We start from the raw sequence: 41,177 nt of genomic DNA on the forward strand, positions 1-41,177 counted from the left end.
ATAACCATTAGATATAAATAAATCTTTATATCCGTCATTATCAAAATCTGCAAAAAGAGGACACCATGACCAATCTGTTTCAGCAACATTGGCTAACCATGCAATTTCACTAAAAGTACCATTACCATTATTTAATTGTAAACTATTATGCATATCTTGATAATGATATCCTTCTTCGACGAAAGTCCAATACGATTTAACATCCATTGGTGCCATGCTTGCCTTTTTAGAAAAGTTGTCTTTTGCTAACATTTCTACATTAAAAATATCTTGAAAACCATCATTATTAATATCTGCAACATCAACTCCCATACTAAACTTTGATATGTGCTTAAATGCAGATAACATCTCGTTTTTAAAAGTTCCGTTTTTTTGGTTCATATATATATAATCTGGTTCTAGATAATCATTAGAAACATAAAAGTCTTGCCAACCATCGTTATTAAAATCTGATGTGATTACACCTAAACCATGTCCAGAATTTTCCAATCCATAAGATTTAGTTTTATCTATATATTTTCCGTTATTATTTATATAAAATATGTCGCTATAGTCATGCTCTGGTGAATTTATTTTTTTAATTTTTCCATCAGAATATTGATTAAAAGTTTTAAAAATTGTTGGATGATTTATTTGGTAAGCATCAAGGTCGCCATCGTTATCTGCATCGAAAAAAGTAATTTGTGTTGTTGGTGATAAATCTTCAAAACCATACTCTAAACCTCTCTCTGTAAAGGTTAAATCACCATTATTAACAAATAGCAAATTTCTAAGTAATTTTTTTTCTTCACCTTTAAACCAACCAGATCTAGAAACTAATATGTCTTGCCAGCCATCATTATTAATATCTACTATAGTTACTCCTGTACACCAATCGCGTTCTTTAGAATTTATGTTAGCTGTTTTAGTTATATCTTCAAATTGTAAGTTTCCTTTATTTAAATACAATTTGTTTAATCCCATGTTTGCAGTAAAATAAACATCTTGTAAGCCGTCATTATTAAAATCAGCTACTGCTACACCGCCTCCATTGTAGAAATATTCATACTTATAGAAATTATATCTGTCATTTTCTATGTTTTTATTAATAAAAGCGATACCTGTTTCTTCTGGACTTAACATCGTAAAAAGAGGCTTCTTCTCATCAGCTACCTTAACACGTATAGTTGAATTTTTATCTTTAGTCGATTTACTATTGTCACAACCAATTAATGATAAAAGCATCGCAATTAAAAAACACTTCTTTAAACCCATTATATGTGTATTACTATTGATTATCTACAAACGTATCCATCACAGCATCACTAACTCCCATATTACTAAAACCACCATCGTTATAAAGATTTTGGAGCGTAACACGTTTGGTTAAATCGCTAAATAAGGATACGGTGTAATTAGCACAGTCTAGTGCTGTTGCGTTACCAAGTGGTGACATTTTCTCTGCGTAAGCAATAAAACCATCAAAACCTTTTACTCCACTACCTGCTGTTGTTGGTGTTGGTGATTGCGAAATTGTATTTACTCTTACTTTTTTATCTCTGCCAAAGAAATACCCAAAACTACGTGCAATACTTTCTAGATAGGCCTTATTGTCTGCCATGTCATTATAATCTGGAAACACGCGTTGTGCAGCCATATATGTTAGCGCTACAATACTTCCCCATTCGTTCATAGCATCTGCTTTATATAGTGTTTGCATTGTTTTGTGAAAAGATAGTGCAGAAACGTCTGTTCCCTTTTGTGTCCAAGCATAATTTTGGTCTGTATAATGTTTTCCTTTTCTAACATTTATAGACATCCCTATAGAATGTAAAACAAAATCTAATTTACCTCCTAAGATTTCCATAGATTGCTCTACCAGGTTTTGTAAATCTTCTACTGAGGTTGCATCTGCAGGAATAATTTGAGAACCAGTCTTTTCTGCTAACTCATTTATTTGTCCCATTCTCATGGCAACAGGTGCATTTGTTAATACAAACGTACCACCTTCTTCGTGTACACGCATTGCAGTTTTCCATGCAATAGAGTTTTCGTCTAAAGCTCCGAATATGATTCCTTTTTTTCCTTTAAGTAAGTTGTACATAATATCTATAATTGTTTAGTCAGTTTGTAGTTGTAAATATACTATTAATTCAATAATTGCTTGGCGTGCGCCATTGCAGATTCTGTTATACTAAGTCCACCTAGCATTTGTGCAATTTCTACCACACGTTCATCGTTATCTAATTTTTTAAGATTGGTATGTGTAACCTCATCTACATCGGTCTTAAAAACTTTAAAATGAGAATCCCCTTTAGCGGCTATTTGTGGCAAATGCGTAATACTAAAGACTTGCATTTTAGAACTCATTTGCTTCATTATATCTCCCATTTTGTTTGAAATCTCACCAGAAACACCAGTGTCAATCTCATCGAACATTATAGAAGGTAGTTGAATGTATTCTGCTAGTATTGATTTTATAGCCAACATTATTCGAGATAACTCTCCACCTGAAGCTGCTTTTTTTAATTCGTTAAAACTAGTGCCTTTGTTTGCTGTAAATAAAAATTGCAAGGTGTCTTTTCCATTAAATACAAAATGATCTGTGCGCTCTAATTCTATCTTAAATTTAGCATTTGGCATTCCCAAATCACTTAACATAGCTTCTAATTTTGATATAAATTTTGGAATAACAGTCTTTCGTTTTTTATAAATTTTATTCGCTAAATCGTTTAGGACGTCTGTTTGTTTTAGTATTGCTTTCTCTTGTTTATCTATAGATACGTCTAAATTTTCTGTATTGTCAATTTTAGATTGCAAGCTTGTTTTAATTTCAATTAATTCATTAACATCTGCTACTGCGTGTTTTTGCAACAAACTATTCACTATTTGGAGTGTATTACTTATCTTCTCTAACTCTGCTGGTTCTGTTATTAAATTATCTTCGAGATTATCTAACTCAACTAAGATATCCTCTAATTCTATACTTACGCTCGTGATGCGTTCTCTTAAAGCTTCATAAGCTTTTCCAAAACCTGAAATTTTAGACAGTTCTTGTTTAATAGCATTTATTTGATCTGCGACACCTAAATTTTCAGAATTTAAAATAGCCTTTACACTTCCAAGCTTCTCACCTATAACTTCGACATTACTTAATTCTTCGTATTGCGTTTCTAAGTTTTCGATATTAATTTTATCAAAATTGATTTCAGATAATTCGTTTAATAAAAACAGGTTGTAGTCGTATTCCTTAACCATTTCGGCTTTAGAATTTTTCAATTCTTCAATAGATTTTTGAAGCGACTTGTAAATGATAAGCTGCTTAGTGAAGTTATTTAAATTCAATGTATTATCAGCCAAAGCGTCTATAACCTGAAACTGATAATTATCTTGTGTTAGTTGCAATGTTTGGTGCTGAGAATGAATATCTATTAAATGATTACTTAAACCCGAAAGATTCTCTAATGTTACAGGTGTATCGTTTATAAAAGCTCTAGACTTACCTGATGGAAGAATTTCTCTTCTAATTATGGTTTGCACATCGTAATCTAAATCTAACCGCTTAAATAAATCTTTTAAATTGTAGTTAGAAATATCAAAACCAGCCTCAATAATACATTTTTTGTCTGTATTTTTAACCTGACTTATGTCTGCACGTTTACCTAAAACTAAAGATAAACCACCGAGGAGTATAGATTTACCAGCACCTGTCTCTCCTGTAATTATAGTTAAGCCATTATTAAACTTTACGTTTAACTCGTCTATAAGCGCGTAATTATTTATGTATAATGTGGTGAGCAAAATTTAGTTAGTTTATACTACAAAATTAAACGATTATAGTTTTATATATGAAGTGTTACTGAAAAAATTAAAACTTAATATTTCTCCATTTTTGAGAATGCATCGGAGCAATTCTATTTAAGGCATCTACAGCCTCTGTTATATTAACGCTTGGACCACCAGAAAGAATATCCATGACTTCATTTGCTTTGGTATCAAAAAAGACACGCATTACAAAAGAATTAGGCCGTCTGCTATGTACTTTTTGAAGTGCTGTTATAGCTGATATTATTTGTGCTTTCCCTTTTTTAGGGTCTTCATTCATAATATCTAATCCATCTCTATGGTAATTGTACATTGTAGCTCTCACTTCTTTAAATGTAGGAGATAAAAGGTTATCAATAAATGCAAAGCGCGATTGTAAGCCGTCTTCTAATTTCCATCCTTGACCACTTAGTTGTTGTGAGTAATTAGAAATAGTTTGTGCTTGCTTAAAATAATCTAAACCACCATTTAAGGTAAAACTATCTGCATCCATACCCAATATCATATATACATGAAAACTTAAAACAGAAATAAGGTTAGACTCAAACTGAATTTCGTTGTATACTAAGTTTTGAAATTCTAAATATTTAAAGTTGAAATTTTTATCATTAAAAAAATACGTCGGTGAGCTATAGGTAGAATTAAAAACTGGCCTAGAAGATGCTACTTGTATGGTTGCTGAAAAATTATCATTATCGTAATTAGTTACGTTAATAACCATATTAGAAATGATGCGTTCTTGCTGACTAAAGGTTTTGTTAGTCCATTTTGTATTATTAATGAATTCCGTTAATTGCTTTTCTAAAGTTTTAAAGACAACATTATTGTCATTACCTGTTTGTTGCGCTACTACTGTAACTGTACAATTTAATTCTTGCGAAAAAGAAATTGATGTTATAAATAGGACAAGTAAAACTATGAGTTTACGCATGTAGTTGTTTAATTATTTGTTGCATTAAATCTTTTGCAACTTCTGCTTTAGATTTAAGCTTATGTTCTATAATAGCGTTAGAATGCGTTATAAATGTAACTTTATTTGTGGACCCACCAAAACCTGCACCTTTATCTTGCAAAGAATTTAGAACTATTAAGTCTAAATTTTTAGCCTTAAGTTTCCCTTTAGCGTGCTCTAACTCATTGTTAGTCTCTAATGCAAACCCGACTAAGAACTGAGTAGATTTAATTTCACCTAAAGATTTTAAAATATCTTTAGTTTTCTCTAACTCTAAACTAAACGTAGAATCTTTCTTTTTTATTTTCTGATTGGCAATATTTTTTGGTCTGTAATCTGCAACAGCTGCACATAAAATAGCAATATCAGTAGTTCCATAGTGCTTATGCACTTCATTATACATATCATCTGCACTTACAACAGGTTTAATAGCAACCATACTATGCCTTAATTTCTGATGCGTAGGCCCTGTTACTAAAATTACTTCAGCTCCTAGATTAGCAGCAGCATTTGCAATCTCAAAACCCATTTTTCCACTAGAATGATTCCCTATAAAACGTACTGGATCTAAAGCCTCGTAAGTTGGACCTGCTGTTATTAAAATACGTTTCCCATTTAGTGGTAATTGATTTAATATATCTTTCTCAATAAAATCTACAATGTCTTCGGGTTCTGCCATACGTCCTTCACCAACTAGACCACTTGCTAATTCACCCGTTCCTGCCGGAATTAGTTTATTACCAAATGCGTTGAGTTTTTCGAATGAAGCTTTAGTAGATTCATGCTTATACATATCCAAATCCATTGCTGGCGCAAAATACACATCGCATTTAGCAGAAAGATATGTCGCTAAAAGAATGTTGTCACAGACACCATTAGCCATCTTTGCCATTGTATTTGCAGTAGCCGGTGCTATAACAAACAGATTAGCCCATAGGCCTAATTCAACATGGTTGTTCCAAACTTGGTTATCATCTGCCTCATCTACAAAAGCAGAATATACAGGGTTTTTAGATAATGTAGAAAGTGTGAGTGGAGTTATGAATTCTTTAGAAGCAGGCGTCATAACGACTTTTACGTTAGCGCCTGCTTTTATGAATAATCGGACTAGACTGGCCGATTTATATGCGGCAATACCAGCAGTAATGCCTAATAAAATATTTTTGTCCTTTAGAATAGACATCTAAGGCTTATTTATTGTTGAGTGTCCTCAGTATTTCTATGGTAGATTTTATCATCCAACCATTCTTTAACTGCTAAAGCATGTGGCTTTGGCAACTTTTCGTAAAACTTAGAAACTTCAATTTGTTCTTTGTTTTCAAAAATCTCTTCTAAACTATCATTGTAAGTTGCAAACTCTTCAAGCTTGTCAATTAACTCACGTCTAATATCTGTATTAATTTGTTCAGCACGTTTTGCTATAACAGAAATAGCTTCATAGATATTATCTGTAGGAGCATCAATTTCGTTTCTATTGTAAGTAATAGAACTTACAGGAGCATCAGTCTTTTTTAAATCCATTTTTGTCATAATTAACTTTTAATATTAAAAGTGTTTTTTAATTCTTTTATTTCTTCAATTTTCCTAGTTGCTTCTTCCATATACTCGGAATCTGGAAAAGATTTCTTAAATGTATTGTAATAATTAATTGAAGTATTAATTCTTTCTTGTTGTAACTCAATAATACTTTTCATTGCAAGATTATATTCTGCATCTAATCTATAATACAAAGCGTCTTCTCTGAGCACTGTACCTGGAAAGTTAAACAAAAAGTTATTAAATGAATTTACAGAAGCTTTGTAATCTTTTATAATGTCGTATTGTTTAGCAATCTCAAAAGCCTTTTTTTCTAATTTATAATCTAATTCTTTAACCAAAGTATTAGCTTCTGATAAAAATTCAGAATTGGGATAGGCATTAACAAATAGTTGTAATTTTTCAATTGCTTCTATGGTTTCTTTTTGTTCTTTAGAATAAATAGGAGATAAAAAATAATACCCTTTAGCCTCTAAAAATGCAGCTTCTTGTAATTTTTCGCTGTTTTGGTAACTACCAACAAATCTATTAAAATGATAACTTGCAATGTAATAATCTTCCATTTTATAGGAACACATGGCATGCATAAATGTTAATTTTTCTGCTTGTGGCTTCCCTCTATAATTAGAAAGGATTTGAGTGAACAGGCGGTGTGCCTTATTCCATTTACCAGCTTCAAATAATTCTAAACCCAGTTTAAACTTCTCAGCAGTATCTTCAGCCTTTAACGTCTTTTGAAAATCGCTGCACGATATCATTATAATGCTTATTAATAGTATGTAAAGTCCTTTCTTCATAAATTTTAAACAGAATGCAAAAGTATGCATTATTAACGGATTTTAAAAACAAAAATTATATGCTAAAGTATGCCTAGTTTTTATTGCATTTAAAAATTTAAATTAAGTTTAACTTTTACCTAAGCTACTTAACGCTTCTTTTAAAGTTTTCTTGAGTTTATCTGTTGCTTCTACTAAAGGTAATCTTACGTGAGACTTAGATATATTCAATAAATCTAAAACAGCCTTTATACCTGCTGGATTATTTTCAGAGAATATCATACCTATAATCGGCATTAATTGAAACTGAATAGCATAAGCTTTATCCGCTTCTTTTGCTATACCTAATCTTATCATATCTGTAAAATCTTTTGTAAGCGCCTGCCCTATTACGGAGATAACACCAGAACCTCCAGCCAAAGCGACACTTAAGGCTAAATCATCATCACCAGAAATAATATGAAAATTTTTAGGTTTTGTTCTGAGTAACTCTAAATATTGACTCATTATACCAGCTGCTTCTTTAACTGCAATTATATTATCAAAATCTTTGGCTAATCTCACAATAGTTTCTGGAAGTATATTCGAACCCGTTCTTCCTGGGACATTATAAAGTATAATTGGCTTACTCGATACTTTTGAAACGGCTTTAAAATGCTGATAAACACCTTCTTGAGTGGGCTTGCTATAATATGGCGACACAGATAGTATAGCGTCTATTAATGATATATCCGACGTTGTTAACTCGTCTATAACAGCTTTTGTATTATTACCGCCAATACCAAGAACTAAAGGTAGTCTTCCCTTATTTACACGAGCTATAAATTTGACTAATTCCTTTTTCTCATCCATAGTAACTGTAACACTCTCACCTGTAGTGCCACTTATTACCAAATACTCCGTGCCATTTGTAATATTATGTTCAACTAATCTCTCTAATGCATCAAAATCAATGCTTAAATCAGCTTTAAAAGGTGTAATTAATGCCACACCTGTACCTATAAATTTGGCCATTATAATTTATTTAGGATGTTTAAATATTTTTTGAATTCTTTTTTAAATACTCCAATGTTACTTGGCTTTATATCAATTATTAAATCATATAAACGCTCGTCAACTCTAGATAAACCAACTTTTAAATTAGCTTTAGATGATGCTGTTATTAAATTTAAGTGTAATGATTCCTTTTTGTAATAGCTTATTAAAACATCATAATCTTCTTCTAAAAAAGCTTTTAGATCTACATTATTTATCTTGCCTTTCCAACCAAAATCTTTTGGACTTATATAAATTTCCCATTTACTATCAGCAAACTTATCATCAGTAGTAAAAGCAATGATTTTATGTTTAGGTGATGAGAGCTTTAAATCTTTAAAATAACTTCTAAACTCATCAAAATTATCAAATTCATCAACATTCAGTAAAACAGCTATGGTCTTAACCTTATCATTGCTAACTGCTGCTTTGCGTGCCGCCAACAATTTGTTTACATACTTTTGATTTGATTTTTCTTTGAATACTTTTAAAATCATTTACCTTTAGACTTTGTACAAATTTAACAAAAGCACTCCTAAATTATTAGTTAACAAAATATAAGTTATTCAATGACTATTAAACATATTTTTAAACTCTGTTTCATCCTTCTTATTGTGTCTTGTAATGAGAATTCTAATATTACAAAGATAGAAGGAAAAAGAATTGATATCGATGAGAGTCTTTTAGAAAATCAAGAAATTGAAGATTTTATTAAACCCTACCGAGAACAGGTTAATAAAAATCTAGACAGTATTATTTCTTTTGCACCAGAGACGTATTCTAAAAGTGATGGAGAATTAAACACTGCTATAGGTAATTTAATGGCTGATGCGGTTTACAGCGAAAGCAATACTGTTTTTAATAAACGAACTGGAGAAAATATTGATTTTGTCCTTCTTAATCATGGAGGCATTAGGTCTATAATATCTAAAGGGAATATCACTTCAAGAACTGCATACGAAGTTATGCCTTTTGATAATTCTGTAGTCGTAGTCGCATTAAAAGGCAAACAAGTACAAGAATTGACTCAATATTTAGCTGCTGCAAAACGCGCCCACCCAGTTTCTAAACAGTTTCAATTAACGCTCACTGATGACAATGCTGTTAAATCAGCAACAATAAGTGATAAAAAAATAGAAACAAACAAAACCTATTATGTAGCTACCAATGACTATCTATATAATGGAGGAGACAGAATGGACTTTTTTCACCCAAATGATAGTCTTTATGTGCTAGATTATAAAATAAGAAATGTCTTAATAGATTATTTTAAAAAGACAGATACTTTAAAACCTCAAATTGATAATCGTTTTATTAAACTTAATAACTAAGCCATGAAAAGAAGACAATTTATACAACAATCTACTGCAGCCACTGCATTAGTTGGTGTTAGCGGGTTAGGTTTGCAATCTTTTAATACATCTAAAACAAAAAAAATCACCATTTTACATACTAACGATGTTCATAGTCATATTGATCCGTTTGGACCAGAGGACGCTAGAAACGCCAATAAAGGTGGTGTCGCTAGACGTGCAACTTTAGTTGAATCTATTAGAAAAGAAAACCCGAATACGTTATTACTAGATGCTGGTGATATTTTTCAAGGAACACCTTATTTTAACTACTACGGAGGTGAACTAGAGTTTAAATTAATGAGCATGTTAAAATATGATTTAGCCACCATTGGTAATCATGATTTTGATAATGGCATAAATGGTCTTTATAAACAACTACCACATGCAAATTTTGACTTTGTTTCTGCTAATTACGATTTTTCTAATACAGTTATGGACACGCATGTAAAACCGTATAAAATCTTTGTAAAGAATGGGATTAAAATAGGCGTATTTGGCCTAGGTGTTCAACTGGACGGATTAGTTGACAAAAACATGTATAAAGAAACTGTTTATAATTATCCGATTGAAATTGCTCAAGACATGTCTAGAATCTTAAAAGAAGAGCAAAATTGTGATTTAGTAATTTGCTTATCCCATATTGGATATTACTATAAAAATAGTCCTGATCGTGTATGTGATTTAAGTCTAGCAAAAGCTACAAAAGATATAGATCTAATAATTGGCGGACATACCCATACGTTTTTACCAAAACCGACTATTGAAAAAAACAGTATAGGAAAAAATGTGCTTGTAAATCAAGTCGGTGCTTATGGCTTGTACTTAGGAAAAGTTGACTTTTATTTTGAATCTGATAAAGAAACCAAATCAGAAGGTGCTACAATAATTATTTAAGATATTATTTAAGTTAGTTTAGTATAGACGTCTTAATCCATAACTAAACAATCTTAATACTTATGAAATCGAATAAAATCATTTTAGTACTCAGAATAGCTGTAGCTGTTATATTAATTCAAACTTTACGATTTAAATTTACAGGTCACGAAGACAGTGTTTATATTTTTGAAACTATTGGCTTAGAGCCATTTGGCAGAATTGGTCTTGGCATCCTAGAACTTATGGCTGGTATACTTTTATTAATACCTAAAACAATTTGGATAGGAGCTGGTTTAGCCCTTGGTTTAATGAGTGGTGCTATAATGATGCATTTAACGCAATTAGGTATAGAAGTAAGAGGAGATGATGGTGTTTTGTTTTATACGGCTATTGCAACATTTATACTAAGTGCAATTATTATATACTCGCAAAGAAAACATATACCGCTTATGAATATAAAAGATTAGATTTCTTCTAATTGCTCATCAGTAAATGCTGGCTCAGGACCAGTGAAAGTCAATTGTGATTGCAAATAGAAAAGCACAAATGCCACTACTAAAAAGAATGAAAAAATAAATACTAAATTACTATCATCTAAAATATAATAATAAGCCAATTGAATGATTTCAGAAAACACAATACAGATAGACCCTAAAAGCATTAACATTGATTTGTTATCGTTTCTATACATGTAATTAATTAAGGCTACGGACAATAGAGCCATTATAACTGCATTATAGGTGAACTCTAAGGCATATTCATAAATTGAAAAGGCTTTTTCTACGGTATCAGTCACTAATATAACGCAAAACACGTCTAGTACAACCAGAACGATAATAGGTATAGCTAATTCAGAAAATATGTCTTTAAATTTTAATTCTGAGACCATCCTAGTTATAAGAAACAAATAAGATATTATAAATAATATATTTGCTACATAGTAGTAATAATCTATTTGGCCCTCTTGTATCTCTGGCAAAAACCAAGTTGAATAACTCAGTACATGACCCAAAGTAAAAGTTACTAAGAACCAAAAGAAATATTTGACTTTATTTTCCGTCCACTTACAATATACAATTGTAAGTAGCACAAGCATTAATGCACTCACAGCAGCTCCTTCAACTTCAAAATCAAAACCTCGAAGTGTAATGAAAATCCCACCCAAAAGCAATAATACTACTTTTAAGATTTTATTTAATAACATTGATTAATCCCTTTAGAAAAACAAATATAGCGAAAAATTACAATTAAACGATAAAAAATTACATTTTATCGGTAAAAATAGCTTTTTATTGTAAGAATTTATTTCAATTCGTTTAAAAACGCTTGTTCCGAAAGGATGGGAATATTTAAATTTTCTGCTTTTTTTAGTTTGCTCGGCCCCATTTTATCCCCAGCAACCAAAAAACTAGTCTTAGATGAGATTGAAGAAGACACTTTTCCCCCATTATCTTCTATGAGTTTTTTAAGTTCAACTCTAGATACACTTTCAAACACACCAGAAACTACAAAAATTTGCCCTTTTAGCTTTTCTGTTTGGTTCGCTAATTTATCTGCAGATACTTCTAATTGAACATTAAAAGATTTTAAACGCTCTATACTTTGTCTATTATCTTCGGACGAGAAAAACTCCACAACACTTTCAGCAATTCGCTCACCTATTTCATCTACAGTCACCAAATCTAAAATTGAAGCGAACATTAAAGCATCTATAGACTTGAAATGTTTAGCTAGCTTCTTAGCTACAGTTTCACCAACATAACGAATACCTAAACCAAATAAAACACGCTCAAAAGGAATTTGTTTTGATGCTTCTACTCCATTAATTAAATTCTCTGCACTCTTTTCTGCCATGCGTTCTAAAGGAATAACCTGCTCAGTAGTTAATTCATATAAATCTGAATAATTTGTTATCAAGCCTCCTTTTACTAAAAGTGCAACAGTCTCGCCACCTAAACCTTCTATATCCATCGCTTTTCTAGATATATAATGTTGAATTCTACCAATAACTTGAGGAGGACAACCTTTATAATTAGGACAATAATGTTTAGCCTCTCCTTCTATACGCTCTAACTGAGTGTCACATTCTGGACAGTTTGTAATATAATCCGTAGGCTTCGAATTTTCTAATCGTTTAGCAAAATCTACAGCTATAATCTTCGGAATAATCTCTCCACCCTTTTCAACAAAGACCTCATCACCTTCTCTAATATCTAATTTCTTAATCTGATCTGCATTATGTAAAGACGCACGTTTCACAGTAGTACCTGCCAATTGTACAGGTTCTAAATTGGCAACAGGTGTAATTGCTCCAGTACGACCAACTTGGTAGGTGATTTCATTCAGTCTCGTAGACACTTGCTCTGCTTTAAACTTATAGGCCATAGCCCAACGTGGTGCTTTTGCTGTAAACCCTAATTCATCTTGTTGGTAAAGGTTGTTAACTTTTACAACGACTCCATCGGTTTCATAAGGTAAGTTGTGCCTTTCTATATTCCAATGATTAATAAACTCGAGAACCTCATCTATTGAGTTTGCTAATTTTGCAGCACCAGGCACTTTAAACCCCATTTGACGTGCTTTTTTTAAACTTTCAAATTGTGTTGTAATACCAAGATTTGTTCCTGTAATATTATATAGCAAACATTCTAAAGGACGTTTCGCTACTTCCGAACTATCTTGTAGTTTTAAACTTCCTGACGCTGTATTTCTTGGGTTTCTATAAGCCTCCTCACCTGCTTCTAGCCGCTCTTCATTCATTTTAATGAAACCCTTAAAAGGCAAAACAATCTCTCCTCTTATATCAAATTTTTCTGGATAATCCCCTTGTAACTGTAAAGGAACAGTCTTAATGGTTTTTATATTTGCAGTAACATTATCGCCCTGCATACCGTCTCCTCGTGTGACTGCTTTTAAAAGTTGTCCGTTTTCGTAAGTGAGGCTAATCGACGCTCCATCGTATTTAAGCTCACAAGTATACTGAACATCTCCATCTACCATTTTTTTTATTCTGGTTTCCCAATCCATTAAGTCTTCTTTAGAGTACGAGTTATCTAAGGAATACATCCTATGGTCATGAACCACAGTTTGAAAATTTTTAGTAATGGCACCACCAACACGTAAAGTTGGAGAATTTGCATCAAAAAACTCAGGATGTGCTTCTTCTAGAGCTAGAAGTTCTTTTAGTTTTATATCGAAGTCGTAATCACTAATACTAGCATTGTCTAGAATATAGTAATTGTAGTTGTGTCGACGAAGTTCGTCCCTTAGGGCATCTATTTTTTGTTGTGTGTTCATTATTTATAGACCTTCTTTATTCAACCATTTTGGTGCTAGTAATGGTATATAATTATTCATTTTGTCTAGTAAGCCTTCAATAGTGTTATCTACAACAACAGCATCTAGATTTTCTTGTTTTAGAAAGCCGCGTTCTACCATCATTTTACATTGCGCAACTAAGGGGTCATAATAACCATTAGTATTTAAAACCCCTATGGGTTTAGTATGTAAACCTAGTTGTCCCCAAGTTGTGATTTCAAAAAACTCATCCATAGTACCAAAACCACCTGGTATAATTATAAAACCATCACTTTTATCGTACATAATCACTTTGCGATCGTGCATGTTTTCTGTTACAATAAGTTCAGTTAATTCTGTGTTTACAATTTCTTTAGTTTTTAAAAAGTTTGGAATTACTCCTATAGTTTCACCTTTTCCATCAATAACGGCTTGAGCAACTTTTCCCATAATACCTATTTTAGAACCACCATAGACTAGAGTAATGCTTCGCTCTACAAAAATCTGACCTAAACGATAAGATTCTTCTATTATAATTGGATCATTACCTTCACTACTGCCACAAAATACAGATATACTTTTCATACTATTTTTTAATTCCCTTTAACATTCTGTCATTACCGTTTAAATCCTTCAACAATTCTATGTCCATAAAATTAGCGTCTATTAAAACTTGTTTTGTTTCTTCACCAAGATACTGGTTAATTTCAAAATAAAGTTGACCATTTTGTTTCAAATTATTTTTAGCAAAACTAGTAATGGCTCTATAAAACAATAGCGGGTTTTCATCTTTTACAAACAAAGCTAAATGCGGTTCGTTGTTTAAAACATTTGGATTTATTTCTTCTTTTTCTAAATCTCTTACATAAGGTGGATTTGACACTATAATGTCAAATTCTAAATCTTTAAATTCCAAATCCCAAGTTGTTTCGCTTAATATGTCTGCCTCAATAAAAGTAATTTCAACGTTATTGAGTTTAGCGTTTTGTTTGGCGATTTCTATGGCCTCTTTACTAACATCTAAGGCAAATACTGAAGTATTTGGTGATTTTTTTGCAAGAGAGATAGCTATACAACCAGAACCTGTACCAATGTCAAGAACCTTAATCGCTTTAGAGTTTTTTTGTTTATTAATATTTTGAAGAATGAGTGTTACGAGTTCTTCAGTTTCTGGCCTTGGTACAAGAACATGTTTATTCACTTTAAACGGTAATCCGAAAAATTCTGTTTCACCTAATATATATTGTATTGGTTTTTGCTGCTTTAAATCCTCTAGCACTTTAAAAAACATATCAGTCTCAGATTTAACAATAGTAAATTGTGGCTGTAATGCCAGTTGAAAACGAGGCAAATTGAGATAATGTTCAATGCAGAGAAAAAAGAAACTACCGACTTCTTCTTTTCCGTAAATAACATCTAATTGTTTATGATATATTTCTTTTAAGTCTTTTAATAACACCTTATAAATCTTTAAGCATCCAAACAGTACACGAATAATGACCTGTATTTCCCATAGGCTTATCAATAGATTTAAATCCTACTTTTCTATATAACTTCCTGGCGTCATCCATATAAGGCATCGTTTCTAAATAACAGTGATCGAAACCAGACTGCTTCGCAAAATCGATACATCTAGCCATCATTTTACTTCCTATACCTCTACCTCTTGCTTCAGACATAAAATACATTTTCTGTAATTCGCACACATTACCTTCGTAATTATCTAAAGGTGAAATTCCTGCGCCTCCTATAATTTCACCTCCATCTTCAACAACAAAATAGGCCTTAAGATGTGAGTCGTAAGTTTCTGTCATACAATCTAAAGCTTCATCCTCATAAGCGGTACCAACCTTAGGCACTCCCATTTCTATTAAAACAGAACGAATGGCTTTTGCTATTTTAGGATTATCTTCGCGTTCAATTTCTCGAATAACAATAGTATCTTTACGCACTTAATTTATAATTTTAATACTGAATTATTTTCGGTTTGAAGATACATATAAAAACACTTTTATGTTTAAAAGACTCTTAATGTTTTTGCTGACTTTTACACTAGTTTTCAACTGTTCTATAACCGAGCAACCAGAGTTTGTTAGACTTGATAATATCAAAGTTATCGACTCTAACTCTAAAAATATAACCCTGAGTGCAGATGCCTTATTTCTGAATAAAAATGATGTTGGTGGCACTTTAAAAACAGACGACATTAAAGTTTACATCAACGACACAGAAGTCGCTACTATTGTTTCCGATGAATTCGATGTGCCTAGAAAAAAGAATTTTACTATTCCACTAACCGTAGCTGTAGCAACTGAGAGTCTTATCGACAAGAAAAGTCTCGGTGGTTTGTTAAGTGGTTTAATTTCTCAGAGATTAAAAGTGCAATACAAAGGTGATATTAAATATAAAGTTTTAGGCTACTCTTCAACATATACTGTAGATGAAACTCAAGAAGTAAAAATTAAATTTTAGATTGCAAAAACACGAGATCTATATAAAACGCTGTTTGCAAATTGCCAAAAACGGATTAGGTACAACACGACCAAACCCTATGGTAGGAGCGGTTGTAGTTTTTGATGATAAAATTATTAGTGAGGGGTTTACTAGTCCTTATGGAGGTAATCACGCAGAGGTTAATGCTATTAACTCAGTTACAAATAAAGCAGTATTAGCAAAATGCACGTTATACGTTACACTAGAACCCTGTAGTCATTTTGGTAAAACTCCACCATGCAGCGATCTTATTGTTAAACATAAAATTCCTAAAGTAGTCATCGGTTGTGTTGACGACAATCCTGAAATTGCTGGCAAAGGGATTGCAAAGCTCAAAGCTTCAGGCTGCAAAGTTACTGTTGGTGTTTTAGAGAATGAATGCAAAACACATCATAAACGTTTTTTTACGTTTCATAATAAAAAGCGTCCTTATGTCATATTGAAATGGGCTGAAACTAGCGATGGTTTTATTGCTCCGAAATCTAAAAACAAACAAGAACCTGTTTGGATTACAAATACCTATTCTAGACAACTAGTACATAAATGGCGCACAGAAGAACAAGCCATTTTAGTAGGAACTAATACAGCTATAGAAGACAACCCAAGTTTAACCGTTAGAGATTGGACAGGATCGAATCCTATAAGAATTGTTTTAGACAGAACATCAAAGCTAACTACAGAACTTAATGCCTTTAATAATAAAGCTGAAACGATTAGGATTACAAACACTAATATTGACTATGAACAACCGATAGCATTACAAATTTGTGATTTGTTATACAATAGAAACATAAATTCTATAATTATAGAAGGAGGAGCACAAACACTTCAAACTTTTATAAGTGAAGGGCTTTGGAATGAAGCTAGAGTTTTTATTGGAAATAGTGAATTTAACGACGGAATAAAAGCACCAGAATTAAAAGGAATGCTCATATCTGAATCTAAACTTCAAAATGATTTATTAAAGATTTATGCAAAAGATTAAAACACTCATTTTCGATTTTGGAGATGTCTTCATCAATTTAGACAAACAAGGTGCTATGAAAAATGCCTTAGACCTTTTTGATTTAGAGACGTTTGATGATGCTATGATTGCTACTAATATTAAATATGAAATTGGTGAAATTTCAACTTCCGAATTTATTCAATTTTATAAATCTAAGTTTCCACATTTAAATAAAACTACTATTATTAATGCTTGGAACTTCATTATTAGAGACTTTCCTAAATACCGATTAGACTTCATTAAAGACCTTGCTAAAAAAAAAGAATTCAAACTAATTCTGCTAAGCAACACTAATGATATGCATATTGATTTTATAAAAGAGAATGTTTCATTTTACAACGAATTTAAAAACTGTTTTGATGTCTTTTACTTATCTCAAAAAACGCACTTAAGAAAACCTAATGCAACTATTTTTGAGTTTATCCTAAACGAAAATGATATAGACCCTAAGGAATGTTTGTTTATAGATGACACTAAGGAGAATACAGAAACCGCAGGACAATTAGGCTTCAACGTTTGGAATATAGACGAAACTAAAGAAGATGTTATTAATCTATTTAAAATTAAAAAAGAACTCTTTTGATTTACTTACTGCTCAGTATAGCATCTTCTACTTTAATCTTTGTACTATTTAAACTCTTTGATAGATACAATATAAACACACTACAAGCTATTGTTGTCAACTATGTTACAGCATGTACCTGTGGAGTAATTTTATATGATAAAGATATTAATATTTCTGAAGTTTTTGGAGCTAAATGGTTCCCTGCAGCTATTGGATTAGGTTTTTTGTTTATTGCCATATTTAATGTTATGGCACTAACAGCGCAAAAAAATGGTCTTTCAGTGGCTTCTGTAGCTAGTAAAATGAGTGTTATTATTCCTGTTATATTTGGTATTTATATCTACAACGAAAGTATCGGTTTTCAAAAAATCATTGGCATACTTCTAGCGCTTATCGCTGTGTATTTAACTTCAATAAAGCCAAAAGAGGATACTGTTTTAACTAAATCAATTTACCTTCCTATTATATTGTTTTTTGGATCTGGTATTATAGACACATCCATAAACCATTTTGCACCAGATGACGACATTCCACTATTTTCTGCAACGATCTTTGCCATAGCAGGGATTATTGGCTTTAGCATCATAGGCTTTAAATCAATTAAACAAAAAAGTCGTTTTAAAGTTAAAAGTATTCCTTTAGGTTTTACTCTAGGTATTGTTAATTATTGCTCTATCTATTTTCTTTTGAAAGCACTTAGGGTTGATGGGATTGAAAGTTCTTCATTATTTACGATCAATAATGTGGCAATTGTAGCTATATCTACATTAATAGGTTTACTATTCTTTAAAGAACAGATTTCGAGAAACAACTGGATTGGTATTCTTATAGCTATTATTTCAATTATCCTAGTGACACTTACGTAATGGAAATAACGGATACATATAAAACAATTTCTAAACCTGCTATTGGCGAACTTTTCAAAGACAAGAATAGTAAATTCTATGGGTACACATTCCCAGTAACCAACGAAGAACAGGTTAAAGAAAACATAGCCGCTTTAAAAAAAGAGCATTATTCTGCGCGACATTGTTGCTACGCATACCAAATAGGCATTAATAAGACTAAATATAGAGCTAATGACGATGGCGAACCCAACAATTCTGCTGGAATGCCAATCTATGGTCAAATTCAATCTTTTAAAGTCACCAATATATTAATAGTTGTTATTCGCTACTATGGAGGTGTGAAATTAGGAGTTGGTGGACTTATAAATGCTTATAGAACTGGTGCGCAATTAGCATTAGAAGCTTCTCTTATCATAGAAAAAACAATTAACACATCTTTTTTACTGAAATTTGAATATAAAAACATGAGTAAAGTAATGCGATTACTCAAAGAAAATCAGGTAGAAATAACAAATCAAACCTTAGAACTTAATTGTTTGTTAGAAATATCTGTCAGAAAAAGCAACAGTTCTAAAATATTAAAACTTTTTAATGATTTCTTTGGTGTAGAAATAAATGAATTATAACGAATAATCTTGCAGTTTATCTAAAAGATATTTAGGACATCGTGTAGGCCTATTTCTTTCGGTGTCTATAAATGCGAGAATTGTATTACCTGTTGCGAGTAAGACATCAGATTCTGTAAATAGTTCATATTCGAACTCTATAGATGCTGTTGGCATTTTTTTGAGTATTGTTTTTACTTTAAGCACATCATCATAACGTGCTGAACTTTTGTAATTTATAGCTAATGAAATCACCGGCAACATAATACCATCTGCTTCCATACCACTGTAACTTAGACCGTACTCTCTTAGCCATTCTGTCCTACCTACTTCAAAATAAATTGCATAATTAGCATGGTAGACAACACCCATTTGATCGGTCTCTCCATATCGTACCCTTATTTTAGTTTCGTTAAATTTCATATATTTAAAGTTAGTTTAATAAAAATGCGTAATTTTAAAGTGGGATTAAACATGAGAAAAAAATTCTATAAATTCTACATTAATAGATTTTTTTATTAAGAATTTTGTTCACATATTTGCCATGTTGAAAAACGAATAGGAAAATCCTTTCTTATTTTTATTTAGCTATCTAACTAACCAATTAAAATTAACTTAAAGTATGGAGGTAACAGCGCAATCTGTTTGGGTTAATTGTCTTGCATTTATAAAAGACAATATACAACCACAAGCTTACAAAACTTGGTTTGAACCAATAGTAGCTGTTAAACTTTCTTCTAATGCTTTGAGCATACAAGTGCCTAGTAAATTTTTCTATGAATGGTTAGAAGAGCACTATGTTAAAATCCTTAAGGTTTCACTTACTAAAGAATTAGGCGAAGACGCTAAGTTAGTCTATGTTATTAGAATGGAAAACACTTATGGTAATAAACAACCATTTACAGAGAAAATTCCAAGTGCAAATAGATCAGCATTAAAATCTCAAGACGTCGACGTTCCTTTTAATAATAAAAGTCCTGAATTAAGGAATCCTTTCATAATTCCTGGTATTAGAAATGTAAAGATTGAGTCTCAGCTTAACCCAAGTTATAGTTTTGAGAACTTCTTAGAAGGAGATTCAAACAGATTAGCAAGAAATGCAGGTATTGCAGTAGCTAACAAGCCTGGAGGCACCTCATTTAATCCACTTTTAATTTTTGGTGGTGTTGGCTTAGGAAAAACACATTTAGCACATGCCATTGGTGTTGACATAAAAGACAAATATCCGGAAAAAACCGTTTTATATATTTCGGCTGAAAAATTCACACAACAATATATAGATTCAGTTAAAAAAAATAATAGAAATGATTTTATACATTTCTATCAAATTATAGATGTTCTAATTATAGACGATGTTCAATTTTTATCTGGCAAATCAGGAACACAAGATGTATTCTTCCATATTTTTAATCATTTACATCAAAATGGAAAACAAGTTATATTAACGAGTGATAAAGCACCAGTTGATATGCAAGATATTGAGCAACGCTTATTATCGCGTTTTAAATGGGGATTATCTGCAGAATTACAAACACCAGATTTTGAAACTAGGGTTTCTATACTTAAGAATAAACTTTACAGAGATGGTGTTGAGATGCCAGAAGACATTATAGAATATGTTGCAAAGCATATTAAGTCTAATGTTAGAGAGCTAGAAGGTGCCATTATATCTTTAATAGCACAATCCTCTTTTAATAAAAAAGAAATAACTTTAGGCTTAGCTAAAGATATTGTAGATAAGTTTGTTAAGAATACAAAACGTGAGGTTTCTATAGATTACATTCAAAAAGTAGTTTCAGACTATTTTCAGATGGATGTAGGCACGCTTCAATCTAAGACAAGAAAAAGGCATATTGTACAAGCAAGGCAACTAGCTATGTTCTTTGCTAAGAAATATACTAAAGCGTCTCTTGCAAGTATTGGTTCTCAAATAGGTCAACGTGACCATGCTACGGTATTACACGCATGTAAAACGGTAAACAACCTATCTTCTACTGACAAGCAGTTTAGAAAATATGTTGAAGATCTTTCTAAAAAATTAGCGCTTTAATTACAACTAATTATGACTAGTATTTTAATGGTGTGTCTCGGTAATATCTGCCGTTCACCTCTAGCTCATGGTATATTAGAGTCAAAACTCAATACAGAACACTTTTATATAGATTCTGCTGGCACTGCAGCTTATCATATTGGTAATAAACCAGACTCCCGCTCTATATCAGTTGCTAAATCTAACGGCATAGATATAAGTATGCAAAGAGCGAAACAATTTAAAATTTCTGATTTTGATACGTTTGACATTATATATGCTATGGATCAATCTAATTACACCAATATTATAGCTCTAGCAAGATCTAAAGACGATATCAAAAAAGTGAAATTATTCCTTGAAGAAAACCAAAAGGTATCTAATAAAAATGTTTTAGATCCTTACTATGGAGATGTAGACGATTTTGTAAACGTCTTTAATACAATAAACGATACCTGCAATACGATTGCTAAAGCTTTATAAGATTTACTATTATATAGTAAATCTTATAATTATTATCATTTTTTGTAACTTAGCCATAAATAAATGCTCGGATTATGAAATCTATCACACTACCTATTTGCCTATTGTTTATGTCTTTATTTTATGCTCAAGACTTAGAATTAGAATTATTTGCCAACAACTTAGATAGACCCGTTAATATTAAACATGCTGGCGACGATAGACTTTTTGTTGCTGAACAAGACGGGCTCATTAAAATAATAAATGCAAACGGTACAATAGAAAGTCCACCTTTTTTAGATATAGATAGTCGCGTTAGAAGCACAGGCAACGAACAAGGCTTATTAGGCTTAGCCTTTCACCCAGACTACGCTACTAATGGTCACTTTTTTGTTAATTATATTAATAATTCAGGAAATACCGTTATTTCAAGATTTTCTAGAAATGGAACAAACCCCTCCTTAGCTGATGCAAATTCAGAACTCATCATTTTAGATTATAGCCAACCATTTTCAAACCACAATGGTGGCGAATTAGCTTTTGGATCGGATGGCTATCTATACATTTCGTCAGGTGATGGTGGTTCTGGTAACGATCCACAGAACAGATCTCAGAATCTTACTAGCATGTTAGGCAAATTATTAAGGATTGATGTCAACAATTCAACATCTGCGGCTCCTTATGCAATTCCTGCTGACAATCCGTTTATAGGTAACGCAAGTGCAAATGACGAAATATGGGCTTATGGTCTACGAAATGCATGGAAATTTTCTTTTGATCGTTCTACTAATGATTTATGGATTGCAGACGTTGGCCAGAGCGCAAGAGAAGAAATTAATCTTACATTATCAACAGAAGATCCTGGAGGTTTAAATTATGGTTGGAGATGTTATGAAGGTAATATTGAAGGAGCGCAATTTAGCACTGCTGAATGTCCGGCTCAAAATACGCTAGTTTTTCCTGTTTTTGAATACAACCATTCAGGAGGAGGATGCTCTATAACTGGTGGCTATAGATATAGAGGGACAGCATATCCCAATCTAGAAGGTGCCTATTTGTATGCAGACCTTTGTACACAAAACATTAGCTATTTAAAATTTGAAAATGGCAGTTGGAATGAAACATCTGAAAACTTTTCAGGATCTTGGGTAGCATTTGGTGAAGATATTAATGGCGAATTATACGTCTCTAGTCTTTCAGGGAATATTTTCAAAATAAATGACAGCACTTTAAGTATAACTGAAAATGAACTTAATGTCGTATCTATTTTTCCTAACCCAGCAAACGATGAGTTACATCTTGATTTTTCTAAGTCAAATACTTCAATTGAAACTATTATTATATATAATCTTCAAGGAAAAGCTGTAAAAACGATTTCTAGAAATGGCCAAACCGTTCAGAATGTAAAAGTTTCAGACTTATCAAAAGGTGTTTACATGTTAAAAATGAAACGTATAGACGGAGAAAGTAGTACTCAGAAACTTATTATAAATTAATGAATTCCAAAGGGAAACTCTATTTAATACCTACACGATTAGGGGATAATCCACCACTCGAGGTTTTACCAATTTCTATTAAAAAGATAATTGAAAATATAGACGATTATATTGTTGAGAACGAAAAAACAGCACGACGATTTATTAAACGTGTATCACCTAATAAGTCTCAGCCATCATTAAATCTTCAAGTTTTAAATAAATACACCTCCGAAGCAGAAAAAAACACATTTCTTAACGCTTGCCAAGAGGGCACTTCTATTGGTTTGTTGTCAGAAGCAGGTTGTCCTGCCATTGCAGATCCTGGATCTGATATTGTAAGTCTGGCTCATCAAATGGATATTAGAGTGATTCCTCTTGTTGGACCTTCTTCAATTTTACTAGCATTAATGGCATCTGGCATGAATGGTCAAGGTTTCACATTTAATGGGTATTTACCAATAGATAAAAGTGAGCGAAAATCTAAACTTAAAGCTTTAGAGCGTTTGTCGTTTGAAAACCATCAAGCGCAAATTTTTATAGAGACACCTTACAGAAATATGAAGATGCTTGAAGATTTGGCAAGTACTCTTCAACCTAATACGCGTCTATGTGTAGCTTGCGACCTAACTTTGCCTACAGAGTTTATAAAAACGAAGCCAGCTCAAGATTGGCTTAAAAACAAAGAAGACCTTCATAAAAGGCCTTCTATTTTTATAATTCAGAAAGATTAAATCTTTATAATGTAACTCTTGCTTTCTTATCTGGTGTAATAAATGATGTATCATAACCAGAAAACTTTTTCATATAATACTTAACAGAAGATCCATAAGCGTCTGAGAAATTTTGACCTCCATAACTACGTAAAAACTTCTTAACACTACCTGGTCCTGCTAAGTGTGCTGCAGCTAGTATACCAGATTCGGATACTTTAACACCACCTATTAATTTGCCTTCAAATCGTTTTATATCTTTTCTTAAAACCCATTTATTACGTTCTGCGTTAGCAACAAATGCTTTTTCTTGCAATTCTGGATTATATAAAAATTTATTTGGATGATATATACCGATAAGTTTTAGAGTTTCAGTACCAAATTGATACTTCCCTAAATAACCCAATGTGTTCACTGTAAAATAATCACCTCTAGACTCTTTAAAAGCCAAAGCTTCTTTAAAGCCTTCGAAAGACTTACCTAAGTGAGGTGTAAACATATTGTACTGAATAACCTCCTCTTGAGAAGTCATTGCTATATCTCCTGACGTATGATAATTTAATTCTAATCCCTCTGTAGAATACTGATCGGGATTTAACTGAGAATCTGGATACAAAGCCAAAGCCACTAGTACACAAATTGTAAAGGGTATTAAGAAATTTTTAAAACTATGCTTATTCATATTAGCTAATTTTTAGCGTAAAATACTTTCCCCAAAGTACCTTACTAAATTCGCGTGCAAATATAAGCCTTTTTCACAACTATTGAAAACCAATCGATTAAGTGTTAAAAAATTAACTTAAAAGTAGATATAATGCATCTTTACCCGACCATTGCTATTTAGCTCTAGCGTAGGAAAAGGTATCTTAATAACGTTTAAAACGTCAAAAATGGTTTTAAGAATGTGAGAGTTTGTCTTAATTTGGCTTAAATCAATATCCAAACTGAGGTAATATTGGCGTGTTCTATTCTGATTTAAAAATAATAGATCATTAGGGTCACCTGTTAGCATACCATCTGCTCCATAACCAAATGCAAGATTTAACCAATTTGGAATACCATCTGTTTTTAAGAATGAATTAATATTAGCACTCAACCAATAAGTTTGTCCATTATAGTCTTTTAGAAACTCTTCAAATATTCCGCTTCCTAATATATCTGGACGTTGCTCTGCAAAACGAGTTCTATGAAATGAATACTTTAACAGAACCCTCTGTTCTTTCCATAATAATTCTTGCCCAACATACAATCCTGTACCAGCAATATTTGCAGCCATATCTGACCATGAAAATCCCCATTCTTCAGAAAAACCATCCATCACCTCTATGGCAGTTAAAAAGCCCAACCCTAATGTAGAACCGTATAATAGTTGGTTTTTTTTACTAACTCCTGCCCAGTTTAAGGTATTTGCTCCAACCCTGCCTAATTGGTATGAGGAAAACACATGCCCTAACTTATCCATTTGCAACCATTCATTACTATCATTTATAGTTTTAAATGAAGATCTCGGATAATCTGTATACCATAATTGGTTTAAACCAACTAACGTTAGTGTTGCCAATGAAGCTTCAGATATTACAACTGTGTTTCTTCTTTGTTTATTTAAAGAATCACTTGGTTTTAAAAACTGACTTAAATGAGATTGAGAAAAGAGCGCACTACTTAGTAAAAGAAGAAAAATAATACTATTGTAATGTAAAAGCTTCACGTCTTATTTATTAATGCCTTGAGACGATAAATAGCGTTGGTACTCGCGTGCATTATTATTATGTTGTGCTAAACTTTTAGCAAACTTATGATAACCTATGCGCTTAGAATCTGCTGCAAAATAAAGGTAACTGTGCTTTTCTGGACTCAAAACAGCTTTAATAGCAGAGATATCTGGCATAGCAATAAGACCAGGTGGTAAACCTGCATTTTTATATGTATTGTACGGCGACTTTATGTCTTTATGAATATTTAATACACGTCTAATAACTGTATTTTTATATTGTGGCAATTGGTACGCTGCAAATTTTAAAGTCGGATCTGCTTGTAACGGCATGCCAATTCGCAACCTATTTAAATAAACACCTGCAACTCTTGGTTGCTCATCGGCTTGCTTAGATTCCTCATAGACAATTGATGCTAATGTCATTATGTCATTCTGTGACAAATTAAGTTTTTTTGCTTGTTCTTTCCTCGCTTCTGTCCAAAAACGATTGTATTCTTTAAGCATCTTACCTCTAAAATCTTTAGCTGAAGTGTTCCAGAAAAACTCATAACTATTTGGCAAATACATACCAAGTGAAGTTGCTTTTGAGAATCCGTTTTCATTCAAAAAGTCATCATCAGTCATTGCTTTATATAACTCTAAACTATCGACTTCAATCTGCTTGCTTATTCTACCTGCTAAATCTTGTAAACTATTTTGGTTATTAAAAGCTATTTTAAATGGTAGATTTTTACTTCTTATAGAATTAATAATCTCATTATTATTCATTCCTTCAGAGATTGCAAAACGCCCAGCTTTTATGTATGAAGTATATTTTTTTTGCCTCGCTAAAGCATCAAAAGTATTTATATCGTCTAATAAAGGTAGTAACTGATTTCTAACTTGAGAATATGTAGCATCAGTTGGTACATAAATATATTCGGCTTCTGTGCTAAATTTTGTGTTAGGCTGAAACATTGCACTATATATGTAGTATGCAACTAGTCCAAATATAATGAGACCTATTATTGCTATTGCCCAAAGAATCTTTTTTATGTACATAAATTAATTATTAATACGTTGTAATATAAATTCATTTTGAAATTGACTCCCATCAAAAACCCAATTCTTCTTTAATCCTATTTTAACGAATCCATTACCCTCAAATAGTTTTAAACTCGCTAAGTTAGTTTCTGAAATATTAGCGTAAACTTGATGTAAGTGCAACGTTGTAAAACAATAGGTAACTAAAAGTGATAGTGCTTCTTTACCATAACCTTTATATCTATCTGATTGGTCTTTAATTAAAATACCTATACCTGCGCGTTTGTTTTTAATATTAAAATCGAAAACATCTATCAAACCAATTGTATTGTCTTTAGTATCACAAATAGCAAGTCTAAGTTGTTTGGCTTCAAATATATCTTGCTGAGCATTATCAAGATATTGTTTTATTAAAAATCTCGAATACGGCGTTTGTGTGTCACTCAATTCCCATAACGACGTGTCGTTTTCGATATCATAAATAAAATCTAAGTCTTCAGGCTCTAAAGCTCTTAAATAAATATGTTTACCCTGTAAAGTTACCATTCTATTTTTCCTTTAAAAACCTGTTCCGCTGGTCCGATAAGCCAAATATTGGTGTAACCCTTTTCAATTTTATTAAACGTAATTTTCAAGCTTCCACCAAGAGTTTCTAATGTTACTTCTTCATTTTTAGTTATACCACTGTTGTGCATTGCTAAAGCAACCGCAGTAACACCTGTGCCACAAGACAAAGTCTCGTCCTCTACTCCACGCTCATAAGTTCTTACAGCAAACCTATCTTCTAAAATTTGTTCGACGAAATTTACGTTTGTACCAGCCTTATTATAAGGTTGGCCATATCTAATTTGTGCGCCTTCAGATTTTACTTCAAAATTTTCTAAGTCAGAAGCCATTTCTACATGGTGCGGTGAACCTGTATCTAAAAACTGATGATTTTCAAAAGTCTGAATTTCAGAAACATCTTGCATTTGAAGATGAATGATACCCCCTTTAGTTTTCGCTTTATGCAGACCATCTGTTGCTAAAAACTCAGCCTCATCAACTACAATACCTAGAAATTTAGCAAAAGCTGTAATACAACGTCCACCATTACCGCACATACTACTTTCCTTACCATCTGCATTGTAATAGACCATTTTAAAATCTGAAGTATCATCATTTTCTAATAGAATAAATCCGTCAGCTCCAATACCAAAACGTCTATCACAAAGCTCTGCGATACGTTTGGTATCGTTTTTGTTTATTAATTGCAAACGATTATCTGCAATAATAAAATCATTGCCTGTACCTTGATATTTATAAAATGTCATTATCATAATTACTCGCAAATATAAGAATAATAGCGTGTATGTTGTGTTGTTAAAACACAGTTAAAGTTGACGTTAAATAGTCGTTAAAATGACAATTACGATTCAATAAATATCTAAATTTAATCGTTATTATAATTAAACTTAAAACTGAAAAAAATTATGAAGAAGATTATAACATTAGTATTCGTTTCGGTGTTGGGTGGTTTATTAACCTTAGGTGGTTATAAACTTTTTATTGAAACTGACATCCAAAATAAAGCAACAGTTGTACAAGTTTCTGACTTACCAATTTATGTGCCTACAAATAATAAGGTTCTAAATAATACGTCTATAATAGCTCCGAACTTTGTTGAAGCAGCTGAAAAATCGTTAGACGCTGTAGTACATGTAAAAAACACATCTATAGTTAATGTACCGATGTCTTTTCAAGACTTATTTTATGGCCGAAATTCTCAGCGTGCCCAAGTTGGTACAGGTAGTGGAGTTATTATTTCACCAACTGGTTTTATTGTTACCAATAACCATGTTATAAAAAATGCTGATGATATTAGTATAACATTAAACGACAATAAATCTTACACAGCTGAACTTATTGGTACAGATGAATCTACTGATATTGCTTTATTGAAAATTGAAACTGATGAAGATTTACCATTTATGGCTTTTGGAGATTCGGATATTGCTAAAATAGGAGAATGGGTCCTCGCAGTTGGTAATCCTTTTAATTTAAACTCTACAGTTACTGCAGGAATTATTAGTGCTAAATCTAGAGATTTGAGCGGGAGAAATACGCAATCATTTATACAGACTGATGCTGCAGTAAACCCAGGAAATTCAGGTGGTGCACTTGTAAATACTAATGGTGATTTAATTGGTATTAATACCGCTATATCGTCTCAAACTGGCTCTTATATAGGCTATTCATTTGCAGTACCAAGTAATATTGCCAGAAAAATAGTTAACGATATTATGGAATATGGCAATGTGCAAAACGGCATCCTTGGAGTCGTTGGTGGCGCATTAGATAGTGAAGCTGCAGAAAAACTTGGAACTGACGTTACAGAAGGGTTTTATGTAAGTGAAGTAACGGAAGGTACAGGTGCAGAAAGGGCAGGGATTAAATCTGGTGATATTATTAAAAAAATAGATAACGTTGCGATTAATAAATTTTCTGACTTAACAGGCTATTTAAAAACAAAGAGTCCAGATGACACTGTTAATATAACGATATTAAGAGGTGATGATGAAGAAATTTTACCAGTAACATTATTAAAACCAAGTATTATAAAATTACCAACAATTGGTTTTGTTAAAAATGCCTCTAAAAAAGAACTAAAAAAACACAATACTGGTTATGGTGTGAAAATTTCAAATTTAAGCGAAGTTGATTATCAAGACTACTGGTTGAGTAGTGGTGTTGAAGAAGGAAATATTATTACCAGTATAAATGGTAAGAAATTATATTCTATAGACGATGTGCAAAATGCCATGAAAACAAGAAAATTTAATGAACCACTTCAAATTGAAATTATAAATAAAAATCTCGAAAAAGCGGTTTATAATTTTAGATAAAACACATAATAAACAAACAAAAACACCCCTTGAAAGCAATATTCTTTGAAGGGTTTTTATTTTCGTTAAAATGCGCTACGAAAACGTTTGAAATATGTTATTTTTGGGCAAAATTTTAAACAATTAAACCAAAAAAAATGGGTTTTAACGACACTTACGAAAAAGAGTTAGCGTTTCAAGCAGACCGTCGCAGAGCAACGGTTGAATTTATTAAAATCATTAGCGATTTATGGTACGACAAGTCTATTGAGCTTGTCATATTTAGAAATCAATTAATGGATAGAAACGTCAGTGAAATTTTAAACTTGCACGAATATGCAGGTGAATTTGTTCAGAAACCAATTTCTATTTTTGACTCTGTTGAAATTGCTCAAGCTATTAGCGCTTTAGATCTTCCGCCTGCAAAATTAGATATTGGTAAATTAACTTATGAGTATCACTTAGAAGATGAAAAGTATAATAATGCTACTGCATTTGTTTCTGATAAATTAGGAAGTGCAAAAAACAACAAAGGTATAAAACCAAAAGATGTTGTTTTATATGGTTTTGGTAGGATTGGTAGATTAGTTGCTCGTGAGTTAATGACACGAACTGGTAAAGGTAATCAGCTACGATTGAGAGCTATTGTAACACGAGGTGAAATAAATGCAACTGTACTAGAAAAACGTGCTTCATTATTAAGAAATGATTCTGTACACGGAGATTTTTCTGGGATGGTAAGTATAGATGCAGAAAACAGTGCTTTAATTATTAACGGTACAACTGTAAAAATAATTTCTGCTAATGCACCAGAAGATATTGATTATACAAGTTACGGAATAAACAAAGCTTTAGTTATTGATAATACTGGAGCCTTCAGAGACAAAGAAGCCTTAAGTAGACACTTAAAAGCTAAAGGAGTTCATAAAGTTTTATTAACTGCTCCAGGAAAAGGAATTCCTAATATTGTACATGGTGTTAATCATTTAGAACATAACCCAGATAAAGTAAATATTTTTTCTGCTGCTTCTTGTACTACGAATGCAATTACTCCTATTTTAAAGGCTGTTGAAGATTCTTTTGGAGTAAAGACAGGTCACTTAGAGACCATACATGCTTATACTAACGATCAAAATTTAGTTGATAATTTTCACTCTAAATATAGGAGAGGACGTGCAGCAGCTTTAAATATGGTCATTACAGAAACTGGTGCTGGGAAAGCCGTGAGCAAAGCATTACCATCTTTAGAAGGTAAGTTAACATCTAATGCTATTAGAGTTCCTGTACCTAACGGATCGCTAGCTATATTAAGCTTAGAGCTAGAGAATGAAACTTCTGTAGAAAGCATGAATACAATCATGAAAAAATATGCTCTAGAAGGTGATTTAGTTGAACAAATTAAATACGAAATGAGTGATGAGCTTGTGTCTAGTGATATAGTTGGTAGTTCAGCACCATCGATCTACGATAGTAAAGCTACAATTGTAAGAGCTGATGGTAAAAATGCTATACTATATATATGGTATGATAATGAATATGGTTATAGTCACCAAGTGATTCGACTTGCAAAGCATATTGCTAAGGTGAGACGTTTCTCTTATTATTAATAAATATAACATCTAAAATAAAGTTTAAAACGTATATACAATAGCCTCACAATAAGTGAGGCTATTTGTTTATTAATTATATGATGTAATACTCATAAAATTAGTATCTTGACAATCGATAAACCAAACCAAAATTATATTACACATGAAATTCTTAATCAAAATTTCTCTTATACTACTTATTTCATTTAGTTTTCAAACTATAACAGCACAAAGTCAGGCACAAGAAGACGAAGAGGACAAATTTTCTTTAAAAAGCGGTACAATAGATAGTCAATTTGAATATGTGTTTAGAAAATCTGGTAATTTTAAAGGAACTAACGGACAAAAGTACGAAGCTGTTAAATTCGCTTCGCTTTTAACCTTGAAGGCAAACGTTTTAGACTCACTAAAAACAACGTATTTTAAATTAAAGAGTTCTGAAAACGTAGTTGATAAGCAGACTATAGAAATAGAAAGTTTAAAAACACAATTGGGTAACACAAAAAGTGACTTAAGTCTGACAAATTCCGAAAAAAACAATATGGCTCTACTAGGCATGCAAATGAGTAAAGTAAACTATAATGTTTTAATGTGGAGTGTTATTTCTGCATTATTAGCGTTCCTTTTACTCTTTATCTATAAGTTTAAAGGCAGTAACTTTTTAACTAAAGAAGCAAAGCGAAAATTAGATGAACTTGAAACTGAATTTGAAGAACACAGACGTGGTGCTTTAGAAAGAGAGCAAAAAGTACGTCGTCAGTTACAAGACGAATTAAACAAGAATAAAACCTAAAGCTTTTTAGATATAAATTTAAATCCGTAATTTTCATTACGGATTTTTTTATGACCATAGTTAAAGCAAATATTGACCACCTAGAACATATTGTCCCCCTTTTTAATGCCTACAGAAGTTTTTATAGACAGAAAACTGATAAAGAAGGTGCTGAAAAATTCTTAATAGAACGGTTTCAAAAAAAGGATGCTATTCTTTTCATTGCCTATATAGAAAATGATGCTGTTGGCTTTATACAACTTTACCCACTACTCTCTTCTGTTTCGATGAAATCCATGTATTTATTGAATGCTTTATAGTTAACTATTATAAATGCTTTTATTAATATGAATACGATTAAAACGATACTTTTAAAACTTCCAGAATACTTACTTATAGTATCTGTACTATTTTATTGGATATCTGCTAGTGTTATTTTTAACCCAATAGCTATAATTCTATCCGCTATATTGGTAATTCAACTTGTTATAAAGAATAGAACACTTGGTATACTAATACCTATCGTATTAATACTAGTGTGTTGTTTTATGTTATTAGCGCTGTTTTCAGAATTTAATGAATTTCCGACCTTTAATAATGATGCAAAAGAATTGTTATTTGTCGGTTTGTCCTTTTTTATAGGCACTATTCTAATATCTGGTTTAATGCTTTATAAATATTCAAATTTCAAGTTATCTAATTAGCTGTATTGAAAATCTCGTTTTCACCTTTTTAATTACATTTTATGAGAAAAATAATTTAAAAACTTTCAATTTTAATGTCACTTTTGTCTTTATTAAGTTGCGAAAATGGTGATAACAATTCAGATATGCTTAATACAAATAACCTTTAAGACCTATCATCCACTCAACGGAAATGCTATGGATTTAATAAACGCTAACAACGGCATTATAAATGGTGCTATACCAACTCTAGATAGTAAAGCTTATATTTTTGATGGTTTAGACGATACCATTAATATTCAATATGCTGAAAATTTAAACTTTCAAAATTATTTCACCATTTCTGCGTTAATAAAAACGGACGAAATTAAAACACAACCGATTATAAGAAAAGGCACTCAAGTAAATGGTGAAAATGCTAGTCCATATTATTTAGGGTTATCATAAACTAATGACATTGTATTTGGCATATATACTAACACTTGTGATATGCTATATAAAGCCAGAAAAAAGGGCTACAAAAGAGATACTTGGTACTTAATCACAGGTGTTTTTAAAGACAACATAATATCTCTTTATGTCGATGGTATACTTGAAGCATCCGAGGAAATCAATGGAAACTTAAATTACATTGATACCTATTAATTGGAACCAGATTAAACTTAACTAGCAGTACTTTTAACGGCTTTATTGATGGTGTGAGGCTTTTGTGACTCGAGGCTCTCGGAAACAGAGATAAATCAATTACCAAACAATTAATCTCTTACTCCTGACTTCGAGCAACGGATCTCCATTAACTTCTAAAAATACACCTACAAAAACTTCGTAATTAACCATATCTTTACGACCTATTTAGATAAACAATGCGCATAGATATTCTGACTGTATTACCCGAACTTATTAAAAGCCCTTTTGAGGCTTCTATTTTAAAACGTGCTATAGAAGCAGGTTTGGTAGAAGTTCATTTTCATAATCTTAGAGATTACGCAACAGGTGGCTATAAAGCTATTGATGATACGCAGTTTGGTGGTGGTGCTGGAATGGTAATGATGATTGAGCCTATAGATAAATGTATTACAAAACTAAAATCTGAGCGTAACTACGATGAGATTATCTATATGACACCGGATGGTGAACGTTTAAACCAAGGCATTGCAAATACAATCTCTTTGAAAGAAAATATAATGATTCTTTGCGGTCATTATAAAGGTGTAGACGAACGTGTACGAGATATGTTTATCACCAAGGAAATTTCTATTGGCGACTATGTCTTATCTGGTGGAGAATTAGGAGCAGCTGTTTTATGTGATGCTATTATAAGATTAGTACCTGGTGTTTTAGGAAATGAGACTTCTGCATTAACAGATTCTTTTCAAGACAATCTATTAGCTCCACCAATTTACACAAAGCCTAGAGAATACAAAGGTCATAAAGTGCCTCCCGTTTTGTTTAGCGGTAATTTCCCGGAAATTGAAAAGTGGCGCGAAGAGCAAGCTTATATACGGACGGAAGAAAGACGACCAGATTTATTAGAAGATTAAAATCTTTTAATTTTTAGCTTTTTACTTTTAACTTTTTAATTATATTTGCATCCGATTTTAGATTAACCTCTGGCGAGAATCGCGAATGTTGATTTAGAATAACCATTATAAATAAAATAAAATGAATTCTTTAGTAAAATTTGTACAAGACGAATTTGTAAGCCGTAAAGACTTTCCGAAATTTGGTGCTGGTGATACAATCACAGTATATTATGAGATTAGAGAAGGTGAAAAGGTTCGTACACAGTTCTTTAGAGGTGTTGTATTACAACGCAAAGGAACAGGAAGTTCTGAAACATTTACAATCCGTAAAATGTCTGGAATTGTTGGTGTAGAACGTATCTTCCCTGTTAATCTGCCTGCTTTACAGAAAGTAGAAGTTAACAAAAAAGGTAAAGTGCGTAGAGCTAGAATATTCTACTTTAGAGGTCTTACTGGTAAAAAAGCAAGAATTAAAGAAGTTAGAAGATAATTCTAATTACATAATATTAAAAAGAGCCTTCAAATATGAAGGCTCTTTTTAGTTTATTAACTTTTGTTAATAACTGTCGTTCATAAGTTGTTGATATATAATTAGTTAAAATATTTGTTTATATGAAATAGTTATATAAATTAGTTGAACAATTAACAACAAACCTAGTTTGATTTTAAAAGTAATTTTAGATTTATGTTAAATTGCAATAGAGTAACGTTCTTTATTTAATGAGATTGTTTTTTGAGGTTAACGAACTCCTTGTGTAGGCAAGTGTTGCTTAGTTAATCATGAAATTTAAATATCATAGCATACATAATAGGTTATAATATTTAAATGGAAAGCTTGGAAAAAGTAATGGAAACGAAAGTAGACATGAAAAGGAAAAGCAATGTTTTAGGTCGTATCAGACACGTAAGTGAATTATAAAAAAAGAAACATCAAGAAAAACAAATCTTATGAAACTTAGTAATATCAGGTCTATACATTTAGAAAGATATGAAACGTTTCACCGAAGCAGAAACACTCGAACTGAAAAAGGTGTTGGTGTAAGCCATAAACCTGAGTTAGTGAAAACTAAATAAGTCGTGTTAGTACTGTTTCTAGAGAAGCCATGTCAGCACAGTTTAACTGTAGTGATATGGCTTTTTGTTTTAGCTGTAGTTAATCTGTATTCTTTTACTACGAATCTCTCACTAATAGATAACCAAAATTTCGAAAACCAAAACAACACTAAAAATCACTTAACTATAAGGAGAATATAGTGACTGTACATTAACAACATGTGATTTTGAAAATTCTGATATCTCAAATATTACATTTCTAGAATGTAGATTTATTAATTGCAATCTTAGTAATAATAATGTAATGCGTTCAACGTTAAACGATGTAAGCTTTGAATAATTTAAGTTAGTTGGTGTATTCTTTCAAAATTGTAATGACTTTTTATTAGTATTCAGCTTTACGGATTGTATATTAAATCTAAGTTCATTTAATAACATAAAAATTAGCAAGAAGAAATTTACAAATTGTAAAATGCAAAATATAGACTTCACAGATGTTGAAATTAAAGGAGCATCTTTTTCAAACTATGATTTAACAGATTCATTATTCGATAACACTAATTTAGAGAAAACAGATTTTTATACTGCCTATAATTTCAGTATTAATCCTTCTCAAAACCAGATAAAAGGCACTGTTTTTTCTAAAGAAAACTGCTAAGGGCTTTTAAATAGTTTTAATATTAGACTTAAATAAGGCCTAAAAAAGAATTCCGACTTCAGATTACACAAATCATTCTAAATTTTAGCAGTTTACTAACACTATCGCGCTTACAAAACTGTATCAATTTTGTATATTCGCAAGACTCAAAATTAAGTTATTACGCAATCAAAAATATTATAAAAACACATGACAAAGACAGCGAAGATTGTTTATACAAAAACTGATGAAGCACCAGCTTTAGCGACCCGTTCATTTTTACCTATAGTAAAAGCATTTACAAAATCATCTGGAATTTCAATTGAAACAAAAGACATATCATTAGCAGCAAGACTATTAGCTGTATTTCCTGATTATTTAACAGAAGATCAGAGGGTAAGTGATGCTTTAACTGAACTAGGTGAACTTGCTAAATCACCAGAAGCAAATATCATAAAACTACCTAATATTAGTGCTTCTATGCCTCAATTAACTGATGCTATTGAAGAATTACAAGCTAAAGGTTACAAAATTCCTGACTACCCAAGTAATCCATCGAACGCTACTGAAAAAGAAATAAAAATACGTTATGATAAAATTAAAGGTAGCGCAGTTAATCCAGTATTAAGAGAAGGGAATTCTGATAGGCGTGCTCCTAAAGCTGTTAAAAATTATGCGAAAAAGAACCCTCATAGCATGGGAGCTTGGTCAGCAGATTCTAAGACACATGTATCTACAATGTCTAAAGGTGATTTTGCTCATAATGAGAAATCAGTGACGCTCCAAGAAGCAACTACAATAAAGATTATACACACCGATGCTAGCGGCAATAAAACGGCTTTAAAAGAAGGTTTAGACTTATTACAAGGTGAAATTATCGATGCAACAGTAATGAATAAAAAAGCATTAATCGCGTTTTTAGAAGAGCAAGTAGAAGATGCTATGGATAAAAGTGTGCTGTTTTCTTTACACATGAAGGCAACAATGATGAAAGTTTCTGATCCAATAATTTTTGGCCATGCGGTTCGTGTGTTTTTCAGTGATTTATTTAAAAAACACAGCAAAACATTCGATAAAATCGGTGTAAATGTTAATAACGGTTTCGGAAATCTTCTTGAAAAACTAGGAGAGTTAACAGAAGATAAACGTGACGAAATAAGAGACGATATTAGATTTGCTTTAGATCATGGAGCAGATTTAGCTATGGTAAATTCAGATAGAGGTATTACAAATCTTCATGTACCAAGTGATGTTATTATTGATGCATCTATGCCAGCGATGATTAGAACATCTGGTCAAATGTGGAATGCTGAAGGACAGCTACAAGACACAAAAGCAGTCATACCAGATAGCAGTTATGCTGGTGTTTATATCGCAACAATAGACTTCTGTAAAAAACATGGAGCATTTGATCCTACAACAATGGGCACAGTACCTAACGTAGGTTTAATGGCTCAGAAAGCAGAAGAATATGGATCTCACGACAAAACTTTCGAAATTTCTTCGAAAGGAAAAGTTGAAGTTATAGACGCTAATGGTAACTCATTAACATCTCACAAAGTTGAAGCTGGTGATATTTGGAGACTATGCCAAGTTAAAGATGCACCAATACAAGACTGGGTAAAACTGGCTGTTAAAAGAGCAAGAGCATCAAAAACACCTGCAGTTTTTTGGTTAGACAGCAAAAGAGCTCATGATGCTGAGCTAATTAAAAAAGTGAATAAATATCTACTAAACCATGATACTTCTGGATTAGATATAAGAATATTATCACCGATTACAGCTACAGAATTTACACTTAAGCGTGTTAAAGATGGTGAAGATACAATCTCAGTTACAGGAAATGTTTTAAGAGATTACTTAACTGATTTGTTCCCCATTCTAGAATTAGGAACAAGCGCTAAGATGCTTTCAATTGTACCATTAATGAATGGTGGTGGATTATTTGAAACAGGAGCAGGTGGATCTGCTCCTAAACATGTTCAGCAATTTCTTAATGAAAACCACTTACGTTGGGATTCTCTAGGTGAATTTTTAGCACTTGCGGTTTCTTTAGATCATTTTGCAGAAGTTAATGATAATAAAAGAGCAAGCATCTTAGGAGAAGCATTAGACAATGCAACAGAAAAATTATTAGAAAATAAAGAAGGCCCCTCTAGAAAAGTTAATGAGTTGGACAATAGAGGTAGCCATTTCTACATTGCAATGTATTGGGCTGAAGCTTTAGCGAATCAAAATGAAAACGAAGAATTAAAATCTGAATTTACAGAAATTTATAAAACACTATCTTCTAATAAAGAAGCTATAATTAAAGAACTTATAGATTGTCAAGGTGAACCTGTTAATATTGAAGGTTACTATTTACCTAGTGAAACTTTAGTAAGCAATGCCATGCGCCCGAGTAGTTTACTAAATAAAATTTTAAACTAATAAACAATAGAAATAAAGTTTATGTTAAAAGCTTCTGTAAGGAAGCTTTTTTTTATTCTTTTTAATTTAATTTTGAATAAAAAAAGATTTCATATAAATCTTTATTGAAAATCAACAATCAAAAAATCATTCATAAATATGATTAAACATATTAAAAGAATTTTATTCTTTTTTTTACTATGTCCTTTATTTCTTTTAGCTCAAGAAAAATTCACGCTCAGTGGAAGTATCTCAGATAGTGAAAGTAATGAGACACTTATAGGTGTTAATATTTTAATACCTCAAATACAGTCAGGTACAATTACAAATGAATATGGTTTCTACTCTATTACTTTACCAGAAGGAACTTATGAGGTTACCATCAGCTATCTAGGTTTTAAAACAATCACAGAAACTATTGTATTAACAAGTGATCTTTCCAAAAATTATAAACTTTTAGAATCTGCTGAAAGTTTAGGTGAAGTGGTTATTACAGATGATGTAGAACGATTAAATATCAAAAAGCCTCAAATGAGCGTTAATTCGCTTTCCATAAAAACTATTAAAAATATGCCTGTGGTTTTGGGTGAAGTAGATGTTATAAAATCTATAACACTGCTACCAGGTGTTACTAATGCTGGTGAAGGTTCTTCTGGTTTTAATGTAAGAGGAGGTGGTGCCGATCAAAATCTTATTCTTTTAGATGAAGCAACCATCTTTAATTCATCGCATCTTTTTGGTTTCTTTTCAGTTTTTAATCCAGATGCTATAAAGGATATTAAACTATATAAAGGAGGTATTCCTGCTAAATATGGTGGACGTGTTTCTTCAGTGTTAGATATTTATCAAAAAGAAGGAAATAGCAATAAGTTTCAAATGAATGGAGGTATTGGCTTAATCTCTAGTCGCTTACTTGTCGAAGGCCCTTTGAAAAAAGGAAAAGGATCGTTTTTACTAGCTGGTCGTAGTAGTTATGCACACTTATTTTTACCACTATTCGATTTAGACAATGTCGCCTATTTCTATGACCTCAATACAAAGTTGAGCTATAACATAAATGACAATAATAGTATTTTTCTTTCAGGATATTTTGGTCGTGATGTGTTTGAAATATCAGATAGTTTTGAAAACACCTATGGGAATTCAGTCGTTAATTTTAGATGGAATCATTTGTTTTCGGATAAACTATTTTCAAATTTATCCTTAATATATTCCGACTATTTTTATGGTTTGACATTAAATTTTGTTGGATTTGATTGGGAATCTGGTATTCGGAATTTTAATATTAAATATGATTTCAAACATTATATAAGTAACAATTTTAAACTAGAATACGGTCTAAATAGTATATACTATAAATTTAATCCTGGTGAAATTAATCCAATATCAGAGGACTCGGGTATCAACTCTTTTAAACTAATTGATAAATATGCTTTCGAAAATGCTATCTATGTTGATGCAGAGCATAAAATTAGTGATAAACTGTCTGTAAGTTATGGGGCAAGACTAAGTACGTTCCATCGCCTTGGCCAAGACGAACTAAATGTCTATGCAGATGATAATCCTGTAGTTTTTAACGAAGCTATTGGTATTTATGAGAAAGCTGCACCAATAGGTACCGAGACTTTCGACAGAAGTGACGTTATAGAATCTTTTGCTAATCTAGAACCACGTTTGTCGGTTGCTTACCAACTTAATGATAATTCGTCTGTAAAAGCGAGTTATAATCGTATGAGCCAATATTTACATCTATTATCTAATACCAATTCGCCAACCCCTTTAGATGTCTGGTCGCCAAGTGGTAAATTTATAGAGCCACAACTACTAGATCAAGTTGCTATAGGCTATTTTAAAACCTTTAAAAACAACGAATACTCACTAGAAGTGGAAAGCTTTTATAAGACCATTCAAAATCTTATAGATTTTACTGATGGCGCTAATTTAATTGCGAATAATGCCATCGAACAAGTTGTTTTAAATGGTGAAGGCCGTGCTTATGGCTTAGAAGTACTTTTTAGAAAAAATGAAGGACGCTTTACAGGATGGTTGGCTTATACACTTTCGAAATCCGAACAAAGAACACCAGGCAGAACCGCTCAAGAAACAGGTATTAATAATGGAGAATGGTACAATACACCCTTCGATAGAACACATGATATTTCATTAACAGGAAATTACGAATTAAACAAAAAATGGTCGATTAGTTCTAATTTTTTATTTCAAACGGGTCGAGCTGTAACGTTTCCGAACGGTCAGTACCAATATAATGGTTTGGTAATCCCTAGCTATGAGGCTAGAAACTCCAGCAGACTGCCGTCTTATAATCGTTTAGATGTTGCTTTTAATTACAACCCAACCCAAGATAGTACTAAAAATTTTAAAGGAGAATGGGTATTTGGTATTTACAATATTTATAATCGCAGAAATGCAGCAAATATTAATTTTACAGAAAATAGAACGACGGGCGGGAACGAAGCTGTAAGGCTCGCTATTTTTGGTATAGTACCGTCAGTATCTTATAATTTTAAATTTTAAAGAATGAAAAAACTAACTTATATATTCGTCATCTTTTCAATTCTCTTCTCTTGTGAGGACGTTATAGATATCGAGCTTAATGAAGCAGATCCGAGATTAGTTATTGAAGCGTCTATAGATTGGTTTAAAAATACGACAGGAAACGAACAATCTATAAAATTATCTTTATCAGCTCCATTTTTTGACGAATCTACGCCACCCGGAAATGATGCAGTTATTGAGATTACCGATACAAATAATAACACTTTTAATTTTATAGAAGATGGCAATACTGGCATTTATCGAAATACAAATTTTATTCCTGTGATAGATCAAGACTACACACTAACTATAAATTATAATGGTGACACATATTCTGCCACGGAAAACTTAAAATCGGTAGTTCCAATTGACTTTATTGAGCAAAATAATGAAGGTGGGTTTAGTGGCGAAGATATAGAGTTAAAAGCTTTTTATACAGATCCTGCCAATATAGACAATTATTATTTCTTTGAATTTATAACTGAAATTTCTGTAGTTCCAGACTTGGATGTATTTGACGATACCTT

45 protein-coding genes are annotated in these 41,177 nt (G+C 31.9%); 25 read left to right on the forward strand and 20 right to left on the reverse strand.

Annotation, left to right across the window (positions count from 1 at the left end):
- The 9 genes from B2U95_RS06240 to B2U95_RS06280 form a co-directional block, all read right to left on the reverse strand.
- A partial coding sequence (locus B2U95_RS06240; RefSeq protein ID WP_296313875.1) for an FG-GAP repeat domain-containing protein occupies positions 1-1,254 on the reverse strand: 1,254 nt, incomplete at its 3' end.
- Positions 1,255-1,267: 13 nt separating this feature from the next.
- On the reverse strand, positions 1,268-2,086 hold the full coding sequence (locus tag B2U95_RS06245; protein ID WP_296313964.1) for an enoyl-ACP reductase FabI: 819 nt from the start codon (positions 2,084-2,086) through the stop codon (positions 1,268-1,270).
- A gap of 41 nt (positions 2,087-2,127) precedes the next feature.
- Positions 2,128-3,780, reverse strand: a complete 1,653-nt coding sequence (gene recN, locus B2U95_RS06250; RefSeq protein WP_296313877.1) for a DNA repair protein RecN — start codon at positions 3,778-3,780, stop codon at positions 2,128-2,130.
- Between the two features lie 67 nt (positions 3,781-3,847).
- Positions 3,848-4,735 carry a DUF4835 family protein gene (locus tag B2U95_RS06255; RefSeq protein ID WP_296313879.1) on the reverse strand — a complete coding sequence of 296 codons (888 nt, stop codon included), beginning with the start codon at positions 4,733-4,735 and terminating at the stop codon, positions 3,848-3,850.
- Entirely contained in the window at positions 4,728-5,939 is a 1,212-nt protein-coding gene (gene coaBC / locus B2U95_RS06260) for a bifunctional phosphopantothenoylcysteine decarboxylase/phosphopantothenate--cysteine ligase CoaBC (protein ID WP_296313881.1), read from the reverse strand. Before coaBC ends, B2U95_RS06255 begins: the two co-directional genes overlap by 8 nt.
- Positions 5,940-5,950: 11 nt before the next feature.
- The gene (locus B2U95_RS06265) at positions 5,951-6,277 is read right to left on the reverse strand and encodes a DNA-directed RNA polymerase subunit omega (RefSeq protein ID WP_296313882.1); all 327 of its coding nucleotides are present in this window, start codon (positions 6,275-6,277) and stop codon (positions 5,951-5,953) included.
- A gap of 11 nt (positions 6,278-6,288) precedes the next feature.
- Positions 6,289-7,089: an outer membrane protein assembly factor BamD gene (locus B2U95_RS06270; protein ID WP_296313885.1), complete on the reverse strand. Its 801-nt coding sequence runs from the start codon at positions 7,087-7,089 to the stop codon at positions 6,289-6,291.
- Between the two features lie 108 nt (positions 7,090-7,197).
- Entirely contained in the window at positions 7,198-8,082 is an 885-nt protein-coding gene (dapA, locus tag B2U95_RS06275) for a 4-hydroxy-tetrahydrodipicolinate synthase (RefSeq protein ID WP_296313887.1), read from the reverse strand.
- Positions 8,082-8,600, reverse strand: a complete 519-nt coding sequence (locus tag B2U95_RS06280) for a DUF6913 domain-containing protein (protein ID WP_296313888.1) — start codon at positions 8,598-8,600, stop codon at positions 8,082-8,084. The genes dapA and B2U95_RS06280 overlap by 1 nt, the downstream gene beginning before the upstream one ends.
- A gap of 72 nt (positions 8,601-8,672) precedes the next feature.
- Between B2U95_RS06280 and B2U95_RS06285 the strand changes: the two genes are divergently transcribed.
- From B2U95_RS06285 to B2U95_RS06295, 3 genes are all read left to right on the forward strand, one after another.
- Complete coding sequence (locus tag B2U95_RS06285; RefSeq protein ID WP_296313889.1) at positions 8,673-9,434, forward strand: 5'-nucleotidase C-terminal domain-containing protein; 762 nt, start codon at positions 8,673-8,675, stop codon at positions 9,432-9,434.
- A gap of 3 nt (positions 9,435-9,437) precedes the next feature.
- Positions 9,438-10,352 carry a bifunctional metallophosphatase/5'-nucleotidase gene (locus tag B2U95_RS06290; RefSeq protein ID WP_296313890.1) on the forward strand — a complete coding sequence of 305 codons (915 nt, stop codon included), beginning with the start codon at positions 9,438-9,440 and terminating at the stop codon, positions 10,350-10,352.
- A gap of 62 nt (positions 10,353-10,414) precedes the next feature.
- Positions 10,415-10,801 carry a DoxX family membrane protein gene (locus B2U95_RS06295; protein WP_296313891.1) on the forward strand — a complete coding sequence of 129 codons (387 nt, stop codon included), beginning with the start codon at positions 10,415-10,417 and terminating at the stop codon, positions 10,799-10,801.
- Here the strand turns inward: B2U95_RS06295 and B2U95_RS06300 are convergent.
- The 5 genes from B2U95_RS06300 to B2U95_RS06320 all read right to left on the reverse strand — a co-directional run bounded on the left by B2U95_RS06300 (position 10,798) and on the right by B2U95_RS06320 (position 15,583).
- On the reverse strand, positions 10,798-11,538 hold the full coding sequence (locus tag B2U95_RS06300; protein WP_296313893.1) for a hypothetical protein: 741 nt from the start codon (positions 11,536-11,538) through the stop codon (positions 10,798-10,800). The two genes, B2U95_RS06295 and B2U95_RS06300, sit on opposite strands and share 4 nt — an antisense overlap.
- A gap of 98 nt (positions 11,539-11,636) precedes the next feature.
- Positions 11,637-13,631, reverse strand: coding sequence for an NAD-dependent DNA ligase LigA (gene ligA, locus B2U95_RS06305; RefSeq protein WP_296313895.1), 1,995 nt, complete (start codon positions 13,629-13,631; stop codon positions 11,637-11,639).
- Positions 13,632-13,634: 3 nt separating this feature from the next.
- Positions 13,635-14,216: a TIGR00730 family Rossman fold protein gene (locus B2U95_RS06310; protein WP_296313897.1), complete on the reverse strand. Its 582-nt coding sequence runs from the start codon at positions 14,214-14,216 to the stop codon at positions 13,635-13,637.
- Between the two features lies 1 nt (position 14,217).
- Positions 14,218-15,090, reverse strand: a complete 873-nt coding sequence (gene prmC / locus B2U95_RS06315; protein ID WP_296313899.1) for a peptide chain release factor N(5)-glutamine methyltransferase — start codon at positions 15,088-15,090, stop codon at positions 14,218-14,220.
- Between the two features lies 1 nt (position 15,091).
- Positions 15,092-15,583, reverse strand: a complete 492-nt coding sequence (locus B2U95_RS06320; RefSeq protein ID WP_296313901.1) for a GNAT family N-acetyltransferase — start codon at positions 15,581-15,583, stop codon at positions 15,092-15,094.
- Between the two features lie 61 nt (positions 15,584-15,644).
- Between B2U95_RS06320 and B2U95_RS06325 the strand changes: the two genes are divergently transcribed.
- From B2U95_RS06325 to B2U95_RS06345, 5 genes are read left to right on the forward strand one after another with little or no spacing between them, the layout of a single operon-like run.
- Positions 15,645-16,103 carry an LEA type 2 family protein gene (locus tag B2U95_RS06325; protein WP_296313902.1) on the forward strand — a complete coding sequence of 153 codons (459 nt, stop codon included), beginning with the start codon at positions 15,645-15,647 and terminating at the stop codon, positions 16,101-16,103.
- Position 16,104: 1 nt separating this feature from the next.
- A complete protein-coding gene (gene ribD, locus B2U95_RS06330) occupies positions 16,105-17,109 on the forward strand; it encodes a bifunctional diaminohydroxyphosphoribosylaminopyrimidine deaminase/5-amino-6-(5-phosphoribosylamino)uracil reductase RibD (protein ID WP_296313903.1) in 1,005 nt (334 codons plus the stop codon).
- Positions 17,096-17,713, forward strand: coding sequence for an HAD-IA family hydrolase (locus B2U95_RS06335; protein ID WP_296313904.1), 618 nt, complete (start codon positions 17,096-17,098; stop codon positions 17,711-17,713). The genes ribD and B2U95_RS06335 overlap by 14 nt, the downstream gene beginning before the upstream one ends.
- Complete coding sequence (locus tag B2U95_RS06340) at positions 17,710-18,561, forward strand: EamA family transporter (RefSeq protein ID WP_296313906.1); 852 nt, start codon at positions 17,710-17,712, stop codon at positions 18,559-18,561. Before B2U95_RS06335 ends, B2U95_RS06340 begins: the two co-directional genes overlap by 4 nt.
- Positions 18,561-19,169, forward strand: a complete 609-nt coding sequence (locus B2U95_RS06345) for an IMPACT family protein (protein WP_296313909.1) — start codon at positions 18,561-18,563, stop codon at positions 19,167-19,169. Before B2U95_RS06340 ends, B2U95_RS06345 begins: the two co-directional genes overlap by 1 nt.
- Here the strand turns inward: B2U95_RS06345 and B2U95_RS06350 are convergent.
- The gene (locus B2U95_RS06350; RefSeq protein ID WP_296313911.1) at positions 19,164-19,571 is read right to left on the reverse strand and encodes an acyl-CoA thioesterase; all 408 of its coding nucleotides are present in this window, start codon (positions 19,569-19,571) and stop codon (positions 19,164-19,166) included. The two genes, B2U95_RS06345 and B2U95_RS06350, sit on opposite strands and share 6 nt — an antisense overlap.
- Before the next feature lie 199 nt (positions 19,572-19,770).
- Between B2U95_RS06350 and dnaA the strand changes: the two genes are divergently transcribed.
- The 4 genes from dnaA to B2U95_RS06370 all read left to right on the forward strand — a co-directional run bounded on the left by dnaA (position 19,771) and on the right by B2U95_RS06370 (position 23,848).
- Positions 19,771-21,198 carry a chromosomal replication initiator protein DnaA gene (gene dnaA / locus B2U95_RS06355; RefSeq protein ID WP_296313913.1) on the forward strand — a complete coding sequence of 476 codons (1,428 nt, stop codon included), beginning with the start codon at positions 19,771-19,773 and terminating at the stop codon, positions 21,196-21,198.
- A gap of 12 nt (positions 21,199-21,210) precedes the next feature.
- Positions 21,211-21,660 carry a low molecular weight protein-tyrosine-phosphatase gene (locus B2U95_RS06360; protein WP_296313916.1) on the forward strand — a complete coding sequence of 150 codons (450 nt, stop codon included), beginning with the start codon at positions 21,211-21,213 and terminating at the stop codon, positions 21,658-21,660.
- Positions 21,661-21,734: 74 nt separating this feature from the next.
- Complete coding sequence (locus B2U95_RS06365) at positions 21,735-23,135, forward strand: PQQ-dependent sugar dehydrogenase (protein WP_296313917.1); 1,401 nt, start codon at positions 21,735-21,737, stop codon at positions 23,133-23,135.
- On the forward strand, positions 23,135-23,848 hold the full coding sequence (locus B2U95_RS06370; protein WP_296313920.1) for an SAM-dependent methyltransferase: 714 nt from the start codon (positions 23,135-23,137) through the stop codon (positions 23,846-23,848). Before B2U95_RS06365 ends, B2U95_RS06370 begins: the two co-directional genes overlap by 1 nt.
- Before the next feature lie 4 nt (positions 23,849-23,852).
- On the opposite strand, the gene B2U95_RS06375 is transcribed toward B2U95_RS06370, so the two are convergent.
- From B2U95_RS06375 to dapF, 5 genes are all read right to left on the reverse strand, one after another.
- Positions 23,853-24,509: a peptidoglycan-binding protein LysM gene (locus B2U95_RS06375; protein ID WP_296313921.1), complete on the reverse strand. Its 657-nt coding sequence runs from the start codon at positions 24,507-24,509 to the stop codon at positions 23,853-23,855.
- Between the two features lie 117 nt (positions 24,510-24,626).
- Positions 24,627-25,535 carry a DUF2279 domain-containing protein gene (locus B2U95_RS06380; RefSeq protein ID WP_296313923.1) on the reverse strand — a complete coding sequence of 303 codons (909 nt, stop codon included), beginning with the start codon at positions 25,533-25,535 and terminating at the stop codon, positions 24,627-24,629.
- A 3-nt stretch (positions 25,536-25,538) separates the two neighbouring features.
- Entirely contained in the window at positions 25,539-26,582 is a 1,044-nt protein-coding gene (mltG, locus tag B2U95_RS06385) for an endolytic transglycosylase MltG (protein ID WP_296313925.1), read from the reverse strand.
- Between the two features lie 3 nt (positions 26,583-26,585).
- Positions 26,586-27,110 (reverse strand): GNAT family N-acetyltransferase, encoded by a 525-nt coding sequence (locus tag B2U95_RS06390; RefSeq protein ID WP_296313926.1) that lies wholly within the window; start codon positions 27,108-27,110, stop codon positions 26,586-26,588.
- Positions 27,104-27,883: a diaminopimelate epimerase gene (gene dapF / locus B2U95_RS06395; RefSeq protein WP_296313928.1), complete on the reverse strand. Its 780-nt coding sequence runs from the start codon at positions 27,881-27,883 to the stop codon at positions 27,104-27,106. Before dapF ends, B2U95_RS06390 begins: the two co-directional genes overlap by 7 nt.
- Positions 27,884-28,036: 153 nt before the next feature.
- Between dapF and B2U95_RS06400 the strand changes: the two genes are divergently transcribed.
- The 13 genes from B2U95_RS06400 to B2U95_RS06460 form a co-directional block, all read left to right on the forward strand.
- Positions 28,037-29,449 (forward strand): trypsin-like peptidase domain-containing protein, encoded by a 1,413-nt coding sequence (locus tag B2U95_RS06400; RefSeq protein ID WP_296313930.1) that lies wholly within the window; start codon positions 28,037-28,039, stop codon positions 29,447-29,449.
- 137 nt (positions 29,450-29,586) lie between these two features.
- Entirely contained in the window at positions 29,587-31,035 is a 1,449-nt protein-coding gene (locus B2U95_RS06405; protein WP_296313932.1) for a glyceraldehyde-3-phosphate dehydrogenase, read from the forward strand.
- 145 nt (positions 31,036-31,180) lie between these two features.
- Positions 31,181-31,810, forward strand: a complete 630-nt coding sequence (locus tag B2U95_RS06410) for a tRNA (guanine-N1)-methyltransferase (protein ID WP_296313935.1) — start codon at positions 31,181-31,183, stop codon at positions 31,808-31,810.
- A gap of 50 nt (positions 31,811-31,860) precedes the next feature.
- Complete coding sequence (locus tag B2U95_RS06415; protein WP_296313937.1) at positions 31,861-32,109, forward strand: hypothetical protein; 249 nt, start codon at positions 31,861-31,863, stop codon at positions 32,107-32,109.
- Positions 32,110-32,136: 27 nt separating this feature from the next.
- Complete coding sequence (locus B2U95_RS06420) at positions 32,137-32,493, forward strand: hypothetical protein (protein WP_296313938.1); 357 nt, start codon at positions 32,137-32,139, stop codon at positions 32,491-32,493.
- Between the two features lie 105 nt (positions 32,494-32,598).
- Entirely contained in the window at positions 32,599-32,919 is a 321-nt protein-coding gene (locus tag B2U95_RS06425) for a hypothetical protein (RefSeq protein ID WP_296313940.1), read from the forward strand.
- Positions 32,920-32,961: 42 nt separating this feature from the next.
- Positions 32,962-33,117: a hypothetical protein gene (locus B2U95_RS06430; RefSeq protein WP_296313942.1), complete on the forward strand. Its 156-nt coding sequence runs from the start codon at positions 32,962-32,964 to the stop codon at positions 33,115-33,117.
- Between the two features lie 218 nt (positions 33,118-33,335).
- A complete protein-coding gene (gene trmD / locus B2U95_RS06435) occupies positions 33,336-34,013 on the forward strand; it encodes a tRNA (guanosine(37)-N1)-methyltransferase TrmD (protein ID WP_296313943.1) in 678 nt (225 codons plus the stop codon).
- Between the two features lie 121 nt (positions 34,014-34,134).
- Entirely contained in the window at positions 34,135-34,485 is a 351-nt protein-coding gene (rplS, locus tag B2U95_RS06440) for a 50S ribosomal protein L19 (RefSeq protein WP_296313945.1), read from the forward strand.
- Positions 34,486-35,520: 1,035 nt separating this feature from the next.
- The gene (locus B2U95_RS06445; RefSeq protein ID WP_414727668.1) at positions 35,521-35,706 is read left to right on the forward strand and encodes a pentapeptide repeat-containing protein; all 186 of its coding nucleotides are present in this window, start codon (positions 35,521-35,523) and stop codon (positions 35,704-35,706) included.
- Between the two features lie 189 nt (positions 35,707-35,895).
- Positions 35,896-38,115, forward strand: coding sequence for an NADP-dependent isocitrate dehydrogenase (locus tag B2U95_RS06450; RefSeq protein ID WP_296313947.1), 2,220 nt, complete (start codon positions 35,896-35,898; stop codon positions 38,113-38,115).
- 138 nt (positions 38,116-38,253) lie between these two features.
- Positions 38,254-40,629 carry a TonB-dependent receptor gene (locus B2U95_RS06455; RefSeq protein ID WP_296313949.1) on the forward strand — a complete coding sequence of 792 codons (2,376 nt, stop codon included), beginning with the start codon at positions 38,254-38,256 and terminating at the stop codon, positions 40,627-40,629.
- A gap of 3 nt (positions 40,630-40,632) precedes the next feature.
- Positions 40,633-41,177 (forward strand): DUF4249 family protein (locus tag B2U95_RS06460; RefSeq protein ID WP_296313950.1); only part of this gene is annotated, 545 nt, incomplete at its 3' end.

The sequence above is a fragment of the Winogradskyella sp. UBA3174 genome, from assembly GCF_002364335.1.
Classification (GTDB): domain Bacteria; phylum Bacteroidota; class Bacteroidia; order Flavobacteriales; family Flavobacteriaceae; genus Winogradskyella.

Excerpts from the sequence above, each read along its gene's own strand:
- B2U95_RS06255 (WP_296313879.1), bottom strand. The coding sequence starts at position 4,735 with ATGCGTAAACTCATAGTTTTACTTGTCCTATTTATAACATCAATTTCT.
- coaBC (WP_296313881.1), bottom strand. The coding sequence starts at position 5,939 with ATGTCTATTCTAAAGGACAAAAATATTTTATTAGGCATTACTGCTGGT.
- B2U95_RS06265 (WP_296313882.1), bottom strand. The coding sequence starts at position 6,277 with ATGGATTTAAAAAAGACTGATGCTCCTGTAAGTTCTATTACTTACAAT.
- B2U95_RS06270 (WP_296313885.1), bottom strand. The coding sequence starts at position 7,089 with ATGAAGAAAGGACTTTACATACTATTAATAAGCATTATAATGATATCG.
- dapA (WP_296313887.1), bottom strand. The coding sequence starts at position 8,082 with ATGGCCAAATTTATAGGTACAGGTGTGGCATTAATTACACCTTTTAAA.
- B2U95_RS06280 (WP_296313888.1), bottom strand. The coding sequence starts at position 8,600 with ATGATTTTAAAAGTATTCAAAGAAAAATCAAATCAAAAGTATGTAAAC.
- B2U95_RS06285 (WP_296313889.1), top strand. The coding sequence starts at position 8,673 with ATGACTATTAAACATATTTTTAAACTCTGTTTCATCCTTCTTATTGTG.
- B2U95_RS06290 (WP_296313890.1), top strand. The coding sequence starts at position 9,438 with ATGAAAAGAAGACAATTTATACAACAATCTACTGCAGCCACTGCATTA.
- B2U95_RS06295 (WP_296313891.1), top strand. The coding sequence starts at position 10,415 with ATGAAATCGAATAAAATCATTTTAGTACTCAGAATAGCTGTAGCTGTT.
- B2U95_RS06300 (WP_296313893.1), bottom strand. The coding sequence starts at position 11,538 with ATGTTATTAAATAAAATCTTAAAAGTAGTATTATTGCTTTTGGGTGGG.
- ligA (WP_296313895.1), bottom strand. The coding sequence starts at position 13,631 with ATGAACACACAACAAAAAATAGATGCCCTAAGGGACGAACTTCGTCGA.
- B2U95_RS06310 (WP_296313897.1), bottom strand. The coding sequence starts at position 14,216 with ATGAAAAGTATATCTGTATTTTGTGGCAGTAGTGAAGGTAATGATCCA.
- B2U95_RS06325 (WP_296313902.1), top strand. The coding sequence starts at position 15,645 with ATGTTTAAAAGACTCTTAATGTTTTTGCTGACTTTTACACTAGTTTTC.
- B2U95_RS06335 (WP_296313904.1), top strand. The coding sequence starts at position 17,096 with ATGCAAAAGATTAAAACACTCATTTTCGATTTTGGAGATGTCTTCATC.
- B2U95_RS06345 (WP_296313909.1), top strand. The coding sequence starts at position 18,561 with ATGGAAATAACGGATACATATAAAACAATTTCTAAACCTGCTATTGGC.
- B2U95_RS06350 (WP_296313911.1), bottom strand. The coding sequence starts at position 19,571 with ATGAAATTTAACGAAACTAAAATAAGGGTACGATATGGAGAGACCGAT.
- dnaA (WP_296313913.1), top strand. The coding sequence starts at position 19,771 with ATGGAGGTAACAGCGCAATCTGTTTGGGTTAATTGTCTTGCATTTATA.
- B2U95_RS06360 (WP_296313916.1), top strand. The coding sequence starts at position 21,211 with ATGACTAGTATTTTAATGGTGTGTCTCGGTAATATCTGCCGTTCACCT.
- B2U95_RS06365 (WP_296313917.1), top strand. The coding sequence starts at position 21,735 with ATGAAATCTATCACACTACCTATTTGCCTATTGTTTATGTCTTTATTT.
- B2U95_RS06370 (WP_296313920.1), top strand. The coding sequence starts at position 23,135 with ATGAATTCCAAAGGGAAACTCTATTTAATACCTACACGATTAGGGGAT.
- B2U95_RS06375 (WP_296313921.1), bottom strand. The coding sequence starts at position 24,509 with ATGAATAAGCATAGTTTTAAAAATTTCTTAATACCCTTTACAATTTGT.
- mltG (WP_296313925.1), bottom strand. The coding sequence starts at position 26,582 with ATGTACATAAAAAAGATTCTTTGGGCAATAGCAATAATAGGTCTCATT.
- B2U95_RS06390 (WP_296313926.1), bottom strand. The coding sequence starts at position 27,110 with ATGGTAACTTTACAGGGTAAACATATTTATTTAAGAGCTTTAGAGCCT.
- dapF (WP_296313928.1), bottom strand. The coding sequence starts at position 27,883 with ATGATAATGACATTTTATAAATATCAAGGTACAGGCAATGATTTTATT.
- B2U95_RS06400 (WP_296313930.1), top strand. The coding sequence starts at position 28,037 with ATGAAGAAGATTATAACATTAGTATTCGTTTCGGTGTTGGGTGGTTTA.
- B2U95_RS06405 (WP_296313932.1), top strand. The coding sequence starts at position 29,587 with ATGGGTTTTAACGACACTTACGAAAAAGAGTTAGCGTTTCAAGCAGAC.
- B2U95_RS06410 (WP_296313935.1), top strand. The coding sequence starts at position 31,181 with ATGAAATTCTTAATCAAAATTTCTCTTATACTACTTATTTCATTTAGT.
- B2U95_RS06415 (WP_296313937.1), top strand. The coding sequence starts at position 31,861 with ATGACCATAGTTAAAGCAAATATTGACCACCTAGAACATATTGTCCCC.
- B2U95_RS06420 (WP_296313938.1), top strand. The coding sequence starts at position 32,137 with ATGAATACGATTAAAACGATACTTTTAAAACTTCCAGAATACTTACTT.
- B2U95_RS06425 (WP_296313940.1), top strand. The coding sequence starts at position 32,599 with ATGGTGATAACAATTCAGATATGCTTAATACAAATAACCTTTAAGACC.
- B2U95_RS06430 (WP_296313942.1), top strand. The coding sequence starts at position 32,962 with ATGCTATATAAAGCCAGAAAAAAGGGCTACAAAAGAGATACTTGGTAC.
- trmD (WP_296313943.1), top strand. The coding sequence starts at position 33,336 with ATGCGCATAGATATTCTGACTGTATTACCCGAACTTATTAAAAGCCCT.
- rplS (WP_296313945.1), top strand. The coding sequence starts at position 34,135 with ATGAATTCTTTAGTAAAATTTGTACAAGACGAATTTGTAAGCCGTAAA.
- B2U95_RS06445 (WP_414727668.1), top strand. The coding sequence starts at position 35,521 with ATGCAAAATATAGACTTCACAGATGTTGAAATTAAAGGAGCATCTTTT.
- B2U95_RS06450 (WP_296313947.1), top strand. The coding sequence starts at position 35,896 with ATGACAAAGACAGCGAAGATTGTTTATACAAAAACTGATGAAGCACCA.
- B2U95_RS06455 (WP_296313949.1), top strand. The coding sequence starts at position 38,254 with ATGATTAAACATATTAAAAGAATTTTATTCTTTTTTTTACTATGTCCT.